The organism is Streptomyces sp. NPDC101152 (genome assembly GCF_044768275.1).
Taxonomy (GTDB): domain Bacteria; phylum Actinomycetota; class Actinomycetes; order Streptomycetales; family Streptomycetaceae; genus Streptomyces.
In genome coordinates, this window is record NZ_JBIWPO010000002.1 from 282,250 (window position 1) to 337,858 (window position 55,609).

At 67.8% G+C, this 55,609-nt stretch carries 62 protein-coding genes, 3 tRNA genes and 1 pseudogene (1 of these 66 cut by a window edge); 59 read left to right on the forward strand and 7 right to left on the reverse strand.

The features are described from left to right. Nucleotides 1-522, reverse strand: partial view of an amidohydrolase family protein gene (locus ACIRVK_RS03870; RefSeq protein WP_404243656.1) — the 5' end (the start) only. 768 nt of this gene lie to the left of the window's left edge; only the first 522 of its 1,290 coding nucleotides appear in the window; it begins with the start codon at nt 520-522; its stop codon lies beyond the left edge, outside the window. 232 nt (nt 523-754) lie between these two features. Between ACIRVK_RS03870 and ACIRVK_RS03875 the strand changes: the two genes are divergently transcribed. From ACIRVK_RS03875 to ACIRVK_RS03900, 6 genes are all read left to right on the forward strand, one after another. Then, nucleotides 755-827 (forward strand) — tRNA-Thr (locus ACIRVK_RS03875). A 46-nt stretch (nt 828-873) separates the two neighbouring features. Further along, a tRNA-Met gene (locus ACIRVK_RS03880) sits at nt 874-946 on the forward strand. Nucleotides 947-1,036: 90 nt separating this feature from the next. Beyond that, nucleotides 1,037-1,201, forward strand: a complete 165-nt coding sequence (rpmG, locus tag ACIRVK_RS03885) for a 50S ribosomal protein L33 (RefSeq protein WP_003948671.1) — start codon at nt 1,037-1,039, stop codon at nt 1,199-1,201. 102 nt (nt 1,202-1,303) lie between these two features. Then, on the forward strand, nt 1,304-1,756 hold the full coding sequence (locus ACIRVK_RS03890; protein ID WP_404243658.1) for a MaoC family dehydratase N-terminal domain-containing protein: 453 nt from the start codon (nt 1,304-1,306) through the stop codon (nt 1,754-1,756). Between the two features lie 8 nt (nt 1,757-1,764). Continuing rightward, nucleotides 1,765-2,193 carry a MaoC family dehydratase gene (locus tag ACIRVK_RS03895; protein ID WP_404243659.1) on the forward strand — a complete coding sequence of 143 codons (429 nt, stop codon included), beginning with the start codon at nt 1,765-1,767 and terminating at the stop codon, nt 2,191-2,193. A gap of 158 nt (nt 2,194-2,351) precedes the next feature. Beyond that, on the forward strand, nt 2,352-3,407 hold the full coding sequence (locus ACIRVK_RS03900) for a UDP-N-acetylmuramate dehydrogenase (protein ID WP_404243661.1): 1,056 nt from the start codon (nt 2,352-2,354) through the stop codon (nt 3,405-3,407). Nucleotides 3,408-3,417: 10 nt separating this feature from the next. On the opposite strand, the gene ACIRVK_RS03905 is transcribed toward ACIRVK_RS03900, so the two are convergent. Next, entirely contained in the window at nt 3,418-4,446 is a 1,029-nt protein-coding gene (locus ACIRVK_RS03905) for an adenosine deaminase (protein WP_404243663.1), read from the reverse strand. 127 nt (nt 4,447-4,573) lie between these two features. Further along, entirely contained in the window at nt 4,574-5,800 is a 1,227-nt protein-coding gene (locus ACIRVK_RS03910) for a pyridoxal phosphate-dependent aminotransferase (protein ID WP_404243665.1), read from the reverse strand. Between the two features lie 282 nt (nt 5,801-6,082). Here ACIRVK_RS03910 and ACIRVK_RS03915 point away from each other — a divergent pair. The 47 genes from ACIRVK_RS03915 (at nt 6,083) to truA (ending at nt 44,366) form a co-directional block, all read left to right on the forward strand. Further along, nucleotides 6,083-6,155 (forward strand) — tRNA-Trp (locus tag ACIRVK_RS03915). Between the two features lie 105 nt (nt 6,156-6,260). Further along, nucleotides 6,261-6,545 (forward strand): preprotein translocase subunit SecE, encoded by a 285-nt coding sequence (secE, locus tag ACIRVK_RS03920; RefSeq protein WP_404243667.1) that lies wholly within the window; start codon nt 6,261-6,263, stop codon nt 6,543-6,545. An 80-nt stretch (nt 6,546-6,625) separates the two neighbouring features. Then, the gene (gene nusG, locus ACIRVK_RS03925) at nt 6,626-7,501 is read left to right on the forward strand and encodes a transcription termination/antitermination protein NusG (protein ID WP_404243669.1); all 876 of its coding nucleotides are present in this window, start codon (nt 6,626-6,628) and stop codon (nt 7,499-7,501) included. A gap of 168 nt (nt 7,502-7,669) precedes the next feature. Continuing rightward, a complete protein-coding gene (gene rplK, locus ACIRVK_RS03930) occupies nt 7,670-8,104 on the forward strand; it encodes a 50S ribosomal protein L11 (RefSeq protein ID WP_311696792.1) in 435 nt (144 codons plus the stop codon). 83 nt (nt 8,105-8,187) lie between these two features. Continuing rightward, nucleotides 8,188-8,913: a 50S ribosomal protein L1 gene (rplA, locus tag ACIRVK_RS03935; RefSeq protein ID WP_404243672.1), complete on the forward strand. Its 726-nt coding sequence runs from the start codon at nt 8,188-8,190 to the stop codon at nt 8,911-8,913. Nucleotides 8,914-9,043: 130 nt separating this feature from the next. Further along, on the forward strand, nt 9,044-9,904 hold the full coding sequence (locus ACIRVK_RS03940) for a hypothetical protein (RefSeq protein WP_404243674.1): 861 nt from the start codon (nt 9,044-9,046) through the stop codon (nt 9,902-9,904). 138 nt (nt 9,905-10,042) lie between these two features. Then, nucleotides 10,043-10,903 (forward strand): DUF1396 domain-containing protein, encoded by an 861-nt coding sequence (locus tag ACIRVK_RS03945; protein ID WP_404243676.1) that lies wholly within the window; start codon nt 10,043-10,045, stop codon nt 10,901-10,903. A gap of 282 nt (nt 10,904-11,185) precedes the next feature. Further along, nucleotides 11,186-11,716 carry a 50S ribosomal protein L10 gene (rplJ, locus tag ACIRVK_RS03950; protein ID WP_404243678.1) on the forward strand — a complete coding sequence of 177 codons (531 nt, stop codon included), beginning with the start codon at nt 11,186-11,188 and terminating at the stop codon, nt 11,714-11,716. 122 nt (nt 11,717-11,838) lie between these two features. Continuing rightward, entirely contained in the window at nt 11,839-12,222 is a 384-nt protein-coding gene (gene rplL, locus ACIRVK_RS03955; protein WP_404243911.1) for a 50S ribosomal protein L7/L12, read from the forward strand. A gap of 560 nt (nt 12,223-12,782) precedes the next feature. Continuing rightward, on the forward strand, nt 12,783-16,268 hold the full coding sequence (rpoB, locus tag ACIRVK_RS03960; RefSeq protein WP_404243680.1) for a DNA-directed RNA polymerase subunit beta: 3,486 nt from the start codon (nt 12,783-12,785) through the stop codon (nt 16,266-16,268). Nucleotides 16,269-16,368: 100 nt separating this feature from the next. Next, entirely contained in the window at nt 16,369-20,268 is a 3,900-nt protein-coding gene (locus ACIRVK_RS03965) for a DNA-directed RNA polymerase subunit beta' (protein WP_404243682.1), read from the forward strand. A gap of 159 nt (nt 20,269-20,427) precedes the next feature. Beyond that, nucleotides 20,428-20,973 (forward strand): DUF1707 and DUF4190 domain-containing protein, encoded by a 546-nt coding sequence (locus ACIRVK_RS03970; protein ID WP_404243684.1) that lies wholly within the window; start codon nt 20,428-20,430, stop codon nt 20,971-20,973. A 316-nt stretch (nt 20,974-21,289) separates the two neighbouring features. Beyond that, a complete protein-coding gene (gene rpsL / locus ACIRVK_RS03975) occupies nt 21,290-21,661 on the forward strand; it encodes a 30S ribosomal protein S12 (RefSeq protein ID WP_003948652.1) in 372 nt (123 codons plus the stop codon). 2 nt (nt 21,662-21,663) lie between these two features. Beyond that, nucleotides 21,664-22,134, forward strand: a complete 471-nt coding sequence (gene rpsG / locus ACIRVK_RS03980; protein ID WP_003998848.1) for a 30S ribosomal protein S7 — start codon at nt 21,664-21,666, stop codon at nt 22,132-22,134. A gap of 39 nt (nt 22,135-22,173) precedes the next feature. Next, nucleotides 22,174-24,300 carry an elongation factor G gene (gene fusA, locus ACIRVK_RS03985; protein WP_404243686.1) on the forward strand — a complete coding sequence of 709 codons (2,127 nt, stop codon included), beginning with the start codon at nt 22,174-22,176 and terminating at the stop codon, nt 24,298-24,300. A gap of 169 nt (nt 24,301-24,469) precedes the next feature. Then, complete coding sequence (gene tuf / locus ACIRVK_RS03990) at nt 24,470-25,663, forward strand: elongation factor Tu (protein ID WP_133043296.1); 1,194 nt, start codon at nt 24,470-24,472, stop codon at nt 25,661-25,663. Nucleotides 25,664-26,695: 1,032 nt separating this feature from the next. Further along, a complete protein-coding gene (gene rpsJ, locus ACIRVK_RS03995; RefSeq protein WP_003948644.1) occupies nt 26,696-27,004 on the forward strand; it encodes a 30S ribosomal protein S10 in 309 nt (102 codons plus the stop codon). 17 nt (nt 27,005-27,021) lie between these two features. Beyond that, nucleotides 27,022-27,666 (forward strand): 50S ribosomal protein L3, encoded by a 645-nt coding sequence (gene rplC, locus ACIRVK_RS04000; protein WP_210572712.1) that lies wholly within the window; start codon nt 27,022-27,024, stop codon nt 27,664-27,666. A gap of 8 nt (nt 27,667-27,674) precedes the next feature. Further along, nucleotides 27,675-28,331: a 50S ribosomal protein L4 gene (gene rplD / locus ACIRVK_RS04005; RefSeq protein WP_404243689.1), complete on the forward strand. Its 657-nt coding sequence runs from the start codon at nt 27,675-27,677 to the stop codon at nt 28,329-28,331. Next, nucleotides 28,331-28,750: a 50S ribosomal protein L23 gene (gene rplW, locus ACIRVK_RS04010; RefSeq protein ID WP_404243691.1), complete on the forward strand. Its 420-nt coding sequence runs from the start codon at nt 28,331-28,333 to the stop codon at nt 28,748-28,750. The genes rplD and rplW overlap by 1 nt, the downstream gene beginning before the upstream one ends. Before the next feature lie 38 nt (nt 28,751-28,788). Continuing rightward, nucleotides 28,789-29,625 (forward strand): 50S ribosomal protein L2, encoded by an 837-nt coding sequence (gene rplB, locus ACIRVK_RS04015; protein ID WP_058923763.1) that lies wholly within the window; start codon nt 28,789-28,791, stop codon nt 29,623-29,625. A 12-nt stretch (nt 29,626-29,637) separates the two neighbouring features. Continuing rightward, a complete protein-coding gene (rpsS, locus tag ACIRVK_RS04020) occupies nt 29,638-29,919 on the forward strand; it encodes a 30S ribosomal protein S19 (protein ID WP_007384069.1) in 282 nt (93 codons plus the stop codon). Nucleotides 29,920-29,963: 44 nt separating this feature from the next. Then, on the forward strand, nt 29,964-30,311 hold the full coding sequence (rplV, locus tag ACIRVK_RS04025; protein WP_003974262.1) for a 50S ribosomal protein L22: 348 nt from the start codon (nt 29,964-29,966) through the stop codon (nt 30,309-30,311). Beyond that, complete coding sequence (gene rpsC, locus ACIRVK_RS04030; RefSeq protein WP_116148545.1) at nt 30,311-31,138, forward strand: 30S ribosomal protein S3; 828 nt, start codon at nt 30,311-30,313, stop codon at nt 31,136-31,138. Before rplV ends, rpsC begins: the two co-directional genes overlap by 1 nt. Nucleotides 31,139-31,143: 5 nt before the next feature. Then, nucleotides 31,144-31,563 carry a 50S ribosomal protein L16 gene (gene rplP, locus ACIRVK_RS04035; protein WP_007494765.1) on the forward strand — a complete coding sequence of 140 codons (420 nt, stop codon included), beginning with the start codon at nt 31,144-31,146 and terminating at the stop codon, nt 31,561-31,563. After that, nucleotides 31,563-31,787 carry a 50S ribosomal protein L29 gene (gene rpmC, locus ACIRVK_RS04040; RefSeq protein WP_003974259.1) on the forward strand — a complete coding sequence of 75 codons (225 nt, stop codon included), beginning with the start codon at nt 31,563-31,565 and terminating at the stop codon, nt 31,785-31,787. The genes rplP and rpmC overlap by 1 nt, the downstream gene beginning before the upstream one ends. Beyond that, nucleotides 31,787-32,074 (forward strand): 30S ribosomal protein S17, encoded by a 288-nt coding sequence (gene rpsQ / locus ACIRVK_RS04045; RefSeq protein WP_007384073.1) that lies wholly within the window; start codon nt 31,787-31,789, stop codon nt 32,072-32,074. The genes rpmC and rpsQ overlap by 1 nt, the downstream gene beginning before the upstream one ends. 241 nt (nt 32,075-32,315) lie before the next feature. Further along, the gene (gene rplN, locus ACIRVK_RS04050; RefSeq protein ID WP_003998823.1) at nt 32,316-32,684 is read left to right on the forward strand and encodes a 50S ribosomal protein L14; all 369 of its coding nucleotides are present in this window, start codon (nt 32,316-32,318) and stop codon (nt 32,682-32,684) included. A 2-nt stretch (nt 32,685-32,686) separates the two neighbouring features. Then, nucleotides 32,687-33,010, forward strand: a complete 324-nt coding sequence (gene rplX / locus ACIRVK_RS04055; RefSeq protein ID WP_030930498.1) for a 50S ribosomal protein L24 — start codon at nt 32,687-32,689, stop codon at nt 33,008-33,010. Next, nucleotides 33,010-33,567, forward strand: coding sequence for a 50S ribosomal protein L5 (gene rplE / locus ACIRVK_RS04060; protein ID WP_007494758.1), 558 nt, complete (start codon nt 33,010-33,012; stop codon nt 33,565-33,567). Before rplX ends, rplE begins: the two co-directional genes overlap by 1 nt. Nucleotides 33,568-33,572: 5 nt before the next feature. Further along, nucleotides 33,573-33,758 carry a type Z 30S ribosomal protein S14 gene (locus tag ACIRVK_RS04065; protein WP_003948630.1) on the forward strand — a complete coding sequence of 62 codons (186 nt, stop codon included), beginning with the start codon at nt 33,573-33,575 and terminating at the stop codon, nt 33,756-33,758. Between the two features lie 209 nt (nt 33,759-33,967). Then, the gene (gene rpsH, locus ACIRVK_RS04070; RefSeq protein WP_007494756.1) at nt 33,968-34,366 is read left to right on the forward strand and encodes a 30S ribosomal protein S8; all 399 of its coding nucleotides are present in this window, start codon (nt 33,968-33,970) and stop codon (nt 34,364-34,366) included. A 24-nt stretch (nt 34,367-34,390) separates the two neighbouring features. Next, a complete protein-coding gene (rplF, locus tag ACIRVK_RS04075) occupies nt 34,391-34,930 on the forward strand; it encodes a 50S ribosomal protein L6 (protein WP_404243696.1) in 540 nt (179 codons plus the stop codon). Between the two features lie 3 nt (nt 34,931-34,933). Continuing rightward, entirely contained in the window at nt 34,934-35,317 is a 384-nt protein-coding gene (gene rplR / locus ACIRVK_RS04080) for a 50S ribosomal protein L18 (RefSeq protein WP_133043287.1), read from the forward strand. A gap of 36 nt (nt 35,318-35,353) precedes the next feature. Beyond that, a complete protein-coding gene (rpsE, locus tag ACIRVK_RS04085) occupies nt 35,354-35,959 on the forward strand; it encodes a 30S ribosomal protein S5 (protein ID WP_009190144.1) in 606 nt (201 codons plus the stop codon). A 2-nt stretch (nt 35,960-35,961) separates the two neighbouring features. Beyond that, nucleotides 35,962-36,144: a 50S ribosomal protein L30 gene (rpmD, locus tag ACIRVK_RS04090; RefSeq protein WP_003974250.1), complete on the forward strand. Its 183-nt coding sequence runs from the start codon at nt 35,962-35,964 to the stop codon at nt 36,142-36,144. Nucleotides 36,145-36,146: 2 nt separating this feature from the next. After that, entirely contained in the window at nt 36,147-36,602 is a 456-nt protein-coding gene (gene rplO, locus ACIRVK_RS04095; RefSeq protein WP_006140897.1) for a 50S ribosomal protein L15, read from the forward strand. A gap of 210 nt (nt 36,603-36,812) precedes the next feature. Then, nucleotides 36,813-38,126, forward strand: coding sequence for a preprotein translocase subunit SecY (secY, locus tag ACIRVK_RS04100; RefSeq protein ID WP_404243698.1), 1,314 nt, complete (start codon nt 36,813-36,815; stop codon nt 38,124-38,126). Further along, nucleotides 38,126-38,788, forward strand: a complete 663-nt coding sequence (locus ACIRVK_RS04105) for an adenylate kinase (RefSeq protein WP_404243700.1) — start codon at nt 38,126-38,128, stop codon at nt 38,786-38,788. Before secY ends, ACIRVK_RS04105 begins: the two co-directional genes overlap by 1 nt. A gap of 106 nt (nt 38,789-38,894) precedes the next feature. After that, complete coding sequence (gene map, locus ACIRVK_RS04110; protein WP_404243702.1) at nt 38,895-39,731, forward strand: type I methionyl aminopeptidase; 837 nt, start codon at nt 38,895-38,897, stop codon at nt 39,729-39,731. A gap of 321 nt (nt 39,732-40,052) precedes the next feature. Beyond that, nucleotides 40,053-40,274: a translation initiation factor IF-1 gene (infA, locus tag ACIRVK_RS04115; protein WP_003948620.1), complete on the forward strand. Its 222-nt coding sequence runs from the start codon at nt 40,053-40,055 to the stop codon at nt 40,272-40,274. A gap of 59 nt (nt 40,275-40,333) precedes the next feature. Continuing rightward, entirely contained in the window at nt 40,334-40,447 is a 114-nt protein-coding gene (rpmJ, locus tag ACIRVK_RS04120) for a 50S ribosomal protein L36 (RefSeq protein WP_003998809.1), read from the forward strand. Nucleotides 40,448-40,637: 190 nt separating this feature from the next. Further along, a complete protein-coding gene (gene rpsM, locus ACIRVK_RS04125; RefSeq protein WP_404243704.1) occupies nt 40,638-41,018 on the forward strand; it encodes a 30S ribosomal protein S13 in 381 nt (126 codons plus the stop codon). A 70-nt stretch (nt 41,019-41,088) separates the two neighbouring features. Then, a complete protein-coding gene (gene rpsK, locus ACIRVK_RS04130; protein WP_003956432.1) occupies nt 41,089-41,493 on the forward strand; it encodes a 30S ribosomal protein S11 in 405 nt (134 codons plus the stop codon). Nucleotides 41,494-41,730: 237 nt separating this feature from the next. Next, nucleotides 41,731-42,753 (forward strand): DNA-directed RNA polymerase subunit alpha, encoded by a 1,023-nt coding sequence (locus ACIRVK_RS04135; protein ID WP_003966937.1) that lies wholly within the window; start codon nt 41,731-41,733, stop codon nt 42,751-42,753. 84 nt (nt 42,754-42,837) lie between these two features. Beyond that, nucleotides 42,838-43,341 (forward strand): 50S ribosomal protein L17, encoded by a 504-nt coding sequence (gene rplQ / locus ACIRVK_RS04140; RefSeq protein ID WP_404243706.1) that lies wholly within the window; start codon nt 42,838-42,840, stop codon nt 43,339-43,341. 167 nt (nt 43,342-43,508) lie between these two features. Then, nucleotides 43,509-44,366: a tRNA pseudouridine(38-40) synthase TruA gene (gene truA / locus ACIRVK_RS04145; protein ID WP_404243708.1), complete on the forward strand. Its 858-nt coding sequence runs from the start codon at nt 43,509-43,511 to the stop codon at nt 44,364-44,366. 6 nt (nt 44,367-44,372) lie between these two features. On the opposite strand, the gene ACIRVK_RS04150 is transcribed toward truA, so the two are convergent. Next, nucleotides 44,373-45,254 (reverse strand): hypothetical protein, encoded by an 882-nt coding sequence (locus ACIRVK_RS04150; protein WP_404243710.1) that lies wholly within the window; start codon nt 45,252-45,254, stop codon nt 44,373-44,375. A 269-nt stretch (nt 45,255-45,523) separates the two neighbouring features. Here ACIRVK_RS04150 and rplM point away from each other — a divergent pair, with 269 nt between their 5' ends. From rplM to glmM, 3 genes are all read left to right on the forward strand, one after another. Further along, nucleotides 45,524-45,967 carry a 50S ribosomal protein L13 gene (gene rplM / locus ACIRVK_RS04155; protein WP_015658443.1) on the forward strand — a complete coding sequence of 148 codons (444 nt, stop codon included), beginning with the start codon at nt 45,524-45,526 and terminating at the stop codon, nt 45,965-45,967. Between the two features lie 42 nt (nt 45,968-46,009). Then, nucleotides 46,010-46,522 carry a 30S ribosomal protein S9 gene (gene rpsI / locus ACIRVK_RS04160; protein WP_123974782.1) on the forward strand — a complete coding sequence of 171 codons (513 nt, stop codon included), beginning with the start codon at nt 46,010-46,012 and terminating at the stop codon, nt 46,520-46,522. Nucleotides 46,523-46,674: 152 nt separating this feature from the next. Further along, nucleotides 46,675-48,033, forward strand: a complete 1,359-nt coding sequence (glmM, locus tag ACIRVK_RS04165) for a phosphoglucosamine mutase (protein WP_404243712.1) — start codon at nt 46,675-46,677, stop codon at nt 48,031-48,033. On the opposite strand, the pseudogene ACIRVK_RS04170 reads toward glmM, so the two are convergent. Together ACIRVK_RS04170 and coaA are read right to left on the reverse strand one after the other, a co-directional pair. Next, a pseudogene (locus tag ACIRVK_RS04170) lies at nt 48,034-48,566 on the reverse strand (hypothetical protein); the annotation flags it as partial. It lies immediately after the preceding gene. A 31-nt stretch (nt 48,567-48,597) separates the two neighbouring features. Next, nucleotides 48,598-49,587 (reverse strand): type I pantothenate kinase, encoded by a 990-nt coding sequence (gene coaA / locus ACIRVK_RS04175; protein WP_404243714.1) that lies wholly within the window; start codon nt 49,585-49,587, stop codon nt 48,598-48,600. A 110-nt stretch (nt 49,588-49,697) separates the two neighbouring features. On the opposite strand from coaA, the gene ACIRVK_RS04180 reads away from it, so the two are divergent. Both ACIRVK_RS04180 and glmS read left to right on the forward strand, forming a co-directional pair. Continuing rightward, nucleotides 49,698-52,292 carry a SpoIIE family protein phosphatase gene (locus ACIRVK_RS04180; protein ID WP_404243716.1) on the forward strand — a complete coding sequence of 865 codons (2,595 nt, stop codon included), beginning with the start codon at nt 49,698-49,700 and terminating at the stop codon, nt 52,290-52,292. Nucleotides 52,293-52,371: 79 nt separating this feature from the next. Further along, a complete protein-coding gene (gene glmS, locus ACIRVK_RS04185) occupies nt 52,372-54,219 on the forward strand; it encodes a glutamine--fructose-6-phosphate transaminase (isomerizing) (RefSeq protein ID WP_404243718.1) in 1,848 nt (615 codons plus the stop codon). 14 nt (nt 54,220-54,233) lie between these two features. Here glmS and ACIRVK_RS04190 read toward each other — a convergent pair whose 3' ends face one another. Then, on the reverse strand, nt 54,234-54,425 hold the full coding sequence (locus ACIRVK_RS04190; protein WP_404243720.1) for a hypothetical protein: 192 nt from the start codon (nt 54,423-54,425) through the stop codon (nt 54,234-54,236). A 179-nt stretch (nt 54,426-54,604) separates the two neighbouring features. Between ACIRVK_RS04190 and ACIRVK_RS04195 the strand changes: the two genes are divergently transcribed. Further along, nucleotides 54,605-55,495 (forward strand): hypothetical protein, encoded by an 891-nt coding sequence (locus ACIRVK_RS04195; RefSeq protein ID WP_404243721.1) that lies wholly within the window; start codon nt 54,605-54,607, stop codon nt 55,493-55,495. Nucleotides 55,496-55,609: the final 114 nt, after the last annotated feature.

Sequence of the window (55,609 nt, forward strand, 5' to 3'; positions counted from 1 at the left end):
GGTCAGCAGCCGTGGCATCGCGACGGCCGAGAGCTCCGCGAGCCCGCGCAGCGAACGCCGTGCCCGCAGCACGGCGCCCAGCGGCCCCAGTCCCAGAACGTCCCCCACGCGCACGTGCGCACGCACCGCGGTCGCCCCGTGCCCGAGGTGCAGCAGCGCCGCCTCCGTGGCCCGGCGCTGCACGTCCTGGGGGTCGGACGAAGCAGGACCGTCATCGTCGGCGGAGAGTGCGGTGTCGCTGTGAGCATGCGGCTCCGCCGGAGCCGGCAGCAGCAGATAGCCGCTGAGGTCCACCCACGCCCCACCCGCGCGCGTGCCGCCTGCCGCAAGGCTGCCCGCCGTACCCACCGCCTCGATGCGCCCGCCCCCGAGCCGCACGTCCACGGTCCGGCCATCGGTCAACCGCGCCCCGCACAACAACAGCCCACCCGGATCACTCCATCCAGAACCGAACGAACCGAACGAACCGGACGACGACCACGACGAAGACGAGTGGGGCGGCTGCGGCTGGCTGTCAGGCATCGCGCTCCAGGGGCTCGGTACTGCGGCGGGGGACGCAAGATCACGCAGAGTGAGTCGAGCCTAGGACGGCGATCCGCCCGTCACGGGGAGGAGCGCAATAGTCGTACCGGTGTGGTCCACGGTCCGGAAGAGCCGCGACAAGCCCCTTGCCCAGCCCCTGCCCCCACCCTTCCGGGCCCGGCGAAACGGATTTGGGTGAACGGCTGCAGACCGTGTAATGTCTTCATCGCTCGCCCCAATAGCTCAGTCGGCAGAGCGTCTCCATGGTAAGGAGAAGGTCTACGGTTCGATTCCGTATTGGGGCTCTGGTGTGTGAGGTTCCCGTCGCGAGGCGGGAACGGATCGCATCACAGCGGTGTAGCTCAGTCGGTAGAGCAAGCGGCTCATAATCGCTGTGTCACCGGTTCAAGTCCGGTCACCGCTACTGACAGTAGCCGATTGTGGGGTCGGTCCTTCGATCGGCTACTCTTCTATGCGTTAACCCAGTCCCATCCGTTCGTCAAGGAGCACTCACGTGGCTGCCACCGACGTCCGCCCGAAGATCACGCTGGCCTGCGTGGAGTGCAAGGAGCGGAACTACATCACCAAGAAGAACCGGCGTAACAACCCGGACCGTCTTGAGATGAAGAAGCACTGCCCGCGTTGCAACGCGCACACCGCGCACCGCGAGACGCGATAAATCAGGCTCGTACGCGAGGCCGCTCCCGAGTGATCGGGGGCGGCCTCGCGTCGTTTAAGTCAGCAGTACCGGTCAGTAGAGCAACCAGGAGGTGCCGAGTCCATGGCGCTCGACCAGTCCTTCGTGGGGCGGAGCTACCCGCCCACCACCCCCTACGAGGTGGGCCGGGAGAAGATCCGCGAGTTCGCCGAGGCCGTGGGGGACACCAACCCGGCCTACACGGACCCGGAGGCCGCCAAGGTGCTCGGCCACCCCGACGTGATCGCCCCGCCGACCTTCGTGTTCGCGATCACCTTCAAGGCCGCCGGACAGGTCGTCGAGGACCCGCGACTGGGCCTGGACTACAGCCGAGTCGTCCACGGCGACCAGAAGTTCTCGTACGTCCGCCCGGTCCGGGCCGGCGACCGGCTCACCGTCACCTCCACCATCGAGGCGATCAAGTCCCTGGCCGGTAACGACATCCTGGACATCCGTGGCGAGGTCCACGACGAGGCGGGCGAGCACGTGGTGACCGCCTGGACGAAGCTGGTCGCGCGCGCGGCGCAGGAGGGGTGAGGAAGAAGATGACGGCGAAGATCGCATACGACGACGTCGAGGTCGGCACGGAACTGCCCGCGCAGACCTTCCCCGTGACCCGCGCCACGCTCGTCCGCTATGCCGGCGCCTCCGGGGACTTCAACCCCATCCACTGGAACGAGAGGTTCGCCAAGGAGGTCGGACTGCCGGACGTCATCGCGCACGGCATGTTCACCATGGCCGAGGCGATCCGGGTGGTCACCGACTGGACCGGCGACCCGGGCGCGGTCGTCGAGTACGGCGTCCGCTTCACCAAACCCGTCGTCGTACCCAACGACGACCAGGGCGCCCTGATCGAGGTCAGCGCCAAGGTCGCTGCCAAGCTCGACGACAACACGGTCCGCGTGGACCTCACGGCGACCAGCGCCGGCCAAAAGGTACTGGGCATGTCCCGAGCGGTCGTACGCCTGCCCTGAACACCCGGGGCCGCCGGTCCCCTCCCAACCAACGGAGGCGTCCGACCGAGGACGGACACCCCCCGCCGCGGCCCCGACCCCCAACGCACCGCCCTGCGCGACGCGCACCCCCACCACGCCGCGCAGGCCGCCGCAGGCACCCGCGTACCCTTGTCCGCGTGCAGGAACGACACGACGCCCCCCTCGCCCCCCTGACCACCTTCCGCGTGGGCGGCCCGGCCACCCGCCTGATCACCGCGACCACCGACGCCGAGGTGATCGCAGCGGTCCGTGAGGCGGATGCCACGAACACCCCGCTCCTGCTGATCGGCGGCGGCTCCAACCTGGTCATCGCCGACAAGGGCTTCGACGGCACGGCCCTGCGCATCGCCACCACAGGATTCGACCTCCGCGGCACCACCCTCGAACTGGCCGCCGGTGAGGTGTGGACCGACGCCGTCGCCCGCTCCGTGGAGGCCGGACTGGCCGGCATCGAGTGCCTCGCCGGCATCCCGGGATCCGCGGGCGCCACCCCGATCCAGAACGTCGGGGCGTACGGCCAGGAGGTCGCCTCGACCATCACCGAGGTCATCGCGTACGACCGCCGAGCCGGCGAGACGGTCACCCTGTCCAACGAGGAGTGCGTCTTCTCCTACCGCCACAGCCGCTTCAAGGCCGACCCCGACCGCCATGTCGTCCTGCGCGTCCGCTTCGAGCTGGAGAACGCGGACGGCCTCTCGGCGCCGATCAAGTACGCCGAGGCCGCCCGGGCGCTGGGCGTGGAGCCAGGCGCCCGCGTCCCCCTCCAGGACGCCCGCGAGACCGTGCTCAAGCTGCGCGCCGGAAAGGGAATGGTGCTGGACCCGGAGGACCACGACACCTGGTCGGCCGGCTCCTTCTTCACCAACCCGATCCTGACGCACGAACAGCTCGCCGCCTTCCACGCGCGCGTGCGCGCCCGCCTGGGCGAGGACGTGGATCCCCCCGCCTACCCGGCAGGCGACGGACACACCAAGACGTCGGCGGCCTGGCTGATCGACCGCGCGGGCTTCACCAAGGGCTACGGCACCGGCCCGGCCCGCATCTCCACCAAGCACACCCTGGCGCTGACCAACCGCGGCGGAGCCACGGCCGAGGACCTTCTCGACCTGGCCCGAGAGATCGTCGCAGGCGTCCACGAGACCTTCGGCGTGACCTTGGTGAACGAACCGGTGACGGTAGGCGTCAGCCTGTAAGAACAAACCATCACTCGAGCCACCGATCCACCCCCGCCAGCAGCTCCCCCCTGACCCCCTCAGGCGCCGCAGAAGCCCGCACCGACTGCCGAGCCAGCTCAGCCAACTCCTCGTCCGTGAAGCCGTGATGACGCCGAGCGATCTCGTACTGCGCGGCGAGCCGCGAGCCGAACAGCAGCGGATCGTCGGCGCCCAGAGCCATCGGCACACCGGCCTCGAACAAGGTCCGCAGCGGCACGTCCTCGGGCTTCTCGTAGACGCCGAGGGCCACGTTCGAGGCCGGACACACCTCACACGTCACCCCCCGCTCCGCGAGCCGCTTCAGCAGCCGCGGATCCTCCGCCGCCCGCACCCCGTGCCCCAGCCGGTCGGCGTGCAGGTCGTCGAGGCAGTCCCGCACCGACGAGGGCCCGGACAGCTCGCCGCCGTGCGGGGCCGACAGCAACCCGCCCTCCCTGGCGATGTGGAAAGCCCGGTCGAAGTCCCGCGCCATGCCCCGCCGCTCGTCGTTGGACAGCCCGAACCCGATCACCCCCCGTTCCGCGTACCGCACCGCCAGCCGGGCCAGCGTGCGCGCGTCCAGCGGATGCTTCATCCGGTTCGCGGCGACGAGGACCCGCATCCCCAGCCCCGTCTCCCGCGAGGTCGTCTCCACCGCGTCCAGGATGATCTCGAGCGCGGGAATCAGCCCGCCCAGCCGAGGGGCGTACGAGGTCGGGTCGACCTGGATCTCCAGCCACCCGGACCCGTCCCGGATGTCCTCCTCCGCGGCCTCCCGCACCAGCCGCTGGATGTCCTCGGGTTCCCTCAGACACGACCGGGCGGCGTCGTACAGCCGCTGGAAACGGAACCAGCCCCGCTCGTCCGTGGCCCGCAGCCGGGGCGGCTCCCCGCTGGTCAGCGCCTCGGTCAGCGCGTCCGGCAGCCGTACGCCGTGCTTGTCGGCGAGTTCCAGGACGGTCGAGGGCCGCATCGACCCGGTGAAGTGCAGGTGCAGATGGGCCTTGGGCAGCTCAGAGACATCACGTACACGCTCCATCCGAGGATCCTGCCGTACGTCACCGCCGTCCTGGTAGCGGAATCCCCTTTAGTGGTCTTGCTCGCACAGACAAACGAAGAGGCGCGCAGCAGGTAGAAGAACCCACCACGCGCCTCCCGGCCAGACCTCAGTCCTGAGCCTCCGCCAGCAGCTTCTGGATCCGGCTGACACCCTCGACGAGATCCTCGTCACCCAGGGCGTACGACAGCCGCAGGTAGCCCGGCGTGCCGAACGCCTCACCCGGGACGACCGCGACCTCGACCTCCTCCAGGATCAGCGCGGCCAGCTCGACCGTGTCCTGCGGCCGCTTGCCGCGGATCTCCTTGCCGAGCAGGGCCTTCACCGAGGGGTAGGCGTAGAAGGCGCCCTCCGGCTCGGGGCAGACCACGCCGTCGATCTCGTTGAGCATCCGCACGATGGTCCGGCGGCGCCGGTCGAAGGCCTCGCGCATCTTCGCCACGGCCTCCAGATCACCGGAGACGGCGGTCAGCGCGGCCACCTGGGCGACGTTCGACACGTTCGACGTGGCGTGCGACTGCAGGTTCGTCGCGGCCTTGACCACGTCCTTCGGGCCGATGACCCAGCCCACGCGCCAGCCCGTCATCGCGTACGTCTTCGCCACACCGTTGACCACGATGCACTTGTCGCGCAGCTCGGGCAGCAGGGCAGGCAGGGACACCGAGACCGCGTCGCCGTACACCAGGTGCTCGTAGATCTCGTCGGTCAGCACCCACAGGCCGTGCTCGAGGGCCCAGCGGCCGATCGCCTCGGTCTCGGCCTCGGAGTACACCGCGCCGGTCGGGTTGGACGGCGACACGAACAGAACGACCTTGGTCTTCTCCGTGCGGGCGGCCTCCAGCTGCTCCACGCTCACCCGGTACCCGGTGGTCTCGTCGGCGACGACCTCCACCGGGACGCCGCCGGCCAGCCGGATCGACTCCGGGTACGTGGTCCAGTAGGGCGCCGGGACGATGACCTCGTCGCCGGGGTCGAGGATCGCGGCGAAGGCCTCGTAGATGGCCTGCTTTCCGCCGTTGGTGACCAGGATCTGCGAGACGTCGGGCTCCCAGCCGGAGTCGCGCAGCGTCTTCGCGGCGATCGCGGCCTTCAGCTCGGGCAGACCGCCGGCCGGCGTGTACCGGTGGTACTTCGGGTTCTTGCAGGCCTCGACGGCCGCCTCGACGATGTAGTCCGGGGTCGGGAAGTCGGGCTCACCGGCGCCGAAGCCGATCACCGGACGCCCGGCGGCCTTCAGGGCCTTGGCCTTGGCGTCCACGGCGAGGGTGGCGGACTCGGAGATCGCGCCGACTCGGGCGGAGACCCGGCGCTCGGTGGGAGGGGTTGCAGCGCTCATGGGCCCATCGTTCCAGACCGGAAACATGCCGGGCACGCGGGTTTCACAGACTGAACATCCAGGGGTCGGTCACTGAACACCCGTCCGGAATCCCGTGGTGGCCTGGGTGATCTTCCGTCGGTTTTCCGGCGATCTTCCTCCGCCAAGGCCCCCACGGGCGCTTTCTGTTCGACGGGGCGCCCCGGAGCACGTACACTCTCACCTCGTTGGCCAACAGCTGCCGCGCTGCGGGCGGTGCACACCGAGCACTCGGTCGGATGCGGTACGTTGGGGGACACACAAAGGGTCGTAGCTCAATTGGTAGAGCACCGGTCTCCAAAACCGGCGGTTGGGGGTTCAAGTCCCTCCGGCCCTGCTACACACACCATTGCCAGGTGTGCGCATGTACGTACAGCAACGCACCGCCGTGCGGCTCCGACCGGGCGCGGCACGGCCACGACCCGGGAACAGGTGAGGACGAATGGCGGACGCCGTGGGCTCCATCGACACGCCTGATGCCCAGGACGAGGCGCAGGAGACGAAGAAGGCCCGTAAGGGCGGCAAGCGGGCCAAGAAGGGTCCGCTCAAGAGGCTTGCCCTTTTCTACCGCCAGGTCATCGCCGAGCTCCGCAAGGTCGTCTGGCCGACGCGTAACCAGCTGACGACCTACACGACCGTGGTGATCGTCTTCGTGGTCATCATGATCGGCCTGGTGACCGTGATTGACTATGGACTCAGCCACGCCGCCAAGTACGTCTTCGGCTGAGCCGACTGCGAAGGGCGCCGTGGTTACCGGCGCCCCTTTCGCGTGTTCCACCCCTATGTATCCAGGAAGAAGCAGCCACCGTGTCTGAGCAGAACCTGAACGACGCCATCGAGCCCGACGAGTCGGTCGACGACGAGCTCGACATCGTCGAGGGCGCGGACGAGCAGGACGAGTTCGAGGCTGCCGAGGCCGAGCTGGGGGAGGCGGCCGAGGAGGCCGCGCTGCACGTCGAGGACGAGGACTCCGAGGAGGAGGGCTCCGAGGAAGAGGGCTCCGACGAGGGAGCCGAGGCCGAGGCCGAGCTCGCCCAGGAAGCCGAGGAGGAGCCCGCCGAGCCGGTCGACCCGGTGGAGGCCCTCCGCGAGGAGCTGCGCACGCTGCCCGGCGAGTGGTACGTCATCCACACCTACGCCGGTTACGAGAACCGCGTGAAGACCAACCTGGAGCAGCGCGCCGTCTCGCTGAACGTCGAGGACTACATCTTCCAGGCCGAGGTGCCGCAGGAAGAGGTCGTCCAGATCAAGAACGGCGACCGCAAGACGATCAAGCAGAACAAGCTGCCGGGCTACGTGCTCGTCCGCATGGACCTGACGAACGAGTCCTGGGGCGTCGTCCGCAACACCCCCGGCGTGACCGGCTTCGTGGGCAACGCCTACGACCCGTACCCGCTGACGCTGGACGAGATCGTCAAGATGCTCGCGCCGGAGGCCGAGGAGAAGGCCGCCCGCGAGGCCGCCGAGGCCGAGGGCAAGCCGGCTCCGCAGCGCAAGGTCGAGGTCCAGGTGCTGGACTTCGAGGTCGGCGACTCGGTCACCGTCACCGACGGCCCGTTCGCCACGCTGCAGGCGACCATCAACGAGATCAACCCCGACTCCAAGAAGGTCAAGGGTCTGGTGGAGATCTTCGGCCGCGAGACGCCGGTCGAGCTTTCGTTCGACCAGATCCAGAAGAACTAGCAACTGCTGGACGGACCGCTTCCGCGCAGGTCAGGCGGGCTCTCGTAGCCGGTCTGACCTGCTCGGTTTTTAGCCGCGCATCTATACCCGTTATCGTTGTGCGGTATGCCTTCATCCGGGACGCGACCCGGGCGGGGGCACGCCTCAATCGAAAGGACCCGGAGAGCAATGCCTCCCAAGAAGAAGAAGGTCACGGGGCTCATCAAGCTCCAGATCAACGCCGGTGCGGCGAACCCGGCTCCGCCGGTCGGTCCCGCGCTGGGTCAGCACGGCGTCAACATCATGGAGTTCTGCAAGGCGTACAACGCCGCGACCGAGTCGCAGCGTGGCTGGGTGATCCCGGTGGAGATCACGGTCTACGAGGACCGCTCCTTCACCTTCGTCACCAAGACGCCGCCGGCCGCGAAGATGATCCTCAAGGCCGCGGGTGTCGAGAAGGGCTCCGGCGAGCCGCACAAGACCAAGGTCGCCAAGATCACCGAGGCGCAGGTCCGCGAGATCGCCCAGACCAAGCTCCCCGACCTCAACGCCAACGACCTGGACGCCGCCGCGAAGATCATCGCCGGCACCGCGCGCTCCATGGGCGTCACGGTCGAGGGCTGAGTCCCAACTCCCCCGTAAACAAGCAGAAGTGGCAGGGCCTGCTCGGCCCGGACCACGACTCCTAAGAATCACCAGGAGCAGTAGTGAGCAAGCGCAGCAAGTCTCTCCGCGCTGCGGACGCCAAGGTCGACCGGGAGAAGCTCTACGCCCCGCTCGAGGCCGTCCGTCTCGCCAAGGAGACCTCCACGACCAAGTTCGACGGCACCGTCGAGGTCGCCTTCCGCCTGGGTGTCGACCCGCGCAAGGCCGACCAGATGGTCCGTGGCACCGTGAACCTTCCGCACGGCACCGGCAAGACCGCCCGGGTCCTGGTCTTCGCGACCGGTGACCGTGCTGCGGCCGCGGAGGCCGCGGGCGCCGACATCGTCGGCTCCGACGAACTGATCGACGAGGTCTCCAAGGGCCGCCTGGACTTCGACGCCGTCGTCGCCACCCCGGACCTCATGGGCAAGGTCGGCCGCCTCGGCCGCGTGCTCGGTCCCCGTGGTCTCATGCCGAACCCCAAGACCGGCACCGTGACCCCGGACGTGGCGAAGGCCGTCACCGACATCAAGGGCGGCAAGATCGAGTTCCGCGTCGACAAGCACTCGAACCTGCACTTCATCATCGGCAAGACGTCCTTCGACGACGACAAGCTGGTGGAGAACTACGGCGCCGCGCTGGAGGAGATCCTCCGTCTGAAGCCGTCCGCCGCCAAGGGTCGCTACATCAAGAAGGCCGCGGTCTCCACCACCATGGGCCCCGGCATCCCGGTCGACCCGAACCGCACCCGCAACCTCCTCGTCGAGGAGGACCCGGCCGCGGTCTGAGCCTGAGGCTCACCCCTGTCGGACGACGGGCCCCGCACCTTCCGAGGTGCGGGGCCCGTTTCCATTCCGGTACGCGCGCGCGTGGCCTGAGTTAGCGTGCGAGGACAGCGAACGCATAGGGGTGGGACGTATGAGGAGCACGACCGTGCGCCGGGCAGCCCTGACGACCGCGGTGGTGCTCGCGCTCACGGGGACGGCCGCTTGCACCAACTCCTCAGCTTCCTCCGGGCGTTCCGCGAAGGGCACGGCCCACGCCGGCGTCGTCGCCGCCCTGCGCACCGCCGAGACGTCCACCGACCGGGCCGGGTCGGCCCGGGTCCGCTCCACGACCACGCTGGGCTCCGAGCTGTCCATGACGGCCGACGGGGCCCTCTGCTGGGGCGAGGGCACCACGGGCACGGTCACCATCACCTACACCAGCGGCACGACGGCGGACCTGATGCGCCGGCTCGGCACGACCTCGATGGAGGCCCGCTACCTGCCCGACGCCTACTACGCGCGGATGGGCGAGAAGTTCGCCGAACAGGCCGGCGGCAGGCACTGGATCCGGTACGGCTACGACGATCTCGCGGACCTCGGCGGCTCCTCGGGCGCCGACCTCGAGAACCAGATGCGGACCACCACCCCCAACCAGTCCGTGAAGCTCCTGCTGGCCTCAGGGGACCTGCGCCGGGTCGGCGAGGAGAAGGTGCGGGGCGTGGACACCACGCACTACACGGGCACGGTGAAGGCCTCCGACCTCGCCTCCGGCGAGCTCAGGAGGCAGCTCAGCCAGGCCGGCGTCGTGAGCGAGAGCGTCGACATCTGGGTGAGCGGCCACGACCTGCTCGTCAAGAAGGTCGAGCGGGGCAGCACCTCGAGCGGCGCCTACACCCAGACCGCCTACTTCAGCGACTACGGCGTCAGGGTCTCCACGGCCAGGCCGCCGGCGAACGACACCCAGGACCTCAGGCAGTTGCTGAAGAAACAGGGGCCGGCTTCCGGTGCGTGAGGTAATTCGGCAGCCTGTGCACCCCCGGGAGGCTAGGCTCTGTTGAACACCTGTGTATCGACCATGTGTTCCATATGTTGCGTGTGCCCTATGTGTTGCATGTGCTGCATGTGTTCCAGTGTTCCTTGGGGGGAATCAATGAAGACTTCCGTACGTGGTTCTGTGCGCCGCAGGGCGACCGTGGCCGGGCTCGCCGCGCTGCTGCTCGCCGGGGGAGCGACGGCCTGCGGCAAGAGCGGCCAGTCGCCGGAGATGTCGCCCGTGGCGGCCGTCGCCAAGGCGGCGAGCACCACGCAGGCCGTCACGTCCGCGCACTACCGCATGAAGGGCGTGTACCCAGGGCAGGGCCAGATGACGGCCGAGGCCTCCATGCGGCTCAAGCCCACCCTCGCGATGAGCATGAGCATGAACCTGCCCTCCCAGGGCGCCGACGGCAAGGCGGAGATCCGGCTCGTCGACAAGGCCATGTACATCGGCGGCAACCCCTCGATCGCCAAGGAGTTGCACGGCAAGACCTGGCTCAAGTTCGACATGTCCGCCCTCGGCGGCAATCAGCTGAACGGGGGCGCGCCGGGCGCCGGCCAGGCCCAGCAGAACCCGGCCGCCGAGGTCGGCTTCCTCACGGGTGCCAAGGTCGTCAAGAAGGTCGGCACCGAGACCGTCGACGGCGTGAAGACGACCCACTACCAGGGCGATGTCACGGTCGCCTCCCTCCGGGCCGCCCTCGACAAGGACACCAAGGCGAGCAAGGCCGTCCGCGATCAGCGCGACAAGGCCCTCCAGCAGTACGAGAAGCTCGGCGCCGGCGCGATGGCGATCGACATGTGGATCGACGGCGACAACCGTGTCAAGCAGACCCGGATCAAGAGCCAGACCGGCAAGGGCCCGCTCGACGTGACCGTCACCTTCCTCGACTACAACAAGCCGGTCACCGTCACCGCCCCGCCCGCCAAGGACACCGCCGACCTCGCCCAGATGCTGAAGGGCGCCCAGGGCTGAGCCGCCGCAGGACCGGATTTGCCTGACGGCGATCCGGTCCCGTACTCTCCTACAGAAGCCAAAGACCGCTGGTCGTTGCCGTGCGCTCGTGAGAGGGCCCGGTGGCCGAAGGATCCGCTGAACGCGGACGACCCGCGCAGGTGACTGTGGAAGTGCTCCCGGAACGCATGCTCTGCGTATGTGCTGCCGGTCGAGCTACGCCCCGTGCGCCTGCGCCGGGGCGTTTCGTTTGCCCAGCCCCTTCCGAGCGGTCCTCATCACCCGGAAGGAGGCCGACGCTCTATGGCAAGGCCCGACAAGGCTGCCGCGGTGGCCGAGCTGACGGAGCAGTTCCGCAGCTCGAGCGCCGCTGTGCTGACCGAGTACCGGGGTCTCACCGTGGCGCAGCTCAAGACGCTGCGCCGTTCGCTCGGTGAGAACGCCCAGTACGCCGTGGTGAAGAACACTCTGACCAAGATTGCGGCCAACGAGGCCGGGATCACGACGCTCGACGACCTGTTCAACGGTCCGACGGCGGTCGCCTTCGTCACCGGTGACCCGGTGGTGTCGGCGAAGGGTCTTCGTGACTTCGCCAAGGACAACCCGAACCTCGTCATCAAGGGCGGTGTCCTTGACGGCAAGGCGCTGTCCGCCGACGAGATCAAGAAGCTCGCGGACCTCGAGTCCCGCGAGGTTCTGCTCGCCAAGCTGGCGGGCGCCCTGAAGGGCAAGCAGACGCAGGCTGCTCAGGTCTTCCAGGCGCTCCCGTCGAAGCTCGTCCGCACCGTGGACGCGCTTCGCGCCAAGCAGGACGAGCAGGGCGGTGCCGAGTAACTCGGCTCGCGAAATGACCGCCGTCTGAGGCAGCCCGCCTGAGGCGGAGGTCGTAGCGGGCCGAACGTACGCCCGCCATACATGTACATCCGGCACCAGCCGACATTAGTGGAAGGAAAGCCATCGTGGCTCTCACCCAGGACGAACTGCTCGCCGAGTTCGAGGGCATGACCCTCATCCAGCTCTCCGAGTTCGTGAAGGCGTTCGAGGAGAAGTTCGACGTCACCGCCGCCGCCGCGGTCGCCGTTGCCGGTCCCGCCGGCCCGGGCGCCCCGGTCGAGCAGGAGGAGGAGAAGGACGAGTTCGACGTCGTTCTCACCGGCGCCGGCGACAAGAAGATCCAGGTCATCAAGGTCGTGCGTGAGCTGACCTCGCTCGGCCTGAAGGAGGCCAAGGACCTGGTCGACGGTGCGCCGAAGCCGGTTCTGGAGAAGGTCAACAAGGAGGCCGCCGACAAGGCGAAGGAGGCCCTCGAGGGCGCCGGTGCCTCCGTCGAGGTCAAGTAAGACCTCTCGGGCCCCCAGGGCTCGTTACGCGGGTCCCTCGGACCTGTAACGCGCAAGCGTCGAGGAGCGATCATCCAATCGGGTGGTCGCTTCTCGGTGTTTTGGGGCATCGGGTCGTGGCCGCCTTGCACCCGAGGGTGCGCGGAGTATGGTGATCTTCGTCGTGTCTCCAAGCACCGCAGGTGGCATGTGGTTCGGGCCATGGAGGCCTTGACGAACCGCACGCAGCGCGCAATTCTCAGGACGCGTCGTCACAAGGATCCGAATCCGAGGCATGGATCGGCGACGAAGAGGGCAGTATCAACGTGCATCGAGGGCAGGCATGCCGAGGGCGTTGAGGACAACGAGGGTCTCAAAAAAGCGGGGCTGGACATCAGTGCGCCAAGTGGCTACACTGACCCTTTGCGCTGCCTGTTAGCTGCCTCCTGCCCGTCACCAGGGGCATGCCCTCGCTTGAGCACCGACGACCGGAGTATCCCTGACCTGGGACTTCTGTCTCTGTGCGCGGGAGAGGGACCGGTACGCGCGTAGTGAGTCCGAGCCCTCGGAAGGACCCCCTCTTGGCCGCCTCGCGCACTGCCTCGACCGCGAATACGAACAACGGCGCCAGCACCGCCCCGCTGCGCATCTCCTTTGCAAAGATCAAGGAGCCTCTCGAGGTTCCCAACCTGCTCGCGCTGCAGACCGAGAGCTTTGACTGGCTGCTCGGCAACACCGCTTGGCAGAGTCGGGTCGAGGAGGCTCTGGAGTCCGGTCAGGACGTCCCCACCAAGTCCGGTCTCGAGGAGATCTTCGAGGAGATCTCCCCGATCGAGGACTTCTCCGGGTCGATGTCGCTGACGTTCCGCGACCACCGTTTCGAGCCGCCGAAGAACAGCATCGACGAGTGCAAGGAGCGCGACTTCACGTACGCGGCCCCGCTCTTCGTCACGGCCGAGTTCACCAACAACGAGACCGGCGAGATCAAGTCCCAGACGGTCTTCATGGGTGACTTCCCGCTCATGACCAACAAGGGCACCTTCGTCATCAACGGCACCGAGCGTGTCGTGGTGTCCCAGCTCGTCCGCTCGCCCGGTGTCTACTTCGACTCCTCCATCGACAAGACGTCCGACAAGGACATCTTCTCCGCCAAGATCATCCCGTCCCGGGGTGCCTGGCTGGAGATGGAGATCGACAAGCGCGACATGGTCGGTGTCCGCATCGACCGCAAGCGCAAGCAGTCCGTCACCGTGCTCCTGAAGGCTCTCGGCTGGACGACCGAGCAGATCCTCGAGGAGTTCGGCGAGTACGAGTCGATGCGCGCCACCCTGGAGAAGGACCACACCCAGGGCCAGGACGACGCGCTGCTCGACATCTACCGCAAGCTGCGTCCGGGCGAGCCCCCCACGCGTGAGGCCGCGCAGACGCTCCTGGAGAACCTGTACTTCAACCCCAAGCGCTACGACCTCGCCAAGGTCGGCCGCTACAAGGTCAACAAGAAGCTGGGCGCGGACGCCCCGCTGGACGCGGGCATCCTGACCGTCGAGGACATCATCTCGACGATCAAGTACCTGGTGAAGCTGCACGCAGGCGAGACCGAGACCGCCGGGGACAACGGCGACACGATCGTCGTCGAGACCGACGACATCGACCACTTCGGCAACCGGCGTCTGCGCAGTGTCGGCGAGCTCATCCAGAACCAGGTCCGTACGGGTCTGGCGCGTATGGAGCGCGTCGTGCGCGAGCGCATGACGACCCAGGACGTCGAGGCGATCACGCCGCAGACCCTGATCAACATCCGGCCGGTCGTCGCCTCCATCAAGGAGTTCTTCGGCACCAGCCAGCTGTCGCAGTTCATGGACCAGAACAACCCGCTGTCGGGTCTCACCCACAAGCGCCGTCTGTCGGCCCTTGGCCCGGGTGGTCTCTCCCGTGAGCGGGCCGGCTTCGAGGTCCGTGACGTGCACCCCTCGCACTACGGCCGCATGTGCCCGATCGAGACCCCTGAAGGCCCGAACATCGGTCTGATCGGCTCGCTCGCCTCCTACGGCCGGGTCAACGCGTTCGGTTTCGTCGAGACCCCGTACCGCAAGGTCGTCGACGGGCAGGTCACCGACGAGGTGGACTACCTGACCGCCGACGAGGAGGACCGCTTCGTCATCGCGCAGGCCAACGCCACGCTCAACGAGGACATGCGGTTCGCCGAGGCCCGGGTGCTCGTCCGCCGCCGTGGCGGCGAGGTCGACTACGTCGCCGGGGACGACGTGCACTACATGGACGTCTCGCCGCGCCAGATGGTGTCGGTCGCGACCGCCATGATCCCGTTCCTCGAGCACGACGACGCCAACCGTGCCCTCATGGGCGCGAACATGATGCGCCAGGCCGTGCCGCTGATCAAGAGCGAGTCCCCGCTCGTCGGCACCGGCATGGAGTACCGCTCCGCCGTCGACGCCGGCGACGTGGTCAAGGCCGAGAAGGCGGGTGTGGTCCAGGAGGTCTCCGCCGACTACATCACCACCGCCAACGACGACGGCACGTACATCACCTACCGGCTGGCCAAGTTCGCCCGGTCCAACCAGGGCACCTCGGTCAACCAGAAGGTCATCGTCAACGAGGGCGACCGGATCATCGAGGGCCAGGTCCTCGCCGACGGTCCGGCCACCCAGAACGGCGAGATGGCGCTCGGCAAGAACCTGCTGGTCGCGTTCATGCCGTGGGAGGGTCACAACTACGAGGACGCGATCATCCTGTCGCAGCGCCTCGTGCAGGACGACGTCCTCTCCTCGATCCACATCGAGGAGCACGAGGTCGACGCCCGTGACACCAAGCTCGGCCCCGAGGAGATCACCCGGGACATCCCGAACGTCTCCGAGGAGGTCCTCGCCGACCTCGACGAGCGCGGCATCATCCGCATCGGCGCCGAGGTCATCGCCGGTGACATCCTCGTCGGCAAGGTCACCCCGAAGGGTGAGACCGAGCTGACGCCGGAGGAGCGCCTGCTGCGCGCGATCTTCGGTGAGAAGGCCCGTGAGGTCCGTGACACCTCGCTGAAGGTGCCGCACGGCGAGACCGGCAAGGTCATCGGCGTGCGCGTCTTCGACCGCGAGGAGGGTGACGAGCTTCCCCCCGGTGTGAACCAGCTGGTGCGCGTGTACGTGGCGCAGAAGCGCAAGATCACCGACGGTGACAAGCTCGCCGGCCGGCACGGCAACAAGGGTGTCATCTCCAAGATCCTGCCCATCGAGGACATGCCGTTCCTCGAGGACGGGACCCCGGTCGACATCATCCTCAACCCGCTGGGTGTGCCGTCCCGCATGAACCCGGGACAGGTCCTCGAGATCCACCTCGGCTGGCTCGCCAGTCGTGGCTGGGACGTCTCCGGTCTCGCCGACGAGTGGGCGCAGCGCCTGCAGGCCATCGGCGCCGACCAGGTCGCCCCGGGCACGAACGTCGCGACCCCCGTCTTCGACGGTGCGCGCGAGGACGAGCTCGCGGGTCTGCTGCAGCACACGATCCCGAACCGCGACGGCGAGCGCATGGTGCTCCCGTCCGGCAAGGCACGGCTGTTCGACGGCCGTAGCGGTGAGCCGTTCCCGGAGCCGATCTCGGTCGGCTACATGTACATCCTGAAGCTGCACCACCTGGTCGACGACAAGCTGCACGCCCGCTCGACCGGCCCGTACTCGATGATCACCCAGCAGCCGCTGGGTGGTAAGGCCCAGTTCGGTGGCCAGCGCTTCGGTGAGATGGAGGTGTGGGCGCTGGAGGCGTACGGCGCCGCCTACGCCCTCCAGGAGCTGCTGACCATCAAGTCCGACGACGTCACCGGCCGCGTGAAGGTCTACGAGGCCATCGTCAAGGGCGAGAACATCCCCGAGCCCGGCATCCCCGAGTCCTTCAAGGTGCTCATCAAGGAGATGCAGTCGCTCTGCCTGAACGTGGAGGTGCTGTCCAGCGACGGTATGTCCATCGAGATGCGTGACACCGACGAGGACGTCTTCCGCGCGGCGGAGGAGCTCGGCATCGACCTGTCCCGGCGTGAGCCGAGCAGCGTCGAAGAGGTCTGACGGGAGTTCGGCCGGAGGAACTGGTGAGGGACCTCCGGCCGGCCCCAGGACCCCCGTTTCAGACCCCAAGACTTACAACCCTGAGAGGGATTGACGCATAGTGCTCGACGTCAACTTCTTCGATGAGCTCCGGATCGGTCTGGCCACCGCTGACGACATCCGTCAGTGGAGCCACGGCGAGGTCAAGAAGCCCGAGACCATCAACTACCGCACCCTCAAGCCCGAGAAGGACGGACTCTTCTGCGAGAAGATCTTCGGTCCGACCCGGGACTGGGAGTGCTACTGCGGCAAGTACAAGCGTGTCCGGTTCAAGGGCATCATCTGTGAGCGCTGCGGCGTCGAGGTCACTCGCGCCAAGGTGCGCCGTGAGCGGATGGGCCACATCGAACTGGCCGCGCCCGTCACCCACATCTGGTACTTCAAGGGTGTCCCCTCGCGCCTCGGCTACCTGCTGGACCTGGCGCCCAAGGACCTTGAGAAGGTCATCTACTTCGCGGCGTACATGATCACGTACGTCGACGAGGAGCGCCGTACCCGCGACCTGCCCTCCCTGGAGGCGCACGTCTCGGTCGAGCGGCAGCAGATCGAGAACCGCCGGGACGCCGACCTGGAGGCCCGCGCCAAGAAGCTCGAGTCGGACCTGGCCGAGCTGGAGGCCGAGGGCGCCAAGGCCGACGTGCGCCGCAAGGTGCGCGAGGGTGCCGAGCGTGAGATGAAGCAGCTGCGCGACCGTGCGCAGCGCGAGATCGACCGCCTCGACGAGGTGTGGACCCGGTTCAAGAACCTCAAGGTCCAGGACCTCGAGGGCGACGAGCTGCTCTACCGCGAGCTGCGGGACCGCTTCGGCACGTACTTCGACGGTTCGATGGGTGCCGCGGCGCTGCAGAAGCGCCTGGAGTCCTTCGACCTCGACGAGGAGGCCGAGCGTCTCCGCGAGATCATCCGCACCGGCAAGGGCCAGAAGAAGACCCGCGCCCTGAAGCGGCTGAAGGTCGTCTCCGCGTTCCTGCAGACCTCCAACAGCCCCAAGGGCATGGTCCTCGACTGCGTCCCGGTCATCCCGCCGGACCTGCGTCCGATGGTGCAGCTGGACGGTGGCCGCTTCGCGACCTCCGACCTGAACGACCTGTACCGCCGGGTCATCAACCGCAACAACCGCCTGAAGCGCCTTCTCGACCTCGGTGCGCCCGAGATCATCGTGAACAACGAGAAGCGCATGCTCCAGGAGGCCGTCGACGCGCTCTTCGACAACGGCCGTCGTGGTCGCCCGGTCACGGGCCCCGGCAACCGTCCGCTGAAGTCGCTGTCCGACATGCTCAAGGGCAAGCAGGGCCGCTTCCGTCAGAACCTGCTCGGCAAGCGTGTGGACTACTCCGCGCGTTCCGTGATCGTCGTCGGTCCGCAGCTGAAGCTGCACCAGTGCGGTCTGCCGAAGGCGATGGCGCTCGAGCTGTTCAAGCCGTTCGTGATGAAGCGCCTGGTCGACCTGAACCACGCGCAGAACATCAAGTCCGCCAAGCGCATGGTGGAGCGCGGCCGCACCGTCGTGTACGACGTCCTCGAAGAGGTCATCGCCGAGCACCCGGTGCTGCTCAACCGTGCTCCCACCCTGCACCGCCTCGGCATCCAGGCCTTCGAGCCGCAGCTGGTCGAGGGCAAGGCCATCCAGATCCACCCGCTCGTGTGCACCGCGTTCAACGCGGACTTCGACGGTGACCAGATGGCCGTGCACCTGCCGCTGTCCGCGGAGGCGCAGGCCGAGGCCCGCATCCTGATGCTGTCCTCGAACAACATCCTCAAGCCCGCCGACGGCCGTCCGGTGACGATGCCGACCCAGGACATGGTCCTCGGTCTGTTCTTCCTCACCACCGACGGCGAGATGCGGGGCGTCAAGGGCGAGGGCCGTTCCTTCGGCTCCGCGGCCGAGGCGATCATGGCGTTCGACGCGGGCGAGCTCTCGCTGCAGTCGCGCGTGGACATCCGCTTCCCCGTCGGCACCATCCCGCCGCGTGGCTGGACCCCGCCGGCGCGCGAGGAGGGTGACCCGGAGTGGCAGCAGGGTGACAGCTTCCGGCTGAACACCACGCTGGGCCGCGCGCTCTTCAACGAGCTGCTGCCCGAGGACTACCCGTTCGTCGACTACGAGGTCGGCAAGAAGCAGCTCTCCGAGATCGTCAACGACCTCGCCGAGCGCTACCCCAAGGTCATCGTGGCGGCGACGCTCGACAACCTGAAGGCGGCCGGCTTCTACTGGGCGACCCGTTCCGGTGTCACCGTGGCCATCTCCGACGTCGTCGTTCCCGAGGCGAAGAAGGAGATCGTCAAGGGCTACGAGGCGCAGGACGAGAAGGTCCAGAAGCAGTACGAGCGCGGTCTGATCACCAAGGACGAGCGCACGCAGGAGCTCATCGCGATCTGGACCAAGGCGACCAACGAGGTCGCCGAGGCGATGAACGACAACTTCCCGAAGACCAACCCGATCTTCATGATGGTGAACTCGGGTGCACGAGGCAACATGATGCAGATGCGTCAGATCGCCGGTATGCGTGGTCTGGTGTCGAACGCGAAGAACGAGACGATCCCGCGTCCGATCAAGGCGTCGTTCCGTGAGGGCCTGTCCGTGCTGGAGTACTTCATCTCCACGCACGGTGCCCGTAAGGGTCTGGCGGACACCGCCCTGCGTACGGCCGACTCGGGTTACCTGACCCGTCGTCTGGTCGACGTCTCCCAGGACGTCATCATCCGCGAGGAGGACTGCGGCACCGAGCGCGGTCTGAAGCTGAAGATCGCCTCGCGCGGCGCCGACGGTGTGCTGCGCAAGGCGGACGACGTCGAGACCAGCGTCTACGCCCGCATGCTCGCCGAGGACGTCGTCATCGACGGCAAGGTGATCGCGCCGGCCAACGTGGACCTGGGCGACGTGCTCATCGACCAGCTCGTGCACCACGGCATCGAGGAGGTCAAGACCCGCTCGATCCTGACCTGCGAGTCCCAGGTCGGCACCTGCGCCATGTGCTACGGCCGCTCGCTGGCCACCGGCAAGCTGGTCGACATCGGTGAGGCGGTCGGCATCATCGCCGCCCAGTCCATCGGTGAGCCCGGCACCCAGCTGACGATGCGTACCTTCCACACCGGTGGTGTGGCCGGTGACGACATCACCCAGGGTCTGCCGCGTGTCGTCGAGCTCTTCGAGGCCCGTACCCCGAAGGGTGTCGCCCCGATCTCCGAGGCCTCCGGCCGCGTCCGGATCGAGGAGACCGAGAAGACCAAGAAGATCGTGATCACCCCGGACGACGGCAGCGACGAGACGGCGTACCCGATCTCGAAGCGCGCCCGGCTCCTGGTCAGCGAGGGCGAGCACGTCGAGGTGGGCCAGAAGCTCACCGTGGGTGCCACCAACCCGCACGACGTGCTGCGCATCCTGGGCCAGCGTGCCGTCCAGGTCCACCTGGTCGGCGAGGTCCAGAAGGTCTACAACTCGCAGGGTGTGTCGATCCACGACAAGCACATCGAGATCATCATCCGGCAGATGCTGCGCCGTGTGACGATCATCGAGTCCGGCGACGCCGAGCTGCTGCCCGGCGAGCTGGTCGAGCGCTCGAAGTTCGAGGTCGAGAACCGTCGCGTGGTCCAGGAGGGCGGTCACCCGGCCTCCGGTCGTCCGCAGCTCATGGGTATCACCAAGGCCTCGCTGGCCACGGAGTCCTGGCTGTCGGCGGCGTCCTTCCAGGAGACGACGCGAGTCCTCACCGACGCGGCGATCAACGCCAAGTCGGACTCGCTCATCGGCCTCAAGGAGAACGTCATCATCGGTAAGCTCATCCCGGCCGGTACGGGCCTGTCCCGTTACCGCAACATCCGGGTCGAGCCGACCGAGGAGGCCAAGGCCGCGATGTACTCGGCCGTCGGCTACGACGACATCGACTACTCGCCGTTCGGCACCGGCTCCGGCCAGGCCGTCCCGCTGGAGGACTACGACTACGGTCCGTACAACCAGTAGGCGAGCGATCGCTTGAGCAGAGGGGCGGCCATCTTTCGGGGTGGCCGCCCCTCGGCGTGTCCGGGCGGCGCCGGACGGCGTGTCAGCCGACGCCCACTCGCCCGGAAAGACCGGTTCGGCGCATCATGGAGGGACTCGGGGGGTTCGGGGAGGTGCTCCGTGTCGAATCCGATGCCATGGCAGCCGTGGCAGTCAGGGCAGGGCGGCGTTCCGCAGCCCTGGCAGGGTGGCGGGCCGTCCATGCTGGCCTCGCACGCCGACCGGGAGCGGACCGTCGACGTCCTCAGAGCCGGGTACGGGGAGGGCCGGCTGGAGCAGCCGGAGTTCGACAAGCGCGTGGCGCGGGCCTACGCGGCCCGTACGGTGGGGGAGCTGGCGGTGCTGGTCGCCGACCTGCCCGCGGGCCCCGTACCGCAGCCGGTGCCCCTCGTGGCCGTACCGCGGACGTTCCTGCCCGTCGCGCGCCCGCAGACGAACGGGAAGGCCGTGGGGGCCGCCGTGTGCGGTCTGCTGTGCGTGCCCACGCTGGGGCTGACCGGCATCCCCGCGGTGATCCTCGGGCACACGGCCCGTGCCGAGATCGAGCGCACCGGGGAGGCCGGTGAGGGGCTCGCCATGACGGGGCTGGTGCTGGGCTGGCTGTCGACGGCCGGCTGGGCCGTCGTGATGACCCTGCTCATCGCGGTGTCACTGGCCTCCGGATAGCGCCCGGACGTGTCCGGGACGTGAAATCGAAGATCACGTACGGCGTAGGGTCTTGACAGGTGAGGTGTGGTCCGGTGGGCGCGGGCCATTTGTTTTGACCGCAGCGAATGCGGTAGGTACGCTCAGACCTTGTGCCTGGGGTGTGCCCTGGCTCTTGTGCGTGCCATCAACCGCATAGCGAGCCGTAACTGGCCACCGTGATCCGTGCCCTTTTCGCCTTGCGGCGGGAGTCCGCCGGATTCGACACACCCGACCGCGTGGGTCGGCGACGTTCCAGGTTAGCTGTACCCATCGGCACACAGAAACCGGAGAAGTAGTGCCTACGATCCAGCAGCTGGTCCGCAAGGGCCGGCAGGACAAGGTCGAGAAGAACAAGACGCCCGCACTCGAGGGTTCCCCTCAGCGTCGTGGCGTCTGCACGCGTGTGTTCACGACCACCCCGAAGAAGCCGAACTCGGCCCTGCGTAAGGTCGCGCGTGTGCGTCTGACCAGCGGGATCGAGGTCACGGCCTACATTCCGGGTGAGGGACACAACCTGCAGGAGCACTCCATCGTGCTCGTGCGCGGCGGCCGTGTGAAGGACCTGCCGGGTGTTCGCTACAAGATCATCCGTGGCTCCCTCGACACCCAGGGTGTCAAGAACCGCAAGCAGGCCCGTTCCCGCTACGGCGCCAAGAAGGAGAAGTAGAAATGCCTCGTAAGGGCCCCGCCCCGAAGCGCCCGGTCATCATCGACCCGGTCTACGGTTCTCCTCTGGTCACGTCGCTGATCAACAAGGTGCTGCTGAACGGCAAGCGCTCCACCGCCGAGCGCATCGTCTACGGCGCCATGGAGGGCCTGCGCGAGAAGACCGGCAACGACCCGGTCATCACCCTCAAGCGCGCTCTCGAGAACATCAAGCCGACCCTCGAGGTCAAGTCCCGCCGTGTCGGTGGCGCCACCTACCAGGTGCCGGTCGAGGTCAAGCCCGGCCGCGCCAACACCCTGGCGCTGCGCTGGCTGGTCGGTTACTCCCGCGCCCGTCGCGAGAAGACCATGACCGAGCGTCTGCTCAACGAGCTTCTCGACGCTTCGAACGGCCTCGGTGCGGCCGTCAAGAAGCGCGAGGACACGCACAAGATGGCCGAGTCCAACAAGGCCTTCGCGCACTACCGCTGGTAGTCGCTACCCACATCGAGACCGAGAGAAGACTGAAGCCTTATGGCTACCACTTCACTTGACCTGGCCAAGGTCCGCAACATCGGGATCATGGCCCACATCGACGCGGGCAAGACGACCACCACCGAGCGGATCCTGTTCTACACCGGCGTCTCGTACAAGATCGGTGAGGTCCACGACGGCGCTGCCACCATGGACTGGATGGAGCAGGAGCAGGAGCGTGGCATCACGATCACCTCTGCTGCCACCACCTGTCACTGGCCGCTGGAAGACGTCGACCACACCATCAACATCATCGACACGCCGGGCCACGTCGACTTCACCGTCGAGGTGGAGCGTTCGCTGCGTGTGCTCGACGGTGCCGTGACGGTGTTCGACGGCGTCGCCGGCGTCGAGCCCCAGTCCGAGACGGTGTGGCGTCAGGCGGACCGCTACGGCGTTCCGCGTATCTGCTTCGTGAACAAGCTCGACCGCACGGGTGCCGAGTTCCACCGCTGCGTGGACATGATCTCGGACCGCCTGGGCGCTCAGCCGATCGTCATGCAGCTCCCGATCGGTGCCGAGGCCGACTTCAAGGGCGTCGTGGACCTGGTCCGCATGAAGGCGCTCGTGTGGTCCGCCGAGGCCACCAAGGGCGAGATGTACGACGTCGTCGACATCCCGGACACGCACACCGAGGCTGCCGAGGAGTACCGCGGCAAGCTGCTCGAGGCCGTGGCCGAGAACGACGAGGAGATCATGGAGCTGTACCTCGAGGGCGTCGAGCCCACCGAGGAGCAGCTGTACGCCGCGATCCGTCGCATCACCATCGCGTCCGGCAAGTCCAAGGACACCACGGTCACCCCGGTGTTCTGCGGTACCGCGTTCAAGAACAAGGGCGTCCAGCCCCTGCTCGACGCGGTCGTGCGCTACCTCCCCTCCCCGCTCGACGTCGAGGCCATCGAGGGCCACGCCGTCAACGACCCGGAGGAGGTCGTCAAGCGCAAGCCGTCCGAGGACGAGCCGCTGTCGGCCCTCGCGTTCAAGATCATGAGCGACCCGCACCTCGGCAAGCTCACCTTCGTCCGGGTCTACTCGGGCCGCCTGGAGTCCGGCACCTCGGTGCTGAACTCCGTCAAGGGCAAGAAGGAGCGCATCGGCAAGATCTACCGCATGCACGCGAACAAGCGTGAGGAGATCGACTCGGTGGGCGCCGGCGACATCATCGCCGTCATGGGTCTGAAGCAGACCACGACCGGTGAGACGCTGTGCGACGACAAGGCCCCGGTGATCCTGGAGTCCATGGACTTCCCGGCGCCGGTCATCCAGGTCGCCATCGAGCCCAAGTCGAAGGGCGACCAGGAGAAGCTGGGCGTCGCGATCCAGCGCCTGGCCGAGGAGGACCCGTCCTTCCAGGTTCACTCGGACGAGGAGACCGGCCAGACCATCATCGGCGGTATGGGCGAACTGCACCTCGAGGTGCTGGTCGACCGTATGCGCCGTGAGTTCAAGGTCGAGGCCAACGTCGGCAAGCCGCAGGTGGCCTACCGCGAGACGATCCGCAAGGCCGTCGAGCGCGTGGACTACACGCACAAGAAGCAGACCGGTGGTACGGGTCAGTTCGCCAAGGTCCAGATCGGCATCGAGCCGATCGAGGGCGGCGACGCGTCGTACGAGTTCATCAACAAGGTGACCGGTGGCCGCATCCCCAAGGAGTACATCCCCTCGGTGGACGCGGGCGCGCAGGAGGCCATGCAGTTCGGCATCCTCGCCGGCTACGAGATGACCGGCGTCCGTGTGATCCTGCACGACGGTGGCTACCACGAGGTCGACTCCTCCGAGCTCGCCTTCAAGATCGCCGGTTCGCAGGCCTTCAAGGAGGCCGCGCGCAAGGCCAGCCCCGTGCTGCTCGAGCCGATGATGGCCGTCGAGGTCACCACGCCCGAGGACTACATGGGTGAGGTCATCGGCGACATCAACTCCCGCCGTGGCCAGATCCAGGCCATGGAGGAGCGGGCCGGTGCCCGCGTCGTGAAGGGCCTCGTGCCCCTCTCGGAGATGTTCGGTTACGTCGGCGACCTGCGCAGCAAGACGTCCGGCCGGGCCAGCTACTCCATGCAGTTCGACTCCTACGCCGAGGTTCCGCGGAACGTCGCCGAGGAGATCATCGCGAAGGCCAAGGGCGAGTAGCGCACCGCGTTAACGCACCGCGTTCACACGCCGTAGGCTTGACTCCGGAGCCTCCCAGGGCATTCCACCGCAACAGTGGAGGAATGCCCCGGGGATCCGGGCCATCCAGCAAAGATCACCTGGCGCCGATGAAGTAAGGCGTACAGAACCACTCCACAGGAGGACCCCAGTGGCGAAGGCGAAGTTCGAGCGGACTAAGCCGCACGTCAACATCGGCACCATCGGTCACATCGACCACGGTAAGACGACCCTCACGGCCGCCATTACCAAGGTGCTGCACGACGCGTTCCCGGACCTGAACGAGGCCTCGGCGTTCGACCAGATCGACAAGGCTCCCGAAGAGCGCCAGCGCGGTATCACCATCTCCATCGCGCACGTCGAGTACCAGACGGAGACCCGTCACTACGCCCACGTCGACTGCCCCGGTCACGCGGACTACATCAAGAACATGATCACGGGTGCGGCGCAGATGGACGGCGCCATCCTCGTTGTCGCCGCCACGGACGGCCCGATGCCGCAGACCAAGGAGCACGTGCTCCTGGCCCGCCAGGTCGGCGTTCCGTACATCGTCGTCGCCCTCAACAAGGCCGACATGGTGGACGACGAGGAGATCCTGGAGCTCGTCGAGCTCGAGGTCCGTGAGCTGCTCTCCGAGTACGAGTTCCCGGGCGACGACGTTCCGGTCGTCAAGGTCTCCGCGCTCAAGGCGCTCGAGGGCGACAAGGAGTGGGGCCAGTCGGTCCTGGACCTGATGGCCGCCGTCGACACCGCGATCCCGGAGCCGGAGCGCGACGTCGACAAGCCGTTCCTCATGCCGATCGAGGACGTCTTCACGATCACCGGTCGCGGTACGGTCGTCACCGGCCGTATCGAGCGTGGTGTCCTCAAGGTCAACGAGACCGTGGACATCATCGGCATCAAGAACGAGAAGACCACCACCACGGTCACCGGCATCGAGATGTTCCGCAAGCTGCTCGACGAGGGTCAGGCCGGTGAGAACGTCGGTCTGCTGCTCCGCGGCATCAAGCGCGAGGACGTCGAGCGCGGCCAGGTCATCATCAAGCCGGGCTCGGTCACCCCGCACACCGAGTTCGAGGCGCAGGCCTACATCCTGTCCAAGGACGAGGGTGGCCGCCACACGCCGTTCTTCAACAACTACCGTCCGCAGTTCTACTTCCGTACCACGGACGTGACCGGCGTCGTGACCCTCCCCGAGGGCACCGAGATGGTCATGCCGGGCGACAACACTGAGATGAAGGTCGAGCTCATCCAGCCCATCGCCATGGAAGAGGGCCTGAAGTTCGCCATCCGCGAGGGTGGCCGGACGGTCGGCGCCGGCCAGGTCACCAAGATCACCAAGTGACCCTGAGCCGCTAGGCCTCAGAAAGGGCCCGTACGACTTCGGTCGTACGGGCCCTTTCGCTTGTCCGTTGTGCCTGCTGGGCTGGTGACCTCGCGAGTCAGGCGTCCTCGTCCATGAAGATCTCCTGTGGGGGTAGTTCTCCTCGAAGGACTGCCAGAAGACGCCGAAGGCGGTGCGGGGGTCGCTGGGGGAGGGGGAGGTGCACGCCTTCGGGAGCGCTGCGATGCGGTGCAGGCGGCGGTGGCCCACCTCGCTGTCGGTGGTGACCGAGGCGTGGTTCCGGTCGTGGGCGAGCCGTACGGTCAGGACGTCGCCGTCCGAGGTGTCCGTTCCCGGGCCCGTCTGCCGGGCGGTGTCGCCCTTGAGGCAGCTCACGGACGTGGTCTGGTACTCCTGGTACGCGCCCTGGCCGAGGGCGAGGACGGTGCCATAGCCGTCCATGCGCCACAGGCCGTCGGCGCTCGGTGGGCTTCCGTGGGCGGCGGGAGAGGCTCCCGCGGTCAGGGCCAGGACGGCGGTGGTGGCGGCGAGGAGGCGCACGGCGGTGTCCCTTCGGGAACGTGCTCGGCTGTGATCACCACCGTGGCGGAGGGGGAAGGGTCGGGACCATCCGGCAGCCCAGTGGCCGCGAGGTGGGGACAGCCAAAGGGGCTCCGTGTTTGACCTGCGTCACGCTCGGGGTATTGTCTCCGGCTCGATTGGCCAGGCCCCTGCCCCGTATGGCAGACTAGCGGGGTTGCTCGGTCGAGTGTTGATGCTGCGCGCCTCCCGCCGGGAGGACCGGAAGCGAGTCCCACAGTACTCGTCGTCCTAACTGCCTGATGGCAGCGCTGGGGCGGACGTACGGGAATCTTTCGGGAAGTGTCGGTGCGGCACCGGCCAGGCGTCCGGTGGACCTCATTCCCGCAGGGATGTTCGAACAAGGGACATCCATGTCGGCGGGGATGCGACACACCCGACCGCGTGGGTCGGCGAAAGTCAAGGGAACACCGGGTTCCAGAGCTGTAGAAGAGACAGGACTACTGAGTAGCCATGGCGGGACAGAAGATCCGCATCCGGCTCAAGGCCTACGACCACGAGGTCATCGACTCCTCGGCGAAGAAGATCGTCGAGACGGTGACCCGTACTGGTGCGTCGGTCGCGGGCCCGGTGCCGCTGCCCACTGAGAAGAACGTGTACTGCGTCATCAAGTCGCCGCACAAGTACAAGGACTCGCGCGAGCACTTCGAGATGCGCACGCACAAGCGCCTGATCGACATCCTCGACCCGACGCCCAAGACCGTTGACTCTCTGATGCGACTCGACCTCCCGGCCGGTGTCGACATCGAGATCAAGCTCTGAGGGCCGGTGAGCTGAGAATGACCAAGCAGATCAAGGGCATCCTGGGCGAGAAGCTCGGCATGACGCAGGTGTGGGACGAGAACAACCGTGTTGTTCCGGTCACCGTCGTCAAGGCCGGCCCCAACGTCGTCACCCAGGTGCGTACGAACGACAGCGACGGCTACGAGTCGGTCCAGATCGCCTTCGGCGAGATCGACCCGCGCAAGGTGAACAAGCCCCTCAAGGGCCACTTCGCCAAGGCCGACGTGACGCCGCGCCGCCACCTCGTCGAGATCCGCACCGCGGACGCCTCCGAGTACACCCTCGGCCAGGAGATCACCGCCGAGGTGTTCGAGGCCGGGATCAAGGTCGACGTCACCGGCAAGAGCAAGGGCAAGGGCTTCGCCGGTGTCATGAAGCGTCACAACTTCAAGGGCCTCGGCGCCGGTCACGGCACCCAGCGCAAGCACCGCTCGCCCGGTTCCATCGGTGGCTGCGCCACCCCGGGCCGCGTGTTCAAGGGCCTCCGCATGGCGGGTCGCATGGGCAACGAGCGCGTCACCACCCAGAACCTGACCGTCCACGCCGTTGACGCGGAGAAGGGTCTGCTGCTCATCAAGGGCGCGGTTCCCGGTCCGAACGGCGGCCTCGTCCTGGTCCGCACCGCGGCCAAGGGGGCCTGAGGTAACCGATGAGTACTGTTGACATCCTTTCGCCTGCCGGCGAGAAGGCCGGTTCCGTCGAGCTCCCCGCGGAGATCTTCGGCGTGGAGAAGGTCAGCATCCCGCTGATCCACCAGGTCGTCGTCGCGCAGCTGGCGGCTGCCCGTCAGGGCACGCACAAGACCAAGACCCGTGGCGAGGTCCGCGGCGGTGGCAAGAAGCCGTACCGCCAGAAGGGCACCGGTCGCGCCCGTCAGGGTTCGACCCGCGCGCCGCAGTTCGCCGGCGGTGGCGTCGTCCACGGCCCGCAGCCGCGCGACTACTCGCAGCGGACCCCGAAGAAGATGAAGGCTGCCGCCCTGCGTCACGCCCTCACCGACCGGGCCCGCCACAACCGCATCCACGTCGTCTCCGGCGTCATCGAGGGCGACAGCCCCTCGACGAAGGCCGCCCGGACGCTGTTCGGCAAGATCTCGGAGCGCAAGAACCTGCTCCTGGTCGTCGACCGCGCCGACGAGGCCGCGTGGCTGTCCGCCCGCAACCTGCCCCAGGTCCACATCCTGGAGCCGGGCCAGCTGAACACGTACGACGTTCTCGTCTCCGACGACGTGGTCTTCACCCAGGCCGCCTTCGAGTCCTTCGTGTCCGGCCCGAAGGCCAATGACACCGAAGGGAGCGAGGTCTGATGGCCATCCGTCACCCCGCCATTGCCTCGAAGGCCGCGAAGAAGGCCAAGGCCGCCCGCGTCGCCAAGGCGCGCCGCCACGCCACCGAGGGCAAGAACACCGTCGTCACGCCGCTGAGCAAGTCGTACACGGACCCCCGTGACGTGCTGCTCAAGCCGGTCGTGTCGGAGAAGAGCTACGCGCTCCTGGACGAGAACAAGTACACGTTCATCGTCGACCCGAACGCCAACAAGACCCAGATCAAGCAGGCCGTCCAGGCGGTCTTCTCGGTCAAGGTCACCGGGGTCAACACGATCAACCGCATCGGCAAGCGCAAGCGGACCCGCACCGGGTTCGGCCAGCGTGCGGCGACCAAGCGCGCGATCGTGACCCTCGCCGAGGGCGACCGTATCGACATCTTCGGCGGTCCGACCGCGTAAGCGGGTCGGATCGTCCGATATCGGACGAGGACTGAGAAATGGGAATCCGCAAGTACAAGCCGACTACGCCGGGCCGTCGTGGTTCCAGCGTCGCCGACTTCGTCGAGGTCACGCGGTCCACGCCGGAGAAGTCGCTGGTCCGCCCCCTGCACAGCAAGGGCGGCCGTAACAACGCCGGTCGTGTGACCGTTCGCCACCAGGGTGGCGGACACAAGCGCGCCTACCGCGTGATCGACTTCCGTCGTCACGACAAGGACGGCGTGCCGGCGAAGGTCGCGCACATCGAGTACGACCCCAACCGCACCGCGCGCATCGCGCTGCTCCACTACGCGGACGGCGAGAAGCGCTACATCCTGGCGCCGAAGGGCCTGACCCAGGGCGACCGGATCGAGAACGGTCCCGGCGCCGACATCAAGCCCGGCAACAACCTGGCGCTGCGCAACATCCCGGTCGGTACGACGATCCACTCCGTGGAGCTTCGTCCGGGTGGGGGCGCCAAGTTCGCCCGCTCCGCCGGTGCCTCCGTGCAGTTGCTCGCGAAGGAGGGCACGATGGCCCACCTCCGCATGCCCTCCGGTGAGATCCGCCTGGTCGACCAGCGCTGCCGCGCCACGGTCGGCGAGGTCGGCAACGCCGAGCAGAGCAACATCAACTGGGGCAAGGCCGGCCGCAAGCGCTGGCTGGGCGTCCGCCCGACCGTTCGCGGTGTGGCGATGAACCCGGTTGACCACCCCCACGGTGGTGGTGAGGGCAAGACCTCCGGTGGTCGCCACCCGGTCAGCCCCTGGGGCCAGAAGGAAGGACGTACTCGTTCGCCCAAGAAGGCGTCGAACAAGTACATCGTCCGCCGCCGCAAGACGAACAAGAAGCGCTAGGAGCGGGTTCAGATGCCGCGCAGTCTCAAGAAGGGGCCCTTCGTCGACGACCACCTGATCAAGAAGGTGGACGCCCAGAACGAAGCCGGTTCCAAGAACGTCATCAAGACCTGGTCCCGTCGCTCGATGATCGTCCCGGCCATGCTCGGCCACACGATCGCGGTGCACAACGGCAAGACCCACATCCCGGTGTTCGTCACCGAGTCGATGGTCGGCCACAAGCTCGGCGAGTTCTCGCCGACGCGCACCTTCCGGGGTCACGTCAAGGACGACCGGAAGTCGAAGCGCCGCTAGCAGCGGATCGCATTCAGACACGTAAGTAACTGAGAGGGACAACCATGGAAGCCAGGGCCCAGGCGCGGTACATCCGCGTTACGCCCATGAAGGCCCGCCGCGTGGTGGACCTTATCCGTGGCATGGACGCCACGGAGGCTCAGGCTGTTCTGCGATTCGCTCCGCAGGCAGCCTCCGTGCCCGTCGGCAAGGTGCTCGACAGCGCCATCGCCAACGCCGCGCACAACTACGACCACACCGACGCCGACAGCCTCTTCATCTCCGAGGCGTACGTCGACGAGGGCCCGACCCTGAAGCGGTTCCGTCCGCGTGCCCAGGGCCGCGCCTACCGGATCCGCAAGCGGACCAGCCACATCACCGTGGTCGTCAGCAGCAAGGAAGGAACCCGGTAATGGGCCAGAAGGTTAACCCGCATGGGTTCCGGCTCGGTGTCACCACGGACTTCAAGTCCCGGTGGTACGCCGACAAGCTGTACAAGGACTACGTCAAGGAAGACGTCGCCATCCGTCGGATGATGACGTCCGGCATGGAGCGCGCCGGCATCTCCAAGGTGGAGATCGAGCGCACCCGTGACCGCGTGCGGGTGGACATCCACACCGCTCGTCCGGGCATCGTCATCGGCCGCCGTGGTGCCGAGGCCGACCGCATCCGCGGTGACCTCGAGAAGCTCACGGGCAAGCAGGTCCAGCTGAACATCCTCGAGGTCAAGAACCCCGAGACGGACGCTCAGCTGGTCGCGCAGGCCGTCGCCGAGCAGCTCTCCTCCCGCGTCTCCTTCCGCCGTGCCATGCGCAAGAGCATGCAGTCGGCGATGAAGGCCGGCGCAAAGGGCATCAAGATCCAGTGCGGTGGCCGCCTCGGCGGCGCCGAGATGTCCCGCTCGGAGTTCTACCGCGAGGGCCGCGTGCCCCTGCACACGCTCCGCGCGAACGTGGACTACGGCTTCTTCGAGGCCAAGACGACCTTCGGCCGCATCGGTGTGAAGGTCTGGATCTACAAGGGCGACGTCAAGAACATCGCCGAGGTCCGCGCCGAGAACGCCGCTGCCCGTGCGGGTAACCGCCCGGCCCGCGGTGGCGCCGACCGCCCGGCCCGTGGTGGCCGCGGTGGCGAGCGTGGTGGGCGCGGTCGCAAGCCGCAGCAGGCTGCCGGCGCCGAGGCCCCCAAGGCCGAGGCTCCCGCGTCCGCTCCGGCTGAGAGCACCGGAACGGAGGCCTGACCGACATGCTGATCCCCCGTAGGGTCAAGCACCGCAAGCAGCACCACCCGGGACGCAGCGGCGCTGCCAAGGGTGGCACGACGGTCGCGTTCGGCGAGTACGGCATCCAGGCGCTCACCCCGGCGTATGTGACGAACCGTCAGATCGAGGCCGCTCGTATCGCCATGACGCGTCACATCAAGCGTGGTGGCAAGGTCTGGATCAACATCTACCCGGACCGCCCGCTCACCAAGAAGCCCGCCGAGACCCGCATGGGTTCCGGTAAGGGTTCTCCGGAGTGGTGGATCGCCAACGTCAAGCCCGGACGCGTGATGTTCGAGCTGTCGTACCCCAACGAGAAGATTGCGCGTGAGGCCCTCACTCGTGCGGCTCACAAGCTGCCGATGAAGTGCCGGATCGTCAAGCGCGAGGCAGGTGAAGCGTGATGTCGGCCGGTACCAAGGCGTCCGAGCTGCGCGAGCTGGGCAACGAGGAGCTTCTCGCGAAGCTCCGCGAGGCCAAGGAAGAGCTGTTCAACCTCCGCTTCCAGGCGGCGACCGGTCAGCTCGAGAACCACGGTCGGCTCAAGGCCGTCCGTAAGGACATCGCGCGGATCTACACCCTGATGCGTGAGCGCGAGCTGGGCATCGAGACGGTGGAGAGCGCCTGATGAGTGAGAGCAACGTGACTGAGCAGACTGCAGAGGCCCGCGGCTTCCGCAAGACCCGTGAGGGTCTCGTCGTCAGCGACAAGATGGACAAGACCGTCGTCGTCGCCGTCGAGGACCGCGTCAAGCACGCGCTGTACGGCAAGGTCATCCGCCGTACCAACAAGCTCAAGGCGCACGACGAGCAGAACGCCGCGGGCGTCGGCGACCGTGTCCTCCTCGCGGAGACCCGGCCGCTGTCCGCGACGAAGCGCTGGCGCGTCGTCGAGATCCTCGAGAAGGCGAAGTAATCAAGCGGGGGTCCGCCCCCGCTGCCCCCGCCGGGGATCGTCCCCGGGCTCCGGCCCGGCCGGGCGCTCCCGGCGAGGTTTCGCCCGAACGAAGGGAAACCGCCTCCTGGCGGCTCCGTGAGACGGCTTACGGGGCCGCCCGGTCGGCAAGCAATTCCTGCTGGGGTATCCCGGCAGGACGGTTCCGCCAGGCTCTCCGGCTCACCCCCGGAGGGAACCGGCAGACAAACAGGAGATAGACGTGATCCAGCAGGAGTCGCGACTGCGTGTCGCCGACAACACTGGTGCGAAGGAAATCCTTTGCATCCGTGTGCTCGGTGGCTCCGGTCGCCGCTACGCGGGCATCGGTGACGTCATCGTCGCCACCGTGAAGGACGCGATCCCCGGTGGCAACGTGAAGAAGGGTGACGTCGTCAAGGCGGTCATCGTTCGCACCGTCAAGGAGCGCCGCCGTCCGGACGGCTCGTACATCCGCTTCGACGAGAACGCCGCCGTCATTCTGAAGAACGACGGCGACCCTCGCGGCACCCGCATCTTCGGCCCGGTCGGGCGTGAGCTGCGCGAGAAGAAGTTCATGAAGATCATCTCGCTGGCTCCGGAGGTGCTGTAAGCATGAAGATCAAGAAGGGCGACCTGGTCCAGGTCATCACCGGCAAGGACAAGGGCAAGCAGGGCAAGGTCATTGCCGCTTACCCGCGCGAGGAGCGCGTCCTGGTCGAGGGTGTCAACCGGGTCAAGAAGCACACCAAGGCCGGTCCGACCGCCAGCGGTTCGCAGGCCGGCGGCATCGTCACGACCGAGGCGCCGATCCACGTCTCCAACGTCCAGCTGGTCGTTGAGAAGGACGGCAACAAGGTCGTCACGCGTGTCGGCTACCGCTTCGACGACGAGGGCAACAAGATCCGCGTTGCCAAGCGGACGGGTGAGGACATCTGATGGCTACCACCACCACTCCGCGTCTCAAGACGAAGTACCGCGAGGAGATCGCGGGCAAGCTGCGTGACGAGTTCAAGTACGAGAACGTCATGCAGATCCCCGGCCTCGTCAAGATCGTGGTCAACATGGGTGTCGGCGACGCCGCCCGTGACTCGAAGCTGATCGAGGGCGCGATCCGCGACCTGACCACCATCACCGGTCAGAAGCCGGCCGTCACCAAGGCCCGCAAGTCCATCGCGCAGTTCAAGCTGCGTGAGGGCCAGCCGATCGGTGCCCACGTCACGCTCCGTGGCGACCGCATGTGGGAGTTCCTGGACCGCACCCTGTCGCTCGCGCTGCCGCGCATCCGCGACTTCCGCGGCCTGTCCCCCAAGCAGTTCGACGGTCGTGGCAACTACACCTTCGGTCTCACGGAGCAGGTCATGTTCCACGAGATCGACCAGGACAAGATCGACCGCGTCCGGGGTATGGACATCACCGTGGTGACCACGGCGACCAACGACGCTGAGGGCCGTGCGCTCCTTCGTCACCTCGGCTTCCCCTTCAAGGAGGCGTGAGCGAGATGGCGAAGAAGGCTCTGATCGCGAAGGCTGCTCGCAAGCCCAAGTTCGGCGTGCGTGGCTACACGCGCTGCCAGCGCTGCGGCCGTCCCCACTCCGTGTACCGCAAGTTCGGCCTGTGCCGCGTGTGCCTTCGTGAGATGGCTCACCGTGGCGAGCTGCCGGGCGTGACCAAGAGCTCCTGGTAATCCCCGATTTAGGGATTCCCGAAGCTCTCGGTAAGCAATGGGCGTGTCAGGCGCCCACCCTTCCATGGCTTAGGCTGGGAGGGTTGGGCGCCCTGACGCCCGTACGACTTACTACGCCGTAGGTCCACCGCACCGCACCCGCCTCGTCTCGGATCGAGGAGAGGGATGGGCACCTGGAAACCCCGGCGAGAGAGGCCGAAGGCCAATTCATGACCATGACTGATCCGATCGCAGACATGCTTACGCGTCTGCGGAACGCGAACTCGGCATACCACGACTCCGTGACGATGCCGGCATCGAAGATCAAGTCGCACATCGCGGAGATCCTCCAGCAGGAGGGCTTCATCACGGGCTGGAAGATCGAGGACGCCGAGGTCGGCAAGAACCTCGTCCTGGAGCTGAAGTTCGGCCCCAACCGTGAGCGCTCCATCGCGGGCATCAAGCGGATCTCCAAGCCCGGTCTCCGGGTGTACGCGAAGTCCACCAACCTGCCGAAGGTGCTCGGCGGCCTCGGCGTGGCGATCATCTCCACGTCGCACGGGCTCCTCACCGACAAGCAGGCCGGCAAGAAGGGCGTGGGTGGGGAAGTCCTCGCCTACGTCTGGTAGCGGAAGGGAACGGAGGAAACAGCTATGTCGCGTATTGGCAAGCTCCCCATCACGGTTCCCGCCGGCGTGGACGTCACCATCGACGGCCGTACGGTCTCGGTCAAGGGCCCCAAGGGCGAACTGACCCACACCGTTGTCGCGCCGATCGACATCGCCAAGGGTGAGGACGGCGTTCTGAACGTCACCCGCCCCAACGACGAGCGTCAGAGCAAGGCCCTGCACGGCCTGTCCCGCACGCTGGTGGCGAACATGATCACCGGCGTGACCCAGGGTTACGTGAAGAAGCTCGAGATCAGCGGTGTCGGTTACCGCGTCACGGCCAAGGGCTCGAACCTCGAGTTCGCGCTCGGCTACAGCCACCCGATCACCGTCGAGGCGCCCGAGGGCATCACCTTCAAGGTGGAGACCCCGACCCGCTTCTCGGTCGAGGGCATCGACAAGCAGAAGGTCGGCGAGGTTGCGGCCAACATCCGCAAGCTGCGCAAGCCCGACCCGTACAAGGCCAAGGGCGTCAAGTACGAGGGCGAAGTCATCCGCCGCAAGGTCGGAAAGGCGGGTAAGTAAGCCATGGCATACGGACAGAAGATCCTCAAGGGCGACGCCTACAAGCGCGCCGCGATCAAGCGCCGCCACATCCGGATCCGTAAGAACATCAACGGAACGGCGGAGCGTCCGCGTCTGGTCGTTACCCGCTCCAACCGCCACATCGTGGCCCAGGTGATCGACGACCTCAAGGGTCACACCCTTGCGTCGGCGTCCACCCTGGACACCTCGATCCGCGGTGGCGAGGGCGACAAGTCCGCGCAGGCCAAGCAGGTCGGCGCCCTGGTCGCCGAGCGCGCCAAGGCCGCCGGTGTCGAGGCTGTCGTGTTCGACCGTGGTGGCAACCAGTACGCCGGGCGCATCGCCGCCCTGGCGGACGCCGCCCGCGAAGCCGGGCTCAAGTTCTGAGCCGCTCGTAGCTAGCGGAAAGAGAGAGGTAATCCAATGGCTGGACCCCAGCGCCGCGGTGGCGGTGCCGGTGGCGGCGAGCGGCGGGACCGTAAGGGTCGTGACGGTGGCGCAGCCGCCGCCGAGAAGACTGCTTACGTTGAGCGTGTCGTCGCGATCAACCGTGTCGCCAAGGTTGTGAAGGGTGGTCGTCGCTTCAGCTTCACCGCGCTGGTCGTGGTGGGCGACGGTGACGGCACCGTGGGTGTCGGTTACGGCAAGGCCAAGGAGGTGCCGGCCGCCATCGCCAAGGGCGTTGAGGAGGCCAAGAAGCACTTCTTCAAGGTCCCGCGTATCCAGGGCACCATCCCGCACCCCATCCAGGGTGAGAAGGCGGCCGGCGTCGTGCTGCTGAAGCCCGCGTCCCCCGGTACCGGTGTTATCGCCGGTGGCCCGGTGCGTGCGGTGCTCGAGTGCGCCGGTATCCACGACGTGCTGTCGAAGTCGCTCGGCTCCGACAACGCGATCAACATCGTGCACGCGACCGTGGAGGCCCTCAAGGGCCTGCAGCGTCCCGAGGAGATCGCGGCCCGCCGTGGTCTGCCGCTCGAGGACGTCGCCCCCGCGGCTCTCCTGCGTGCGCGTGCCGGGGCGGGTGCGTAATCATGGCGCAGCTCAAGATTACGCAGGTCAAGTCCTACATCGGCAGCAAGCAGAACCACCGTGACACCCTGCGCTCCCTTGGTCTCAAGGGCATCAACACGCAGGTCGTCAAGGAGGACCGCCCCGAGTTCCGCGGCATGGTGCACACCGTCCGCCACCTCGTGACGGTCGAGGAGGTCGACTGATCATGGCGGAGAACAACCCGCTCAAGATCCACAACCTCCGTCCCGCCCCGGGCGCCAAGACCGCCAAGACCCGTGTCGGTCGTGGTGAGGCGTCGAAGGGTAAGACGGCCGGTCGTGGTACCAAGGGCACCAAGGCCCGCTACCAGGTTCCGGAGCGCTTCGAGGGTGGGCAGATGCCCCTCCACATGCGCCTCCCGAAGCTGAAGGGCTTCAAGAACCCGTTCAAGACCGAGTACCAGGTCGTGAACCTCGACAAGCTGGCCGCGCTCTACCCCGAGGGTGGCGAGGTCACCGTCGAGGGCCTGGTGGCCAAGGGTGCCGTTCGCAAGAACAGCCTCGTCAAGGTCCTCGGCCAGGGCGAGGTCTCCGTGGCGCTGCAGGTGACGGTCGACGCCGTCTCCGGCTCCGCCAAGGAGAAGATCACCGCCGCCGGCGGTACCGTCACCGAGCTCGTCTGAACCACTCAGGCGATCGCTCGATGACCTGATCGATCCCGACCGGGGATATCCCACAAAGGGGTATCCCCGGTTGGTCGTTCCACGGGGACGTGTGCCGCCGGTAAGGTAGCCTGCACCGTTCGTTATTCATTACCCGTGGTATCCGTCGTATCCGTCGAACCTCAAGACCGTCACCCTTGACGCAGTTGCGCGGGGGTCGCAGGAGGCACCGTGCTCACCGCGTTCGCCCGGGCGTTCAGGACGCCCGACCTGCGCAAGAAGCTGCTCTTCACGCTGGGCATCATCGTGGTCTACCGGGTCGGTACCCACATTCCGATCCCTGGCGTCAACTACACCTCTGTGCAGCAGTGCGTAAAGGAAGCCTCTGGCAACCAGGGGCTCTTCGGCATGATCAACATGTTCAGCGGTGGCGCGCTGCTGCAGATCACGATCTTCGCGCTCGGCATCATGCCGTACATCACGGCGAGCATCATCCTGCAGCTGCTGACCGTGGTGATCCCGCGCCTGGAAGCCCTGAAGAAGGAGGGCCAGGCGGGCACCGCGAAGATCACGCAGTACACCCGTTACCTGACGGTGGCCCTCGCCATCCTGCAGGGCACCGGCCTGGTGGCCACCGCCCGCAGCGGCGCCCTCTTCGGCCAGTGCTCGGTCGGCAGCCAGATCGTGCCGGACCGCTCGATCTTCACCACCATCACCATGGTCGTCTGCATGACCGCCGGTACGGCCGTCGTGATGTGGCTCGGCGAGCTGATCACCGACCGCGGCATCGGCAACGGCATGTCGATCCTGATGTTCATCTCGATCGCCGCGACCTTCCCGTCCGCGCTGTGGGCCATCAAGAAGCAGGGCACGCTGGCCGGCGGCTGGATCGAGTTCGGCACCGTCATCCTGGTGGGCCTGGTCATGGTGGGCCTCGTCGTCTTCGTCGAGCAGGCCCAGCGCCGCATCCCGGTGCAGTACGCGAAGCGCATGATCGGCCGCCGTTCCTACGGAGGTACGTCGACGTACATCCCGCTGAAGGTCAACCAGGCCGGTGTGATCCCGGTCATCTTCGCCTCGTCGCTGCTCTACATCCCGGCACTGGTGGCGCAGTTCTCCGGCGGCAACTCCAGCTGGAAGGTCTGGGTCAACGACAACCTGACCAAGGGCGACCACCCGATCTACCTGGTCAGCTACTTCCTGCTGATCGTTTTCTTCGCGTTCTTCTACGTGGCGATCTCCTTCAACCCCGAAGAAGTCGCCGACAACATGAAGAAGTATGGTGGCTTCATCCCGGGCATCCGGGCTGGCCGACCGACCGCTGAGTACCTCAGCTTCGTGCTCAACCGGATCACCTGGCCGGGTTCGCTGTATCTGGGTCTGATCGCTCTCGTGCCAACGATGGCGTTGGTCGGGTTCGGGGCAACCGGTAACTTCCCCTTCGGCGGGACGAGCATCCTGATCATCGTGGGTGTGGGTCTCGAGACGGTGAAGCAGATCGAGAGCCAGCTCCAGCAGCGCAATTACGAAGGGTTCCTCCGCTGATGCGTATCGTCCTCGTCGGGCCGCCGGGTGCCGGTAAGGGAACGCAAGCTGTTCGCCTTGCCGAGAAACTGCGCATCCCGCACATCTCCACGGGCGACCTGTTCCGCGCCAACATCAGCCAGCAGACGGAGCTCGGGAAGCTCGCGAAGTCCTACATGGACGCCGGCAACCTCGTCCCCGACGAGGTGACCATCGCGATGGCGAAGGACCGTATGGAGCAGCCGGACGCCGAGGGCGGCTTCCTGCTCGACGGTTTCCCGCGCAACGTCTCGCAGGCCGAGGCGCTCGACGAGCTGCTGAAGACCGAGTCCATCAAGCTGGACGCCGTGCTCGACCTCGAGGTCCCCGAGGAGGAGGTCGTCAAGCGGATCGCCGGCCGGCGCATCTGCCGCAACGACTCCGCGCACGTCTTCCACGTGACCTACAGCCCGCCGAAGCAGGAGGGCGTCTGCGACGTCTGCGGCGGTGATCTGTACCAGCGTGACGACGACTCCGAGGAAACGGTGCGCACGCGGCTGGAGGTCTACCACACGCAGACCGAGCCGATCATCGACTACTACAAGTCGCAGGGTCTGGTCGTCACGATCTCGTCCCTCGGCCCGGTGGACGAGGTCACCCAGCGAGCCCTCGAGGCCCTCAAGCGCGAGGACGACGGCAAGTAGCCGTCAGCCTCTTACGGCCGTGGCACCCGCAGGGGCGTCACGGCCGTAGTGTTGTGTTGGTAACCGAGTTGACGCAGTGAGCAGCAGACGGAGAGCGCAGGCCCCCATGGTGCAGATCAAGAGCCCCGAGCAGATCGCCAAGATGCGTGAGGCGGGGCTGGTCGTCGCCGCCATCCACGCGGCGACGCGGGAAGCGGCCGTGCCCGGCGCCAGCACCAAGGACCTCGACGAGGTCGCCCGCAAGGTGCTCGCCGAGCACAACGCCAAGCCCAACTTCCTCGGTTACGGCGGCTTCCCGGCGACCATCTGCACCTCCGTCAACGAGGTCGTCGTGCACGGCATCCCCTCCGAGGACGTGGTCCTCAAGGACGGCGACATCATCTCCATCGACTGCGGCGCGATCGTCGACGGCTGGCACGGCGACGCGGCGTACACCGCGTTCGTCGGCTCGGGCCACGCGCCCGAACTCATCGAGCTCTCCCGGGTCACCGAGGAGTCGATGTGGGCCGGCATCGCGGCGATGAAGCAGGGCCACCGCCTCGTCGACGTCTCGAGGGCCATCGAGACGTACATCCGCCGCCAGCCGAAGCCGGGCGGCGGCAAGTACGGGATCATCGAGGACTACGGCGGCCACGGCATCGGCACCGAGATGCACATGGACCCGCACCTGCTGAACTACGTCGACCGCCGCCGCGGCAAGGGCCCCAAGCTGGTCCCGGGCTTCTGCCTCGCCATCGAGCCGATGGTCTCCCTGGGCACCCCCAAGACCGAGGTCCTCTCCGACGACTGGACGGTCATCACCACCGACGGCACCTGGTCCTCCCACTGGGAACACTCGGTCGCCCTCACCGAGGAGGGCCCCCTGGTCCTCACCGCCCCGGACGGCGGCCGCGCGAAGCTGGCGGAGCTGGGGATCACGGTGGCACCGGACCCGCTGGGCTGAGCACCTGGCCGGCCCGGGACCGCCGGTCGGAGGCCGGCGCGGCCGCTCGAAGCCTGTGAGGCGCCCTGGGCGCCGAGCCCGCGGGGGCGGTGTCGGGGAGAGGTCGGCGGGCCGCGCGAAGCCGGCGGAGTTGGGGATCACGGTGGCACCGGACCCGCTGGGCTGAGGATCTCGTGCTTAAGGATCTCCCTGCCGGGGCATTCTTCCTCGATTCGTGTTTCAGGGTGCGCTGACGTAGACTGACTCGTCGGCTCTCGTGCGCCCGCATGTCCGCATGCTCGTGGGAGAGTCGATCAAGGTAGTCGATTCGAAGGGCGAAGCGTGGCCAAGAAGCAAGGTGCCATCGAGATCGAGGGCACTGTCGTCGAGTCTCTTCCGAACGCCATGTTCAAGGTCGAGCTCCAGAACGGCCACCAGGTCCTGGCACACATCAGCGGCAAGATGCGTATGCACTACATCCGCATCCTCCCTGACGACCGGGTCGTGGTGGAGCTGTCTCCGTACGACCTGACGCGTGGCCGGATCGTCTACCGCTACAAGTAGATCTTGCCCGCATCCCGTTCCGGCGGGGTGGTGGCACTGACCCGGAGAACCTCAATCCCATGAAGGTCAAGCCGAGCGTCAAGAAGATCTGCGACAAGTGCAGGGTGATCCGCCGTCACGGTCGGGTCATGGTCATCTGCGAGAACCCGCGCCACAAGCAGCGCCAGGGCTGACGCACGACCGATCCCTCTGCATCCACCGCAGAGATTCGCGCGACGCAAGCTGAATATGTTCATACGCAGGACCCGGGCACCCCAGTGCCTGACACCCCCGGTTCGGAGGCCGGGGACCCGGTTCGTACCTGACACGGCGACCGGGAACTGGTTCTGTGGAAGACCTCCGAAGATCACCAGGAGCCATTGAATGGCACGCGTTTCCGGTGTTGACATCCCGCGCGAAAAGCGCGTGGAGGTCGCCCTCACCTACGTGTTCGGCATCGGCCGGACCCTCGCGAAGGAGACGCTGGCTGCGACCGGCGTCAACCCCGACACCCGCGTCCGCGACCTCTCCGAGGAGCAGCTCGTCGCGATCCGCGAGTACGTGGACAACAACATCAAGACCGAGGGTGACCTCCGTCGTGAGATCCAGGCCGACATCCGCCGCAAGGTGGAGATCGGCTGCTACCAGGGTCTCCGTCACCGTCGCGGTCTGCCCGTCCGCGGTCAGCGCACCAGCACCAACGCTCGCACCCGCAAGGGCCCGCGTCGCGCCATCGCCGGCAAGAAGAAGCCGGGCAAGAAGTAGTCCTCAGCGGACAACGCTTCACCAGCGGTCTTCGCTGTAGGACCGACCACCTCCCCGTAGGAGTTTGTAGATGCCCCCCAAGGGACGTCAGGGCGCTGCCAAGAAGGTGCGCCGCAAGGAAAAGAAGAACGTCGCTCACGGCCACGCGCACATCAAGAGCACGTTCAACAACACGATCGTCTCCATCACGGACCCGTCCGGCAACGTGATCTCCTGGGCCTCCGCCGGCCACGTCGGCTTCAAGGGCTCCCGGAAGTCCACGCCGTTCGCCGCGCAGATGGCCGCCGAGTCGGCTGCCCGCCGCGCCCAGGAGCACGGCATGCGCAAGGTCGACGTGTTCGTCAAGGGCCCGGGTTCCGGTCGTGAGACCGCGATCCGCTCCCTGCAGGCCACGGGCCTCGAGGTCGGCTCCATCCAGGACGTCACCCCGACCCCCCACAACGGCTGCCGTCCGCCGAAGCGTCGTCGCGTCTGACGCGCGGGCTCACGGTGGCTCGGCTGGGGGTGTGGGGGTCATCCCCCACATGTCGCAGCACGGCTGCCGTCCGCCGAAGCGTCGTCGCGTCTGACGTCGCTTCGCAGGGTTGGCCGGGCGGTACGGCTCCGTAAGGGGCGTACCGCCCGTACCCTTGCAGTACCCGCACTCCTACGGGGTGCGGTTCCGTCGGGCGTCAAATAGCGGGCGTCCACGAATGAAGGATCTGATCCACACATGCTGATCGCTCAGCGTCCCTCGTTGACCGAAGAGGTCGTCGACGAGTTCCGCTCCCGGTTCGTGATCGAGCCGCTGGAGCCGGGCTTCGGCTACACCCTCGGCAACTCCCTCCGCCGCACCCTCCTGTCCTCGATCCCCGGTGCCGCTGTCACCAGCATCCGGATCGACGGCGTCCTGCACGAGTTCACCACCGTGCCCGGCGTCAAGGAGGACGTCACCGACCTGATCCTCAACATCAAGCAGCTGGTCGTCTCCTCCGAGCACGACGAGCCCGTGGTGATGTACCTGCGCAAGCAGGGCCCGGGTCTGGTCACCGCCGCAGACATCGCGCCCCCGGCCGGTGTCGAGGTGCACAACCCCGACCTCGTCCTCGCCACGCTCAACGGCAAGGGCAAGCTGGAGATGGAGCTGACGGTCGAGCGCGGCCGCGGTTACGTCTCCGCCGTGCAGAACAAGCAGGTGGGCCAGGAGATCGGCCGCATCCCGGTCGACTCCATCTACAGCCCGGTGCTCAAGGTCACGTACAAGGTCGAGGCGACCCGTGTCGAGCAGCGCACCGACTTCGACAAGCTGATCGTCGACGTCGAGACCAAGCAGGCGATGCGTCCGCGTGACGCCATGGCCTCCGCCGGCAAGACCCTGGTCGAGCTGTTCGGTCTCGCCCGCGAGCTGAACATCGACGCCGAGGGCATCGACATGGGCCCGTCCCCGACGGACGCGGCGCTGGCGGCCGACCTCGCGCTCCCGATCGAGGAGCTCGAGCTGACCGTCCGCTCCTACAACTGCCTCAAGCGCGAGGGCATCCACTCCGTGGGTGAGCTCGTGGCGCGTTCCGAGGCCGACCTCCTGGACATCCGCAACTTCGGTGCGAAGTCCATCGACGAGGTCAAGGCGAAGCTGGCCGGCATGGGCCTGGCCCTCAAGGACAGCCCGCCCGGATTCGACCCCACGGCCGCCGCCGACGCCTTCGGCGCCGACGACGACGCGGACGCGGGTTTCGTGGAGACCGAGCAGTACTGATCGGTTGTTGCCGGTGAGCACCCGCTCACCGGGTTCCTGACCCCGGTACCTGATACGGCCGGGGCAGATACCAAGGAGAAAGAAATGCCGAAGCCCACCAAGGGTGCCCGTCTGGGCGGCAGCGCCGCGCACGAGAAGCTGCTCCTCGCGAACCTCGCGAAGTCGCTGTTCGAGCACGGTCGTATCACCACCACCGAGGCGAAGGCCCGTCGTCTTCGTCCGTACGCCGAGCGTCTGGTCACCAAGGCGAAGAAGGGCGACCTTCACAACCGCCGTCAGGTGCTCCAGGTGATCACGGACAAGAGCGTCGTCCACACGCTCTTCACCGAGATCGGCCCGCGCTACGAGAACCGTCCGGGTGGTTACACCCGCATCACCAAGATCGGTAACCGCCGTGGCGACAACGCGCCCATGGCTGTCATCGAGCTGGTCGAGGCGCTGACGGTGGCGCAGCAGGCGACGGGTGAGGCCGAGGCCGCGACGAAGCGTGCGGTCAAGGAGGCCGAGGCCGCTCCGGTTGCCGAGGAGACCAAGGTCGACACGACCAAGGCCGACGAGGTCTCCGACGAGGAGAACAAGGACGCGTAAGCGTCTGCGGGGCTGTTCGGTTGGCGGCCGCAGGTTCGTCGTGGTTGCTCGCGCCCACGCGGCGGAGCCGCAAATTCAGCACAGCCCCGCGCCCCTTGAGGGGCGCTCAGTGGGTCCGTTCCTTTTCAGGAGCGGGCCCGCTTTTGTGTTGCTGAGAGGATCTCTGGGTGAGTGACGAAGTAGAGCCCGGGTATGTACGTGTCCGTCTTGACCTGTCCTACGACGGCACCGACTTCTCCGGCTGGGCCAAGCAGGCCGGTGGGCGGCGGACCGTGCAGGGGGAGGTCGAGGATGCCCTGCGTACCGTCACGCGGTCGGGGGACGTGACCTACGAGCTGACCGTCGCCGGGCGGACCGATGCCGGGGTGCATGCTCGGGGGCAGGTGGCCCATGTCGATCTGCCGGAGGCGGTCTGGCGGGAGCATCACGAGAAGCTGCTGAAGCGGCTCGCCGGGCGGTTGCCGCGGGATGTGCGGGTGTGGGCGCTCAGGGAGGCGCCCAGCGGCTTCAACGCCCGTTTCTCGGCCGTCTGGCGGCGCTACGCGTACCGGGTGACCGACAATCCCGGGGGAGTTGACCCGCTGCTGCGCAACCATGTGCTGTGGCACGACTGGCCGCTCGACGTCGACGCCATGAACGAGGCGGCCCAGGGGCTGCTGGGGGAGCACGACTTCGCCGCCTACTGCAAGAAGCGGGAGGGGGCGACCACCATCCGTACCTTGCAGGAGCTGAGCCTGGAGCGGGGAGCGGACGGGATCATCACGGCCACCGTGCGGGCCGACGCCTTCTGCCACAACATGGTGCGCTCGCTCATCGGGGCGCTGCTGTTCGTGGGAGACGGGCACCGCGGACCGGACTGGCCGGGCAAGGTGCTGGCCGCCGGCGTACGGGACTCCGCCGTGCATGTCGTACGGCCGCACGGGCTGACCCTCGAGGAGGTCGGCTACCCGGCCGACGGGCTGCTGGCCGCGCGCAACAAGGAGGCGCGCAACCGGCGGACGCTGCCCTCAGCCGGGTGCTGCTGAGCGGCGCTATCCGTTCGCGGCCGCCGAGGCCTGCGCCTCGCCCCGTCGGTTGATCTGGCGGAACGTGAAGAGCTGGAGGTCGTTGCCGGCGGCGAAGACGTTCGTGGAGTTCTTCGTCACGTCCTTGCCGTTGGTGAAGCCGACGGTCGTGAAGTAGGCGTAGCGGCCATAGGAGTTGGCCGTCGTCAGGCAGGTGGCGGCGTTGCAGAAGTCCTTCACGCCCTTGCCGGGCAGGGACGTGACGAAGCCCTTCTTGTCCGACTGGCTCCTGGCCTTGGCCGCCTGGGCCTGGGTGTCGAAGACGGCCACGCCGACCGTCACCGCCACGCCGTCCTTGGTGTACGTGACGCGCAGCAGGCGCGTGCAGTCGTTGCCGGTGAGGACGGCCGGGAGGGTGCCCTTCGCAGCAGAGGCGCAGTCCTTGGTGTCGGCCGTCGCGCCCTTCTTGTAGACCGTCGAGCCCATGGTCAGCTGGGTGCCGGGGAAGAGGGTCTCCACGCTGAGCGGGGCCGTGTCCTTGGCCTTGGTGGAGATGAACTCCTTGGGGTCCAGCGGGGGCGGGGCGCTGGTCGGTGCGAAGGACGGGGCCGAGGCGCTGGAGCCGGGGATGGAGGCGCTGGCGGGCAGGCCCGACGGGGTGCCGGAGGCCCGGTTGCCGCCGTTCGCCGACACCACCGCCATGGCGACGGCGGTGCCTATCGCGATGGCGGCCACCGCGCCGCCGCCTATGAACAGCAGACGGCGCCTCCTGTTGCGCGTCTCGGACGCCTCGGCGAGGGCCGCCCAGTCAGGGGTCCGGCCGTCGCCACCGTTGTTCCACGGCTGCTGGGATTGCGGTTTCCAGGGATCCCACTGGGACTGAGGTCCGCCCTGCTGCCCAAAGCTCATGGGGCGCATCTTAGTGGGGGTGCGGAAGGTGCCGGTGGGCCTGTGGACAACGGGCTCGTTTTGACCCACCCGGAGGACCCCGGTACTCTGCTTATTCGTTGTGTATCGGCTTGCTCGTACTCACGAGAGGCCCTTCACACAGGTTCCCTGGAGCAGTTACCAGTGGGCGGCATACGGGCAGTGGCCCGGCATATTTGTCGTCCCCAGCTGCACGATCGCTTCAGTGATGCCATTTTCAGCACCCATCCACTGAAGAAGAAGGCTGCGAAGTGCGTACGTACAGCCCCAAGCCCGGCGATGTGACTCGCCAGTGGCACGTCATCGACGCTCAGGACGTTGTCCTGGGCCGTCTCGCCACGACCGCCGCGTCCCTCCTGCGGGGCAAGCACAAGCCGATCTACGCCCCTCACGTCGACACCGGTGACTTCGTCATCATCATCAACGCCGACAAGGTGCACCTGTCCGGCAACAAGCGGACCCAGAAGATGGCGTACCGCCACTCCGGCTACCCGGGTGGTCTGCGCTCCGTCCGCTACGACGAACTGCTGGCGAAGAACCCCGAGAAGGCCATCGAGAAGGCCGTCAAGGGCATGCTCCCCAAGAACACCCTGGGCCGTCAGATGCTCACCAAGCTGAAGGTCTACTCGGGCGACCAGCACCCGCACGCTGCCCAGCAGCCGGTGCCGTTCGAGATCACCCAGGTCGCGCAGTAAGTCCGGCCACCCCCTAAGACTGAAGAGAATCTGAGGAGCATCGTGGCCGAGACCACTGCCGAGCAGCCGCTCGAAGAGCTTGACATCGACAGCTACACCACGGAGTCGGACGTCCCCGTCGAGGGCGAGTACACCTCCGAGTCCCTCGCGTCCCGCTTCGGCGACCCCCAGCCGGCCGCCGGCCTGGGCCGCCGCAAGAACGCCATCGCCCGCGTCCGGATCGTCCCGGGCACCGGCAAGTGGAAGATCAACGGTCGCACCCTCGAGGACTACTTCCCGAACAAGGTGCACCAGCAGGAAGTCAACGAGCCCTTCAAGGTGCTCGAGCTCGAGGGCCGCTACGACGTCATCGCCCGCATCGCGGGTGGCGGTGTCTCCGGTCAGGCCGGTGCGCTCCGTCTCGGTGTCGCCCGCGCGCTGAACGAGGCCGACGTCGACAACAACCGCGGCCCGCTCAAGAAGGCCGGCTTCCTCCGCCGCGACGACCGTGCGGTCGAGCGCAAGAAGGCCGGTCTGAAGAAGGCCCGCAAGGCCCCGCAGTACAGCAAGCGCTAAACGCGTCCGCTGTCTTTGCAAACGATCGCCCCGGCGGCACGGACTGTGCTGTCGGGGCGGTTCGTTTACACAACCCCTACCGTCCCCGGACAGTCTGAGGGGATGTACTGGGAGTGAGCCGCACTCTCTTCAGCAATTCGGAGGACACCACAGTGGGACGACTCTTCGGGACGGACGGCGTCCGGGGCGTCGCCAACGCGGATCTGACGGCCGAGATGGCGCTCGGTCTGTCGGTGGCGGCGGCGCACGTGCTGGCCGAGGCGGGCACGTTCGAGGGCCACCGGCCCACGGCGGTCGTCGGGCGGGACCCGCGTGCGTCCGGAGAGTTCCTGGAGGCCGCGGTCGTCGCGGGCCTCGCGAGCGCGGGCGTGGACGTGCTGCGCGTCGGTGTGCTGCCCACGCCCGCGGTGGCGTACCTCACCGGCGCGCTCGGCGCCGACCTGGGCGTCATGCTCTCCGCCAGCCACAACGCCATGCCCGACAACGGCGTCAAGTTCTTCGCCCGTGGCGGCCACAAACTGGCCGACGAGCTGGAGGACCGGATCGAGGCGGTGTACGAGTCCCACCGCCACGGGGAGCCGTGGGAGCGGCCGACCGGGGCGGGCGTCGGCCGGGTGCAGGACTACGAGGAGGGCTTCGACAAGTACGTCGCCCATCTGATCGCCGTCCTCCCGAACCGGCTCGACGGGCTGAGGATCGTCCTCGACGAGGCGCACGGCGCCGCGGCGTGGGTGTCGCCGGAGGCGTTCTCCCGGGCCGGCGCCGAGGTGATCACGATCGGTGCCTCGCCGGACGGCCTCAACATCAACGACGGCTGCGGCTCCACCCACCTGGAGAAACTGAAGGCCGCCGTCGTCGAGCACGGGGCCGCGCTCGGCATCGCGCACGACGGGGACGCGGACCGATGCCTCGCCGTGGACCACACCGGGGCCGAGGTGGACGGCGACCAGATCCTCGCCGTGCTGGCCCTGGCCATGCGGGAGCGGTCCGTGCTGCGGGCCGACACCGTCGTGGCGACCGTCATGTCCAACCTCGGCTTCAAGCTGGCGCTGGAGCGGGAGGGGCTGCGGCTCGTCCAGACGGCGGTGGGGGACCGGTACGTGCTGGAGGAGATGAAGCAGCACGGGTACGCCCTCGGCGGCGAGCAGTCCGGGCACGTGATCATCCTGGACCACGCGACGACCGGCGACGGCACGCTGACCGGGCTGATGCTGGCGGCGCGGGTCGCCGAGACCGGGCGGTCGCTGCGGGATCTCGCGGGCGTGATGGAGCGGTTGCCGCAGGTGCTGATCAATGTCCCGGACGTCGACAGGTCCCGGGTCGGGAACTCGACGGAACTCGCGGCTGCCGTTGCTGAGGCGGAGCGGGAGTTGGGGGCGACGGGGCGGGTGTTGCTGCGGCCTTCCGGGACCGAGCCGTTGGTTCGGGTGATGGTGGAGGCGGCGGACATTGATCAGGCGCGGTCCGTGGCGGGGCGGTTGGCGGATGCGGTGAAGTCGGCGTTGGGTTAGTCAGGCTCCGCGCCGCCCCTTTGTAAAGTGCCGTTGGCTTGACCACAGCGATTTCTGGGCCAGCAGTGTGAAGGTGCCGGCCAGGACGATGCCCAGGAGGTTCAGGAGGAGTTGTTCCCTTGAGCCCCAGGCCTGGCGGTACTCGGCGTAGGCGAAGGCCACGGCCGCAAGCCGACGGTCACCAGCATCGCCACCGCGAAGCCCATGCGTTGTCCAGGACGACACCGCAGGCCGCGATCATGGTGGCGCGTAGGTGATGGAGAGCGCCGACTCCTCGTGGGTCGCGTCGGTCAACTGCTCCCACAGGATCGCGTCCGCGCCCTCGCCGGGTGCCTCCTCCTCGGCCTTGTCGGCGCGCTCGGACAGGGACAGGTCGATGTTCTCGATGGCGATGGAGCCGGACCTTCCAGTCCCGACTCCCGCAGTGCGCCGATGAGTTCGTCGCCGGCCTCGCGGGCCACGTCGCACATCACCACGTCCCCCGCGGGGTTGCGGGCGGCACCCGGCAGGACGACCAGGTGGGCCGGGCCGACCAGCATGGCCGCAGACTAACGGTCGGAAAGGTCAGAGTTTGCGCAGGCTCAGGCGCTGGACCTTGTGGTCGGGGCCCTTGCGGACGATGAGGGTGGCGCGGCCGCGGGTGGGGGCGATGTTCTCCACCAGGTTGGGCTTGTTGATGGTGCGCCAGAGCGTGCGGGCGTAGTCGAGGGCCTCCTCCTCGGACACCTGGGTGTACTTCCTGAAGTACGAGTCCGGGTTCTGGAAGGCGGTCTGGCGCAGTTTCCTGAAGCGGCTGAGGTACCAGCGCTCGATGTCGTCGGCGCCGGCGTCGACGTACACACTGAAGTCGAAGTAGTCGGCGAGGCCGACGCGGGTGCGGCCGTCCTTGCCGGGGAGGGCGGGCTGGAGGACGTTCAGGCCCTCGACGATCAGGATGTCGGGGCGGCGGACGGTGAGTTTCCCGTCCGGGACGATGTCGTAGATCAGGTGGGAGTAGACGGGGGCGGTGACCTCGTCCTTGCCGGCCTTGATGTCGGCGACGAAGCGGGTGAGGGCGCGGCGGTCGTACGACTCGGGGAAGCCCTTGCGGGACATCAGGCCGCGGGCCTGCAGTTCCCTGGTGGGCAGCAGGAAGCCGTCGGTCGTGACCAGCTCGACGCGCGGGTGCTCGGGCCAGCGGGACAGGAGTGCCTGGAGGAGACGGGCGACGGTCGACTTGCCCACGGCGACCGAGCCGGCGACGCCTATGACGAACGGGGTGCCGGACTGGGAGCCCCGGTCGCCGAGGAAGGTGTTCAGGGCGTTCCTGAGGCCGTCGGTGGCGCCGACGTAGAGGTTGAGCAGGCGGGACAGCGGGAGGTAGATGTCCCGCACCTCGTCGAGGTCGATGACGTCACCGAGGCCGCGAAGCCTCTCGACCTCCTCGGCGGTCAGCGGAAGCGGCGTCTTGTCGCGCAGCGCGCTCCACTCGGTTCGGGTGAGGTCGACGTAGGGAGTCGCCTCCGGCCGGTGCCGGTGGACGCTCCGGGACGTCGAGGAGACCGGAGAGATCACAGTCCATTGTTAACGGAGTTTGAACGAGGCGGGGGGTGGGGTCCGTCACGTGCGGCGGCCGCCCGTGGGAAGCGCCCGCAAGGACTACGCGTAACCACTAAAATAGGACCGTGTTCCGGGGTGCGAGACGGGGGCTTGTGGCCCTGACGGCGCTCGCGGGCACCCTGCTCGCCGTACTGATCGGGGTCGGCTTCGGCGTGCTCTTCTGGTCGATCAGCGACATGCGGCAGGCCAACCTGGCCGAACGGCACGCCGTGGCCGCGCAGGACCAGGCCCGGCTGGTCGACCTGCTCGTGATCGACGAGGAGACGTACCAGCGGGGTTACGTCATCGCGCGGCAGCCGGATTTCCTCGGGCCGTGGAAGGTCATCCAGGGGCATTTCTCCGCGCAGGCGCAGAAGCTCGTGGACATCAGCACCTCTCCCGTCCAGCGGACGCGGGCCGAGGGGATCAGGAAGGCCGGCGAGGCCTACATCCGCGACTACTCGATCCCCGTGGTCCGGCTGGCGCAGCGCGGCGACCCGCGGGCGACCAGTCCCGCGGTGACGCTGGACGGCAAGCGGCGCGTGGACGCGATACGCGGCCTGTTCGACACCTATACGACGACCGAGACCGCCACCGTCGCGGCGCGCGAGGCCACCACCGACTCCGACGCCCAGCACGCGGCCGTCGCCGGGGCGGTCGGCGTCAGCGCGTCGGTGCTGCTCATCGCCGCCTACTCGGGCTACGTGACCCGGGTGATCGTCCTGCCGGTCCGCAGGGCCGCCCGGCTGGCCGGCCGGCTCGCCGAGGGCGACCTCACCGCGCGCATGCCGCGCACCGGCGCCCGGGAGATCGGACAGCTGGAGACCTCCTTCAACAGCATGGCCGGATCCCTGCAGCGCAGCATCGGACAGGCCCAGGAGGCCCATCGCCGGCTGCGGCTGCTGTACGACGCGAGCATGGCCGTCGGCACCACCCTCGACGTGGCGCGCACGGCCCGGGAGCTGGTCGGGGTGGCGGTGCCCCGGTTCGCCGACTTCGCCACCGTCGACCTCGCGGTGTCCGTCCTGCAGGGCGGGGAACCGACGCCGTCCGTCGGCACCAGGCTGCGGCGCGTGGCCAGGGACGGCGTCCGTGACGACGTACCGCTGGACCCCGTCGGCGCCGTGATCCGGCCGGCGCTGCACGTGCCGGAGGGGCCGGGCACTGGCTCGGGGGCGCTGTTCGTGCACGACCTGCGGGCGTCCACGGGCTGGCAGGACCGCAGCCCCGAGGAGTCGGGCCGGCTCCTCGACTACGGCATGCACTCCCTGATCATCGCTCCGCTGGTCGAGCAGGGCGTCCTGATGGGGATCGTCAGCTTCTGGCGTGGGAACGCCTCCCGGCCGTTCGAGAAGGAGGACGTCGCCGACGCGGAGGAGCTGGCCCTGAAGGCCGCCGTCGCCATCGACAACGCCCGCCGCTACACCCGGGAGCGGGAGACCGCGCTGGCCCTGCAGCGCAGCCTGCTGCCGCAGCGGCTGCCCGAGCAGCCGGCCGTGGAGGTCGCCCACCGCTACCTCCCGGCGAGCACCCGGGCCGGGGTCGGCGGCGACTGGCTCGACGTGATCCCGCTGTCCGGCGCCCGGGTCGCCCTGGTGGTGGGCGACGTCGTCGGCCACGGCATCCACGCCTCCGCCACGATGGGCCGCCTGCGCACGGCGGTCCGCACCCTGGCCGACGTCGACCTGCCCCCGGACGAACTCCTCACCCAGCTGGACGACTTGGTCATGCACCTGCCCGGGGCGGGGGACGGGACGAGGGATGCGGGCGGCCCCGGAAAACTCGCCGTGACAGCAGGGCAGCTGGGTGCCGGAGCGGGAGAGCTGGGCGAGCCGGTCGAACGCCTGGACTCGGCGGCGGGCGAGCTGGGGGCGACCTGCCTCTACGCGGTCTACGACCCCATCTCGCGCCGCTGCACCCTGGCCGGCGCCGGCCATCCGCAGCCCTTCGTGATCGCGCCGGACGGCACGGTGACGGCCGTGACCGGGCACACCGGTCCTCCGCTCGGTGTGGGCGGCCTGCCCTTCGAGACCACCGAGCTGGAACTGGCCCCCGGCAGCACCCTGGCCCTCTACAGCGACGGTCTGGTGCGCTCCCGGGACCTCGACGTCGGCCAGGGACAGGACCGGCTGCGCGCGGCGCTGGCCTCGGCCGCCGGCTCCGCGGACTCGCTGGACGACGCCTGCGGTGCCGTCGTCGACAGCCTGCTCGCCGGTCCGCCCGCCGACGACGTCGCGCTGCTGCTGGCCCGGACGCGCGCGTTCTCCTCCGACCAGGTCGCCACCTGGGACATCCTCCCGGACCCGGAACAGGTCGCCCTCGCCCGCACCCTGACCACGCAGCGACTGGAGGCCTGGCAGCTGGAGGAGGCGTCCTTCGTCACCGAACTGGTCGTCAGCGAGCTGGTGACCAACGCCATCCGCTACGGCACCCCGCCGATCCAGCTCCGTCTCATCCGCACCCAGCCGAGCAGCGCCTTGGCCGCGGGCGCCCTGGTCTGCGAGGTCTCCGACGGCAGCAACACCGCCCCCCACATGCGCCGGGCCCGCAGCTTCGACGAGGGCGGCCGGGGCCTGCTCCTGATCGCCCAGCTGACCCAGCGGTGGGGCACCCGGCACAGCATGACGGGCAAGACGATCTGGTGCGAACAGACGCTGCCGGTGGCGGGGCAGTGGGGATGACGGGCGTGTGATCGGGCATTTCCGATTCCGGGCACGCTGAGCCGTGTTCGGGGCGGGCTCGGCGCTTAGGCTGCGGGCCATGTGCGGAATCGTGGGATACGTGGGGTCGCAGTCGGCGCTCGATGTCGTGATGGCCGGGCTGAAGCGGCTGGAGTACCGGGGATACGACTCGGCGGGCGTCGCCGTGCCGGCGGACGGTGGGCTGGCGGCCGCGAAGAAGGCCGGGAAGCTGGTGAACCTGGAGAAGGAGCTGGTCGACCGGCCCCTGCCGACGGGTACGACGGGCATCGGACACACCCGCTGGGCCACGCACGGAGGCCCGACCGACGCCAACGCGCACCCGCACCTCGACAACGCCGGGCGCGTCGCCGTCGTCCACAACGGGATCATCGAGAACTTCGCCGTGCTGCGGGCGGAGTTGGCCGAGCGGGGCCACGGACTCGCCTCCGAGACCGACACCGAGGTCGTCGCGCACCTGCTCGCGGAGGAGTACTCGTCCTGCGCGGATCTCGCCGAGGCCATGCGGCTGGTGTGCCGACGGCTGGAAGGGGCGTTCACCCTGGTCGCGGTGCACGCCGACGAGCCGGACGTGGTCGTGGGCGCGCGGCGGAACTCCCCGCTGGTCGTGGGCGTCGGCAAGGGCGAGGCGTTCCTGGCCTCCGACGTCGCCGCGTTCATCGCCCACACCCGGTCGGCGATCGAGCTCGGCCAGGACCAGGTCGTCGAACTGCGCCGCGACGACGTGACGGTGACGGGGTTCGACGGCGCGCCCGCTGACGTCCGGTCGTACCACGTGGACTGGGACGCCTCCGCCGCCGAGAAGGGCGGCTACGACTACTTCATGCTCAAGGAGATCGCCGAGCAGCCCAAGGCGGTCGCCGACACGCTGCTGGGCCGCATCGACGCCGGCGGCTCGCTGACCCTCGACGAGGTGCGGATCAGCGCCTCCGAACTGCGCGAGGTCGACAAGGTCGTCATCGTCGCCTGCGGCACGGCCTTCCACGCCGGCCTGATCGCCAAGTACGCCATCGAGCACTGGACGCGGATCCCCTGCGAGGTGGAACTGGCGAGCGAGTTCCGCTACCGGGACCCCATCCTCGGCACCCGCTCCCTCGTGATCGCCATCTCCCAGTCCGGCGAGACGATGGACACGCTGATGGCCCTGCGGCACGCCCGGGAGCAGGGCTCCAAGGTGCTGGCCATCTGCAACACCAACGGCTCCACGATCCCGCGTGAGTCGGACGCGGTGCTGTACACGCACGCCGGCCCGGAGGTGGCGGTCGCCTCGACGAAGGCGTTCCTGACGCAGCTCGTGGCGTGTTACCTGGTCGCCCTCTACCTGGGCCAGGTGCGGGGCACCAAGTGGGGCGACGAGATCGGCGCCGTGATCCGCGAACTGTCGCAGATCTCGGTCGAGGTCGACCGGGTCCTGGAGACCATGGAGCCGGTACGGGCACTGGCCCGCTCCCTCGCCGACAAGGACACGGTGCTGTTCCTGGGCCGGCACGTCGGGTATCCGGTGGCCCTCGAGGGCGCGCTGAAACTGAAGGAACTCGCCTACATGCACGCCGAGGGCTTCGCGGCGGGGGAGTTGAAGCACGGCCCGATCGCGCTGATCGAGGAGGATCTGCCGGTCGTGGTCGTGGTGCCCTCGCCCCGGGGCCGCTCCGTCCTCCACGACAAGATCGTGTCCAACATCCAGGAGATCCGGGCGCGGGGTGCACGGACGATCGTGATCGCGGAGGAGGGCGACGAGGCGGTGGTGCCTTACGCCGACCACCTGATCCGCATCCCGGCGACCCCGACGCTGCTCCAGCCCCTCGTCGCCACGGTCCCGCTCCAGGTGTTCGCCTGCGAACTGGCGACGGCCCGCGGGAACGAGGTGGACCAGCCGCGGAACCTGGCGAAGTCGGTGACGGTGGAGTAGGCGGGGCTCCAGGGTCAGCCGCTGCGTTCTCGACCGTCCGCGTACAGCCGTCGGGCGGAGCGGATCAGCCAGTACTCCAAGAAGATGCCGCGGAGTACGGGGAAGCCGGACGCGTGCGAGCCGTCGAGCGCGTGGACGACGAGGGCGACAAGGAGCACGGGCCACAGGACGGCCAGCGCGGCAACGACGACGAACCGGGCCGTCACCCGCGCCGTCGCCCTCCGTTTCTTGCCCCGGTCCTTTCGGACCGGTGTCGCCCGCTCGGCGGGCCGCGGTCCGATGCCGGCGCTGTCCCGCAGGGAGTGGAGCTCCGGCGTGTGGAAACCGGACGACCCTGTGTCGGGTCAGCCGGACAAGCCGTCCTTTGGTCCAGCAGGTTGCGCGCATGGTCACATCAGCTCACGAGGGCCCGCATCGGATCTTCCAGGAGCGGCCCGAGATCCTGAATCCCGTCTTCGGGATGTTGGGTATCTCGCTGCCCGCGAAAGTGTCCGTGGACGCCGTCACCACGGACGTGACAGAGACCCGGCCGCTGGAACGCCGTGTGGACACGGTGCTGCGCATCGGCCTGTCCGACGGCGAGGACTTCCTGCTCGCCATCGAGTCCCAGTCGAAGGAGGTCGCGGGGAAGGAGGCCAGTTGGGCGTACTACGTCGCGTACCTCCAAGCGAAGTACCGTCTGCCGGTGCTGCTTCTGGTGGTCTGTCAGGACAGATCCACGGCCAAGTGGGCGACGGGACCCTTCGACTGCGGCACGCGTGGCTGGACCGCGCAGCGGACGTACCCGCTGGTCGCCGGTCCTGAGAACCTGCCGGTCATCACCGACGTCAGGAGCGCGGCGAAGAACCTCGCACTGGCCGTGCTCTCCGCGCTGGCTCACGCCCGTAGCCCCCACTGCGAGGCCATACTGAGGGCAGTCACAGCCGCCCTTCGGGAGACCTGGGAGACGGACCCCGACACCGCCGACTACTTCTTCGACCTCCTGGAAATCAACCTGGGTGACACCCCAGCCGGAGAGAAACCGAGGGAAATCATGTCGTTCGTCAGCTACTTCCCTGGGCGGGGGACGGTTCGCGAGACGGCCTATCTCGAAGGCAAGGCCGCAGGCGAGGTCAAAGGAATCCTGCGTGTGCTCGAAGTGCGTGGTGTTCCGATCTCCGACGAGGCTCGTGAACGCATCACGGCCTGTACCGACCTGGACCTTCTGGGGGACTGGCTCGAGCGAGCCGGAGCCGTGGAGAGCGCAGAAGAACTGTTCACCGAGACCGAGGTCTGAACGGTGGCGATCAGCGTGACAGCCAGCAGTACCAGGCCACTGTTCTGGCACGCCCGGTGTCGAGTACTCCAAGCATCTCTTTCGTCCGCCCCACCTCTCCCTCGCAAGGGCCGT

Bases quoted from the DNA above. Each gene is read 5' to 3' on its own strand.
- glmS (WP_404243718.1), top strand. From the start codon at position 52,372: ATGTGCGGAATCGTGGGATACGTGGGGTCGCAGTCGGCGCTCGATGTC.
- rplQ (WP_404243706.1), top strand. From the start codon at position 42,838: ATGCCGAAGCCCACCAAGGGTGCCCGTCTGGGCGGCAGCGCCGCGCAC.
- ACIRVK_RS04195 (WP_404243721.1), top strand. From the start codon at position 54,605: ATGGTCACATCAGCTCACGAGGGCCCGCATCGGATCTTCCAGGAGCGG.
- rplC (WP_210572712.1), top strand. From the start codon at position 27,022: ATGACCAAGCAGATCAAGGGCATCCTGGGCGAGAAGCTCGGCATGACG.
- rplE (WP_007494758.1), top strand. From the start codon at position 33,010: ATGGCTACCACCACCACTCCGCGTCTCAAGACGAAGTACCGCGAGGAG.
- ACIRVK_RS03895 (WP_404243659.1), top strand. From the start codon at position 1,765: ATGACGGCGAAGATCGCATACGACGACGTCGAGGTCGGCACGGAACTG.
- rplX (WP_030930498.1), top strand. From the start codon at position 32,687: ATGAAGATCAAGAAGGGCGACCTGGTCCAGGTCATCACCGGCAAGGAC.
- rplV (WP_003974262.1), top strand. From the start codon at position 29,964: ATGGAAGCCAGGGCCCAGGCGCGGTACATCCGCGTTACGCCCATGAAG.
- rpsK (WP_003956432.1), top strand. From the start codon at position 41,089: ATGCCCCCCAAGGGACGTCAGGGCGCTGCCAAGAAGGTGCGCCGCAAG.
- rpsE (WP_009190144.1), top strand. From the start codon at position 35,354: ATGGCTGGACCCCAGCGCCGCGGTGGCGGTGCCGGTGGCGGCGAGCGG.
- rpsM (WP_404243704.1), top strand. From the start codon at position 40,638: ATGGCACGCGTTTCCGGTGTTGACATCCCGCGCGAAAAGCGCGTGGAG.
- ACIRVK_RS03910 (WP_404243665.1), bottom strand. From the start codon at position 5,800: ATGAGCGCTGCAACCCCTCCCACCGAGCGCCGGGTCTCCGCCCGAGTC.
- ACIRVK_RS04065 (WP_003948630.1), top strand. From the start codon at position 33,573: ATGGCGAAGAAGGCTCTGATCGCGAAGGCTGCTCGCAAGCCCAAGTTC.
- rpsC (WP_116148545.1), top strand. From the start codon at position 30,311: ATGGGCCAGAAGGTTAACCCGCATGGGTTCCGGCTCGGTGTCACCACG.
- rplP (WP_007494765.1), top strand. From the start codon at position 31,144: ATGCTGATCCCCCGTAGGGTCAAGCACCGCAAGCAGCACCACCCGGGA.
- ACIRVK_RS03890 (WP_404243658.1), top strand. From the start codon at position 1,304: ATGGCGCTCGACCAGTCCTTCGTGGGGCGGAGCTACCCGCCCACCACC.
- rpsH (WP_007494756.1), top strand. From the start codon at position 33,968: ATGACCATGACTGATCCGATCGCAGACATGCTTACGCGTCTGCGGAAC.
- rplW (WP_404243691.1), top strand. From the start codon at position 28,331: ATGGCCATCCGTCACCCCGCCATTGCCTCGAAGGCCGCGAAGAAGGCC.
- rpsS (WP_007384069.1), top strand. From the start codon at position 29,638: ATGCCGCGCAGTCTCAAGAAGGGGCCCTTCGTCGACGACCACCTGATC.
- ACIRVK_RS04135 (WP_003966937.1), top strand. From the start codon at position 41,731: ATGCTGATCGCTCAGCGTCCCTCGTTGACCGAAGAGGTCGTCGACGAG.
- rpsQ (WP_007384073.1), top strand. From the start codon at position 31,787: ATGAGTGAGAGCAACGTGACTGAGCAGACTGCAGAGGCCCGCGGCTTC.
- ACIRVK_RS04105 (WP_404243700.1), top strand. From the start codon at position 38,126: ATGCGTATCGTCCTCGTCGGGCCGCCGGGTGCCGGTAAGGGAACGCAA.
- rplR (WP_133043287.1), top strand. From the start codon at position 34,934: ATGGCATACGGACAGAAGATCCTCAAGGGCGACGCCTACAAGCGCGCC.
- ACIRVK_RS03905 (WP_404243663.1), bottom strand. From the start codon at position 4,446: ATGGAGCGTGTACGTGATGTCTCTGAGCTGCCCAAGGCCCATCTGCAC.
- rplF (WP_404243696.1), top strand. From the start codon at position 34,391: ATGTCGCGTATTGGCAAGCTCCCCATCACGGTTCCCGCCGGCGTGGAC.
- rplO (WP_006140897.1), top strand. From the start codon at position 36,147: ATGGCGGAGAACAACCCGCTCAAGATCCACAACCTCCGTCCCGCCCCG.
- rpmD (WP_003974250.1), top strand. From the start codon at position 35,962: ATGGCGCAGCTCAAGATTACGCAGGTCAAGTCCTACATCGGCAGCAAG.
- rpmJ (WP_003998809.1), top strand. From the start codon at position 40,334: ATGAAGGTCAAGCCGAGCGTCAAGAAGATCTGCGACAAGTGCAGGGTG.
- secE (WP_404243667.1), top strand. From the start codon at position 6,261: ATGGCGGACGCCGTGGGCTCCATCGACACGCCTGATGCCCAGGACGAG.
- rpmC (WP_003974259.1), top strand. From the start codon at position 31,563: ATGTCGGCCGGTACCAAGGCGTCCGAGCTGCGCGAGCTGGGCAACGAG.
- map (WP_404243702.1), top strand. From the start codon at position 38,895: ATGGTGCAGATCAAGAGCCCCGAGCAGATCGCCAAGATGCGTGAGGCG.
- ACIRVK_RS03945 (WP_404243676.1), top strand. From the start codon at position 10,043: ATGAAGACTTCCGTACGTGGTTCTGTGCGCCGCAGGGCGACCGTGGCC.
- ACIRVK_RS04150 (WP_404243710.1), bottom strand. From the start codon at position 45,254: ATGAGCTTTGGGCAGCAGGGCGGACCTCAGTCCCAGTGGGATCCCTGG.
- rpsG (WP_003998848.1), top strand. From the start codon at position 21,664: ATGCCTCGTAAGGGCCCCGCCCCGAAGCGCCCGGTCATCATCGACCCG.
- rplD (WP_404243689.1), top strand. From the start codon at position 27,675: ATGAGTACTGTTGACATCCTTTCGCCTGCCGGCGAGAAGGCCGGTTCC.
- rplK (WP_311696792.1), top strand. From the start codon at position 7,670: ATGCCTCCCAAGAAGAAGAAGGTCACGGGGCTCATCAAGCTCCAGATC.
- ACIRVK_RS03940 (WP_404243674.1), top strand. From the start codon at position 9,044: ATGAGGAGCACGACCGTGCGCCGGGCAGCCCTGACGACCGCGGTGGTG.
- fusA (WP_404243686.1), top strand. From the start codon at position 22,174: ATGGCTACCACTTCACTTGACCTGGCCAAGGTCCGCAACATCGGGATC.
- rpsJ (WP_003948644.1), top strand. From the start codon at position 26,696: ATGGCGGGACAGAAGATCCGCATCCGGCTCAAGGCCTACGACCACGAG.
- rplJ (WP_404243678.1), top strand. From the start codon at position 11,186: ATGGCAAGGCCCGACAAGGCTGCCGCGGTGGCCGAGCTGACGGAGCAG.
- rplB (WP_058923763.1), top strand. From the start codon at position 28,789: ATGGGAATCCGCAAGTACAAGCCGACTACGCCGGGCCGTCGTGGTTCC.